Annotated in this window: 46 protein-coding genes and 1 pseudogene; 9 read left to right on the forward strand and 38 right to left on the reverse strand. The window is 44.3% G+C overall.

What is annotated here, in order from left to right; all coding sequences use genetic code 11:
- Positions 1-1,012: 1,012 nt before the first annotated feature.
- The 4 genes and pseudogenes from AB6E30_RS17505 to nrdD (AB6E30_RS17520) form a co-directional block, all read right to left on the reverse strand.
- Positions 1,013-1,480, reverse strand: a complete 468-nt coding sequence (locus AB6E30_RS17505) for a hypothetical protein (protein WP_372104634.1) — start codon at positions 1,478-1,480, stop codon at positions 1,013-1,015.
- A 195-nt stretch (positions 1,481-1,675) separates the two neighbouring features.
- Positions 1,676-2,143 carry an anaerobic ribonucleoside-triphosphate reductase-activating protein gene (gene nrdG / locus AB6E30_RS17510; RefSeq protein ID WP_372104637.1) on the reverse strand — a complete coding sequence of 156 codons (468 nt, stop codon included), beginning with the start codon at positions 2,141-2,143 and terminating at the stop codon, positions 1,676-1,678.
- Between the two features lie 6 nt (positions 2,144-2,149).
- The gene (gene nrdD / locus AB6E30_RS17515) at positions 2,150-4,291 is read right to left on the reverse strand and encodes an anaerobic ribonucleoside-triphosphate reductase (RefSeq protein ID WP_372104639.1); all 2,142 of its coding nucleotides are present in this window, start codon (positions 4,289-4,291) and stop codon (positions 2,150-2,152) included.
- A gap of 249 nt (positions 4,292-4,540) precedes the next feature.
- Positions 4,541-5,398 (reverse strand): annotated as a pseudogene (nrdD, locus tag AB6E30_RS17520) (anaerobic ribonucleoside-triphosphate reductase); the annotation flags it as partial.
- Positions 5,399-5,701: 303 nt separating this feature from the next.
- On the opposite strand from nrdD (AB6E30_RS17520), the gene AB6E30_RS17525 reads away from it, so the two are divergent.
- Positions 5,702-6,577, forward strand: coding sequence for an endonuclease/exonuclease/phosphatase family protein (locus tag AB6E30_RS17525; RefSeq protein ID WP_017064569.1), 876 nt, complete (start codon positions 5,702-5,704; stop codon positions 6,575-6,577).
- A gap of 163 nt (positions 6,578-6,740) precedes the next feature.
- On the opposite strand, the gene AB6E30_RS17530 is transcribed toward AB6E30_RS17525, so the two are convergent.
- The 5 genes from AB6E30_RS17530 to AB6E30_RS17550 form a co-directional block, all read right to left on the reverse strand.
- Positions 6,741-7,172, reverse strand: coding sequence for a YeeE/YedE family protein (locus AB6E30_RS17530; RefSeq protein WP_016787649.1), 432 nt, complete (start codon positions 7,170-7,172; stop codon positions 6,741-6,743).
- Positions 7,172-7,633 (reverse strand): YeeE/YedE family protein, encoded by a 462-nt coding sequence (locus AB6E30_RS17535; RefSeq protein WP_010429747.1) that lies wholly within the window; start codon positions 7,631-7,633, stop codon positions 7,172-7,174. The genes AB6E30_RS17530 and AB6E30_RS17535 overlap by 1 nt, the downstream gene beginning before the upstream one ends.
- Before the next feature lie 202 nt (positions 7,634-7,835).
- Positions 7,836-9,068 (reverse strand): glycosyltransferase, encoded by a 1,233-nt coding sequence (locus AB6E30_RS17540; RefSeq protein WP_372104642.1) that lies wholly within the window; start codon positions 9,066-9,068, stop codon positions 7,836-7,838.
- A 97-nt stretch (positions 9,069-9,165) separates the two neighbouring features.
- Positions 9,166-9,630, reverse strand: a complete 465-nt coding sequence (locus AB6E30_RS17545; RefSeq protein WP_372104669.1) for a GNAT family N-acetyltransferase — start codon at positions 9,628-9,630, stop codon at positions 9,166-9,168.
- 23 nt (positions 9,631-9,653) lie between these two features.
- Positions 9,654-10,751, reverse strand: a complete 1,098-nt coding sequence (locus tag AB6E30_RS17550; RefSeq protein WP_372104672.1) for a ketoacyl-ACP synthase III — start codon at positions 10,749-10,751, stop codon at positions 9,654-9,656.
- A gap of 122 nt (positions 10,752-10,873) precedes the next feature.
- Between AB6E30_RS17550 and trxC the strand changes: the two genes are divergently transcribed.
- Positions 10,874-11,308, forward strand: coding sequence for a thioredoxin TrxC (gene trxC / locus AB6E30_RS17555; RefSeq protein WP_017060125.1), 435 nt, complete (start codon positions 10,874-10,876; stop codon positions 11,306-11,308).
- 102 nt (positions 11,309-11,410) lie between these two features.
- Here the strand turns inward: trxC and AB6E30_RS17560 are convergent, their stop codons facing one another.
- Both AB6E30_RS17560 and AB6E30_RS17565 read right to left on the reverse strand, forming a co-directional pair.
- Positions 11,411-13,090, reverse strand: coding sequence for a GMC family oxidoreductase (locus tag AB6E30_RS17560; protein ID WP_372104644.1), 1,680 nt, complete (start codon positions 13,088-13,090; stop codon positions 11,411-11,413).
- Positions 13,083-14,687, reverse strand: a complete 1,605-nt coding sequence (locus AB6E30_RS17565) for a long-chain fatty acid--CoA ligase (RefSeq protein WP_372104647.1) — start codon at positions 14,685-14,687, stop codon at positions 13,083-13,085. The genes AB6E30_RS17560 and AB6E30_RS17565 overlap by 8 nt, the downstream gene beginning before the upstream one ends.
- A 369-nt stretch (positions 14,688-15,056) precedes the next feature.
- On the opposite strand from AB6E30_RS17565, the gene AB6E30_RS17570 reads away from it, so the two are divergent.
- On the forward strand, positions 15,057-16,082 hold the full coding sequence (locus AB6E30_RS17570) for an AraC family transcriptional regulator (RefSeq protein ID WP_017060128.1): 1,026 nt from the start codon (positions 15,057-15,059) through the stop codon (positions 16,080-16,082).
- Between the two features lie 57 nt (positions 16,083-16,139).
- Here AB6E30_RS17570 and AB6E30_RS17575 read toward each other — a convergent pair whose 3' ends face one another.
- Positions 16,140-16,379, reverse strand: coding sequence for a hypothetical protein (locus AB6E30_RS17575; RefSeq protein WP_017060129.1), 240 nt, complete (start codon positions 16,377-16,379; stop codon positions 16,140-16,142).
- Here AB6E30_RS17575 and AB6E30_RS17580 point away from each other — a divergent pair.
- Positions 16,351-17,502 carry an MFS transporter gene (locus AB6E30_RS17580; RefSeq protein WP_029235229.1) on the forward strand — a complete coding sequence of 384 codons (1,152 nt, stop codon included), beginning with the start codon at positions 16,351-16,353 and terminating at the stop codon, positions 17,500-17,502. The two genes, AB6E30_RS17575 and AB6E30_RS17580, sit on opposite strands and share 29 nt — an antisense overlap.
- A 134-nt stretch (positions 17,503-17,636) precedes the next feature.
- Here the strand turns inward: AB6E30_RS17580 and AB6E30_RS17585 are convergent, their stop codons facing one another.
- A complete protein-coding gene (locus AB6E30_RS17585) occupies positions 17,637-18,530 on the reverse strand; it encodes a helix-turn-helix transcriptional regulator (RefSeq protein WP_372104650.1) in 894 nt (297 codons plus the stop codon).
- Between the two features lie 50 nt (positions 18,531-18,580).
- Between AB6E30_RS17585 and AB6E30_RS17590 the strand changes: the two genes are divergently transcribed.
- On the forward strand, positions 18,581-19,978 hold the full coding sequence (locus tag AB6E30_RS17590) for an MATE family efflux transporter (RefSeq protein WP_372104653.1): 1,398 nt from the start codon (positions 18,581-18,583) through the stop codon (positions 19,976-19,978).
- 103 nt (positions 19,979-20,081) lie between these two features.
- Here the strand turns inward: AB6E30_RS17590 and AB6E30_RS17595 are convergent, their stop codons facing one another.
- A complete protein-coding gene (locus tag AB6E30_RS17595) occupies positions 20,082-20,477 on the reverse strand; it encodes a nitrous oxide-stimulated promoter family protein (protein ID WP_017060975.1) in 396 nt (131 codons plus the stop codon).
- A gap of 3 nt (positions 20,478-20,480) precedes the next feature.
- Positions 20,481-20,906, reverse strand: a complete 426-nt coding sequence (locus tag AB6E30_RS17600) for a GNAT family N-acetyltransferase (RefSeq protein ID WP_372104655.1) — start codon at positions 20,904-20,906, stop codon at positions 20,481-20,483.
- A gap of 97 nt (positions 20,907-21,003) precedes the next feature.
- On the opposite strand from AB6E30_RS17600, the gene AB6E30_RS17605 reads away from it, so the two are divergent.
- A complete protein-coding gene (locus AB6E30_RS17605; protein ID WP_017060973.1) occupies positions 21,004-21,213 on the forward strand; it encodes a DUF2986 domain-containing protein in 210 nt (69 codons plus the stop codon).
- Positions 21,214-21,327: 114 nt separating this feature from the next.
- On the opposite strand, the gene AB6E30_RS17610 is transcribed toward AB6E30_RS17605, so the two are convergent.
- The 9 genes from AB6E30_RS17610 to AB6E30_RS17650 form a co-directional block, all read right to left on the reverse strand.
- Positions 21,328-22,251 (reverse strand): ABC transporter substrate-binding protein, encoded by a 924-nt coding sequence (locus AB6E30_RS17610; protein ID WP_372104658.1) that lies wholly within the window; start codon positions 22,249-22,251, stop codon positions 21,328-21,330.
- 2 nt (positions 22,252-22,253) lie between these two features.
- Complete coding sequence (locus AB6E30_RS17615; protein ID WP_065206162.1) at positions 22,254-23,129, reverse strand: metal ABC transporter permease; 876 nt, start codon at positions 23,127-23,129, stop codon at positions 22,254-22,256.
- The gene (locus tag AB6E30_RS17620; RefSeq protein WP_017064556.1) at positions 23,129-23,863 is read right to left on the reverse strand and encodes a metal ABC transporter ATP-binding protein; all 735 of its coding nucleotides are present in this window, start codon (positions 23,861-23,863) and stop codon (positions 23,129-23,131) included. Before AB6E30_RS17620 ends, AB6E30_RS17615 begins: the two co-directional genes overlap by 1 nt.
- Entirely contained in the window at positions 23,863-24,798 is a 936-nt protein-coding gene (locus tag AB6E30_RS17625; protein ID WP_017062541.1) for a metal ABC transporter solute-binding protein, Zn/Mn family, read from the reverse strand. Before AB6E30_RS17625 ends, AB6E30_RS17620 begins: the two co-directional genes overlap by 1 nt.
- A gap of 16 nt (positions 24,799-24,814) precedes the next feature.
- The gene (locus tag AB6E30_RS17630) at positions 24,815-25,411 is read right to left on the reverse strand and encodes a DUF6162 family protein (protein ID WP_372104661.1); all 597 of its coding nucleotides are present in this window, start codon (positions 25,409-25,411) and stop codon (positions 24,815-24,817) included.
- The gene (locus AB6E30_RS17635) at positions 25,408-25,743 is read right to left on the reverse strand and encodes a hypothetical protein (RefSeq protein ID WP_017062543.1); all 336 of its coding nucleotides are present in this window, start codon (positions 25,741-25,743) and stop codon (positions 25,408-25,410) included. Before AB6E30_RS17635 ends, AB6E30_RS17630 begins: the two co-directional genes overlap by 4 nt.
- Before the next feature lie 116 nt (positions 25,744-25,859).
- Positions 25,860-26,696: a DUF4198 domain-containing protein gene (locus AB6E30_RS17640; RefSeq protein WP_017062544.1), complete on the reverse strand. Its 837-nt coding sequence runs from the start codon at positions 26,694-26,696 to the stop codon at positions 25,860-25,862.
- 138 nt (positions 26,697-26,834) lie between these two features.
- On the reverse strand, positions 26,835-27,353 hold the full coding sequence (locus AB6E30_RS17645; protein WP_017062545.1) for a DUF2271 domain-containing protein: 519 nt from the start codon (positions 27,351-27,353) through the stop codon (positions 26,835-26,837).
- Positions 27,354-27,424: 71 nt separating this feature from the next.
- Positions 27,425-28,054, reverse strand: a complete 630-nt coding sequence (locus AB6E30_RS17650) for a PepSY-associated TM helix domain-containing protein (RefSeq protein ID WP_017062546.1) — start codon at positions 28,052-28,054, stop codon at positions 27,425-27,427.
- 343 nt (positions 28,055-28,397) lie between these two features.
- Between AB6E30_RS17650 and AB6E30_RS17655 the strand changes: the two genes are divergently transcribed.
- Positions 28,398-28,718: a hypothetical protein gene (locus tag AB6E30_RS17655; protein ID WP_017067850.1), complete on the forward strand. Its 321-nt coding sequence runs from the start codon at positions 28,398-28,400 to the stop codon at positions 28,716-28,718.
- A 129-nt stretch (positions 28,719-28,847) separates the two neighbouring features.
- On the opposite strand, the gene AB6E30_RS17660 is transcribed toward AB6E30_RS17655, so the two are convergent.
- The 7 genes from AB6E30_RS17660 to AB6E30_RS17690 all read right to left on the reverse strand — a co-directional run bounded on the left by AB6E30_RS17660 (position 28,848) and on the right by AB6E30_RS17690 (position 36,057).
- Positions 28,848-30,026: a lipopolysaccharide assembly protein LapB gene (locus AB6E30_RS17660; RefSeq protein ID WP_102320786.1), complete on the reverse strand. Its 1,179-nt coding sequence runs from the start codon at positions 30,024-30,026 to the stop codon at positions 28,848-28,850.
- Entirely contained in the window at positions 30,023-30,643 is a 621-nt protein-coding gene (locus AB6E30_RS17665; protein ID WP_008219721.1) for an energy transducer TonB, read from the reverse strand. Before AB6E30_RS17665 ends, AB6E30_RS17660 begins: the two co-directional genes overlap by 4 nt.
- A gap of 19 nt (positions 30,644-30,662) precedes the next feature.
- The gene (locus AB6E30_RS17670; protein WP_004739212.1) at positions 30,663-31,067 is read right to left on the reverse strand and encodes a biopolymer transporter ExbD; all 405 of its coding nucleotides are present in this window, start codon (positions 31,065-31,067) and stop codon (positions 30,663-30,665) included.
- Entirely contained in the window at positions 31,064-31,624 is a 561-nt protein-coding gene (locus AB6E30_RS17675; RefSeq protein WP_010429842.1) for a MotA/TolQ/ExbB proton channel family protein, read from the reverse strand. The genes AB6E30_RS17670 and AB6E30_RS17675 overlap by 4 nt, the downstream gene beginning before the upstream one ends.
- Positions 31,624-33,000, reverse strand: a complete 1,377-nt coding sequence (locus tag AB6E30_RS17680; RefSeq protein ID WP_017062549.1) for a MotA/TolQ/ExbB proton channel family protein — start codon at positions 32,998-33,000, stop codon at positions 31,624-31,626. Before AB6E30_RS17680 ends, AB6E30_RS17675 begins: the two co-directional genes overlap by 1 nt.
- Positions 33,000-33,767, reverse strand: a complete 768-nt coding sequence (locus AB6E30_RS17685; protein WP_017062550.1) for a DUF3450 domain-containing protein — start codon at positions 33,765-33,767, stop codon at positions 33,000-33,002. The genes AB6E30_RS17680 and AB6E30_RS17685 overlap by 1 nt, the downstream gene beginning before the upstream one ends.
- Positions 33,768-33,960: 193 nt before the next feature.
- Positions 33,961-36,057, reverse strand: a complete 2,097-nt coding sequence (locus tag AB6E30_RS17690) for a TonB-dependent siderophore receptor (protein WP_017062551.1) — start codon at positions 36,055-36,057, stop codon at positions 33,961-33,963.
- Between the two features lie 559 nt (positions 36,058-36,616).
- Between AB6E30_RS17690 and AB6E30_RS17695 the strand changes: the two genes are divergently transcribed.
- On the forward strand, positions 36,617-37,921 hold the full coding sequence (locus AB6E30_RS17695) for a dicarboxylate/amino acid:cation symporter (protein WP_017062553.1): 1,305 nt from the start codon (positions 36,617-36,619) through the stop codon (positions 37,919-37,921).
- A gap of 184 nt (positions 37,922-38,105) precedes the next feature.
- Here the strand turns inward: AB6E30_RS17695 and AB6E30_RS17700 are convergent, their stop codons facing one another.
- From AB6E30_RS17700 to AB6E30_RS17710, 3 genes are all read right to left on the reverse strand, one after another.
- Positions 38,106-39,491, reverse strand: coding sequence for a histidine kinase sensor domain-containing protein (locus AB6E30_RS17700; protein ID WP_372104663.1), 1,386 nt, complete (start codon positions 39,489-39,491; stop codon positions 38,106-38,108).
- A complete protein-coding gene (locus tag AB6E30_RS17705) occupies positions 39,488-40,153 on the reverse strand; it encodes a response regulator transcription factor (RefSeq protein ID WP_017062555.1) in 666 nt (221 codons plus the stop codon). The genes AB6E30_RS17700 and AB6E30_RS17705 overlap by 4 nt, the downstream gene beginning before the upstream one ends.
- Positions 40,154-40,233: 80 nt before the next feature.
- The gene (locus AB6E30_RS17710; protein WP_010429860.1) at positions 40,234-40,707 is read right to left on the reverse strand and encodes an NYN domain-containing protein; all 474 of its coding nucleotides are present in this window, start codon (positions 40,705-40,707) and stop codon (positions 40,234-40,236) included.
- Between the two features lie 323 nt (positions 40,708-41,030).
- On the opposite strand from AB6E30_RS17710, the gene AB6E30_RS17715 reads away from it, so the two are divergent.
- The gene (locus AB6E30_RS17715) at positions 41,031-41,528 is read left to right on the forward strand and encodes a DUF4174 domain-containing protein (RefSeq protein ID WP_372104675.1); all 498 of its coding nucleotides are present in this window, start codon (positions 41,031-41,033) and stop codon (positions 41,526-41,528) included.
- A gap of 57 nt (positions 41,529-41,585) precedes the next feature.
- On the opposite strand, the gene cobA is transcribed toward AB6E30_RS17715, so the two are convergent.
- From cobA to nirB, 4 genes are all read right to left on the reverse strand, one after another.
- Positions 41,586-42,356 (reverse strand): uroporphyrinogen-III C-methyltransferase, encoded by a 771-nt coding sequence (gene cobA, locus AB6E30_RS17720; protein ID WP_137001497.1) that lies wholly within the window; start codon positions 42,354-42,356, stop codon positions 41,586-41,588.
- Positions 42,357-42,684: 328 nt separating this feature from the next.
- Complete coding sequence (locus AB6E30_RS17725; protein WP_017062558.1) at positions 42,685-43,500, reverse strand: formate/nitrite transporter family protein; 816 nt, start codon at positions 43,498-43,500, stop codon at positions 42,685-42,687.
- Between the two features lie 123 nt (positions 43,501-43,623).
- Complete coding sequence (gene nirD / locus AB6E30_RS17730; protein ID WP_102320784.1) at positions 43,624-43,947, reverse strand: nitrite reductase small subunit NirD; 324 nt, start codon at positions 43,945-43,947, stop codon at positions 43,624-43,626.
- Between the two features lie 14 nt (positions 43,948-43,961).
- Entirely contained in the window at positions 43,962-46,535 is a 2,574-nt protein-coding gene (gene nirB, locus AB6E30_RS17735; RefSeq protein ID WP_372104666.1) for a nitrite reductase large subunit NirB, read from the reverse strand.
- Between the last annotated feature and the right edge of the window lie 671 nt (positions 46,536-47,206).

Genomic DNA, 47,206 nt, shown 5'->3' on the forward strand with positions numbered 1-47,206 from the left:
AACGCTTACCTTTCGCAAGTCCTTGCAGGGCAAGGGGCTTCGTAATCTTGCCCTGGCTATTGTCCCTAAGCTTGGTGATCATATTCCTTAATTTAGCGCCAGAACATGCAACTGGTACTTCACGTAAATATTTGACGAAAAGTGAGATCTCATTTAGCATTTTATATCTGTGTGCTTAGGCTAGCGGGCAGCGACGCGGTGTCAGAAGCCGCACTGGTTACTATTGAACCATCCGCCTTTTTTTTGTTGGTAGGTATGAACTTAACCAAAAACCTATTATTGCTAACAACATCGGAGCCAAGCCGTAGCCTTGGTAAGAAGGGTAGAATTATGGATAAAGTAGAAAGATTTGCAAAAACAGCACTAGCTTCAGTCGTCGAAACTATTGGCGGACTGGGGATTAGTAACCCGGCCTTAGTAGGGTCGCTAGCCTAAGTACATAGCCCGCCTGAACCGAACAGAAAATTATTTATATAACTATGCATATTTGTTCGACTTTCTTTTTTCCATATTGCCTATAAGAGCTTCAACCTCGCTTGGGTTTGTGATATTCCCATGGAACGTACCAGTACGATTTATATACTCATGTAACCCGCTACGGACTTGATTAGCAGATAGTTCAAATTTAGCCTCAGTAGCTTTCAGTGCGTCTACCTTATCCCATCTTCCCCTCATCAAAGTGACAACAAACTCAGCTAGACGGTTATTCCGTATAGTCTGTTTCGACATCTTTTTACTATGCGATTCGAAAGATGCAAAAGACGATTTTTTTTCATTATGTCGGCGCTTAGCCAGACTTGTACTCGCTGTAACCATGATTAACCGTCGAATAAATACAAATTACTACTCAGCTCTAGCGTATACTGACAAAGTCAAAAAACCAAACAAGATATTATCCAAAGGTAAAGTTCATGAATAATAGGATGGCTACTTACCCTAAGTCGCTTTCTGCCCCTAAGTTCTGGATCTTATTGCACCTTATAGGTTTACCAACTGTCATTCTGCAGTTTAATTAACCGCCTTGCAGGTAGGCTTTTCTGCTCCTAGTGGAACGACCTTGTAAGTCTTCTACAACTAGCTTAGAGAACTCCGTAAACGAAATATCAGTTTCCTCATCTAAACCCAGTTTATGCAGTGCCATTTTTCGGCCATCTGGATTTGGAGACCATCTTTGATGCTTTGCACTGAACGACGCTCCAACATAAGATCTGAACTTAGCGAAATCCATTTTCCGTAGGCTATCAAATCCAATTTCATTTAGTAAATTAATTTCATTATGAACAACAACTAGATAAGCTATTTCAATCTGAACTGCATATTTACTGAACGTCCTTTGTAAAACTTCCTGCTTTAAGCCATCTATTGTTCTTTTGTAATGCTCTTGATTTGAAAGCTCAGAATTAAAGCCTTCAATAGACGGATCACCATGTGAATAAAGAGCAACAATACGGCGGTGAATTTCCTGTTTAGTCCAAGGCATGTTCTACCTGTTTTACTAATAAGTTTATATATCAAACTATATCATTCATTATCGATTTTTAAGTAACTAGCTAACTAAACTTAGCTATATTTGGATGTTGGCGAACTCGCTTTTGTCCCAAACCGAAATAGCGTGTCAGGAAAACCTGCCATTTATTTGGCATCATACGTAGAGCACTGACAGTGCATAAACCATCTAAATACTGAATCTATGTATGATTTGATTAGAGCTTCCACGCCACAGTAGTTCTGGGTCGTACCTATCTTGCTCAAACTTTCCATCAATTAAAACATCGATGTGTTCTACTATCACTTTTTGCTCTGAAGATAGTTCATCCATGGTATAACCCGTCCACATCCAAATATCTTTGTCTGGACATTCCTCCTTCACCCTAAGTACCAGTTTATAAATGCTGGCAATGTTTGCTGGATGTAGAGGATCACCGCCTGATAGTGACAGTCCACGCCTCTTGATACGCGTATCTTTCAGGTCTGTGATAATCTGGTCTTCCATTTCTTGTGTAAATGGATGACCAGAATTGGGATTTAACGTTGATTTGTTATAGCAACCTCGGCAGTTATGTTCGCACCCTGCTACAAACAGGGTGCAACGTGTGCCTTCACCATTTACAACATCAACTTGTTGATACTTATGGTAATTCATTAGCTTCTACATGTGTTTAACACGGCGAATAACTTCTTCTTGCTTACCAGAGTTAAACGGTCGAGCATCTGGCGAGCCCAAGTATCCACAAACACGGCGTGTAACAGATACATTCTTAGGATCATGGTTGCCGCACTTAGGGCATGTAAAGCCCTTGCTTGTACACTCGAACTCTCCTGTGAACCCACACTCGTAACACTCATCAATCGGAGTGTTAGTTCCGTAATAAGGAACTCGGTCATAGCTGTAGTCCCAGACATTCTCTAGAGCTTCAATATTGCGCTGCATGTTAGGGAACTCGCCGTAACAGATGAAGCCTCCACTCGCTAGCTCCGGGTATGGCATCTCGAAATCGATCTTGTCGTAGGGGTTAACTTTCTTCTGCACATCAAGGTGGAAGCTATTCGTGTAGTATCCTTTATCTGTAACGCTACCTAGTACACCAAACTCTTTAGTGTCTAGTGCGCAGAAGCGAGTACACAGGTTTTCAGAAGGCGTGCTATATAAGCTGTAGCCCCATCCACTTTGCTCTTTCCAGCCGTCAACTTTGTTCTTCAGGAACTTAACGATTTCGATACCTTTCTGACGAAGCGTTTCGTCATCAAAGATGTGCTCACCATCTTGAGCATAAAGAGCATTAATGGTCTCGTGAATACCGATGTATCCCATTGAGATTGATGCACGGCCATTTTTGAAGATGTCTAGCACTTCGTCATCAGGGTTCAGACGAACACCTAAGGCACCCTCTGTGTAAAGGATTGGAGCAACACGTGCCTTAACACCACGAAGGCGATCAATACGCGTCTCTAATGCACGACGAACAAGCTCAGTGCGCTGTTCCATGATTTCGTAAAACTTAGCCTCATCACCGTTAGCTTCAATGGCGATGCGAGGTAGGTTAAGGCTTACTACACCAAGGTTGTTACGTCCTTCGTGTATTTCATTACCATTCTCGTCGACATAACGACCTAGGAAGCTACGACAGCCCATTGGTGCCTTAAATGAACCTGTGACCTCTACAACTTTGTCGTAGTTCAGAATGTCTGGATACATGCGTTTCGAAGCACACTCTAGAGCTAGTTCCTTAATATCGTAGTTTGGGTCTTCCTTCTTAAGGTTAACGCCATCTTTGATAGTGAACAGTAGTTTAGGGAAAACAGCAGTCTTCTTGTTTTTACCCAAGCCCTTGATTCTATTTTGGAAAATAGACTTCTGGATAAGTTTAGATTCCCAGCTAGTACCTAGCCCTAGGTTCACAGAAAGGAAGGGAGTCTGCCCATTACTTGAGAAAAGCGTATTGATCTCGTATTCAAGAGATTGGAAGGCATCATAGACTTCTTTCTCTGTTAGTTTACGTGCGTAATCTTCAGGGTTTGGCACATCCCATTCTTTAGCTGTATCTAGGTGCTTCTGATGACTAATCGTTACGTAAGGTGCTAATACCTCATCGAGACGATTAAGTGTAGTACCACCATAAGTATGGCTAGCTACTTGCGCTACTATTTGGGCAGTAACAGCTGTTGCTGTTTGGATTGACTTAGGTGTGTCGATTTCTGCATTACCCATGCGGAAACCGTTCTTCAGCATGTTCTCTAGATCTACAATCATGCAGTTGAACATCGGGAAGAATGGAGAGTAATCCAGATCATGGTAATGGATCTCACCATTCTCATGTGCTTGAACGATGTCACGCGGTAGCATGTGGTGCTTTGCATAGTGCTTAGAGATAATACCAGCAAGAAGATCGCGCTGTGTAGGAATTACCTTGCCATCCTTATTTGCATTTTCATTCAGTAGGTCAGCGTTGCTTTGATCTACTAAACCAGAAATTTCAGCACTTAATGCACTTGCTTTTTCACGTTGTATATCACGGTCATGACGATACTCAATGTAAGCACGAGCCACATCTTCATCGACATGCATTAGTTCTTTTTCTACCAGAGACTGGATCTCAGAGATCTCGACCTCGGCTTTACCATTCATTTTTTCGCATACATTAGCAGCAACGATATCGCCTAGTTCGCGATTGATGCAGTTAATACTCTCTGCTGCTGACTGAACAGCATTCTTAATCAGTTGAGCGTTGAAGATAGCTTTTGCGCCATCACGTTTAACCACAACTGCTGATTCGTGTTGTTTCATAATCATGTTCATTTCTCCTTATAGTTTTAGTTTTTAAGCTGCGATTTGAAAGGCTTGTTTTTGTAAGTTTTGCTTCTTCTCAAGCTCACGAGAGTGCTCTCTCGAAAAAACAGCCAGCTCAGCTAGGTGAAATGAATTCTGTAGTGTCGTTGAATTAAGTGTTTTAAAGGCTTGCAGGGCTAACGTGAGGTTTTCTTTCTCTAGGTAGTACGCACACACACATAAGATTTCCATAAAGTGCTTTACAACATAATGTCCATTAGCGGTGTGCAGCGTGTTTACTTCGTACTCCAGAGATTGGAACGCGTCGTAACACTCTTTCTCTGTGCGAGAGATAGCAAAAGCTTCTGGGCTATGAATGTCCCACTCTTTCGCTAGCGATAAGTGCTTCTCGTAGCTCGCCATAACGTAAGGTTCAAGAACCTCATCGATGCGGTTAATCGTTGTGCCGCCGTAGATGTGACTCGCCACTTGCGCGATGATCTGCGCGGTTACCGCTGTCGCCGTAGAAATAGACTTAGGTGTGTCGATTTCCGCGTTACCCATCTTGAAGCCATGCGTTAACATGCCTTTCAGATCGATAAGCATGCAGTTAAACATTGGGAAGAACGGTGCGTAGTCTAGATCGTGGTAGTGAATATCACCACATTCGTGAGCATGTACGATATCACGTGGCAAAATGTGAGTTTTCGCATAGTGTTTAGCCACGATACCCGCCAGCAGGTCACGCTGAGTTGGGATTACTTTGCCATCTTTGTTCGCGTTTTCATTGATTAGATCAACGTTGCTTTCTTCGATCAAACCTTCGATCTCACGAGTTAAAGCGCTTTGCTTCTCACGGGCGATGTCGCGGTCATGACGATATTCAATGTAGGCACGAGCCAGAGACTTGTATGGTCCCTGCATTAGCTCGTTCTCGACCATGGTTTGAATTTCAGAGATATGAACTTCATCGTAGTCTTCGAGCTTCAACTCAACTGCTAATGCCACATTCAGTGCATAAATAGCAATTTCCTTATCGGCTTTGTCTGATGCTGCTTCCACTGCAGCTTGGATGCGATCTCTACTGAATGGAGCTCTTGAGCCATCACGCTTGATTACGATTGATTTCACCACTTCTCCTTACTCTTGAGGTATTCACAGACTTATCCACAAACACACTATATAGAGCGATTTATCGTTTAACTAACACTAGATATTGTGGCGTATTTAACGAGAACCACCAACTTTGAGTATTGATTTGGATCAATAAAAAGAGAACGCTGACTAAGATCAATTCAATATTATTACGCTAGTTCTCAAGTCGAAAAGAAACAATGTAACAATAAAAAAACTCCTAAAAAGAGTTGAATTTTTGGTAAGTGTTGTAGGATAACGGCTCATCAATATTGGCAGACAAAATTAGGGATATTTGGCATGAAACGACTTCAAAACTGGATAATGTTAGGCTGCTTACTCAGTAGCCAGACATTTGCTGAACCTTTGACCATATCCAGTTGGAATATCGAATGGTTATCAACCAACGAGGCTGTGAATAAGTTTTCTGACAAACGTGATCAAGCTGATTTCGACAAACTCGCAACTTATTTTCAATCCTTAGACGCAGACGTGGTTGCGTTTCAAGAAGTCGATAACGTAAATGCCATTCAGCGTGTGGCTGGTGATCAATACAAGATATTGATGTCTGACCGGGCGCTATCTAAGAACAGCAACCGCCAATTTAAAGAAGTGAACCAATACACGGGATTTGCAGTTCGTAAAGGAGTAGCCCTCACCGACTACGCTGACTTTCCACTTGAAACCACATCCAACAGTAAACTTAGGTTTGCCAGCTATATCGTTGTAGAAACAAACTTTAAACCCATTCACATGTTGTCTGTGCATTTAAAGGCAGGTTGTAGCGGAGCGTATAAGTCCAACCGCGATTGCTCTCGTTTAAAAGAGCAAGCTCAGCAACTGAACAAGTGGATAAAGCAAAGAGAGCGCAATAACGAAGACTACGCCATTCTTGGCGACTTTAACCATAACCTCGCTTACTCACGAGATTGGATGTGGAAAGAGTTATCACAATATACTGATGCGCAGTTAGCGACACGAAAGACCCGTGCAGATTGTAAGGTACGCTCTAACCGCAACAATTATCGCACACATCAGTTCCGCTCTGTTATTGATCATATTGTGGTGAGTGAGTCGCTAAATGCTTCTCCTGCAAAGCAGAAGGTATTTGAAACACAAGATGTTCTGGACTACAAACTCAGTGACCACTGCCCAGTTTCAACAACTATTAAATAGTAGATTTTAGATAACAGCAGATTGTAGATAACTGAAAATAATAGAAACAGTAAATATAGAAAGAGGCTGACTGACTTTCGTGCTGAAAGCGAGTCAACCTCTATGCTTGGTCAGCTCAGAACGGATAACGTCAAAGCCAATGTAATCAGCTATAAGCTTGCTACTAACACGTTTTGTTCATACGATCCGCCAGCCACATTCCCACCAGCATGCTTATCATAAACACCCACACCGTCGGGTTGCCGCCACTTAGGCTGGTTACCGCAGGGCCTGGGCAAAAGCCTGCAATCCCCCAGCCTAAGCCAAACGCTGTAGATCCAAGAATCAGCTTTCTGTCTATCAACGGATTGTTACGGCTATCTAACGGCTCGCCATTGATGGCTTTAGCGCGCTTTTTAATGACCAGATGATAAAACGGTGCAAAGACCAATAGCGCGCCACCCATGACGAATGCCAAACTAATGTCCCAGTTACCGGTAATGTCTAAGAAGCCGAGTACCTTCTCAGGATCAACCATCCCTGAGATGATCATGCCAGAGCCAAAAAGAATACCTGCGACCAAACCGATAACGATAGTAAATGAAGCGTTTTTCATTATGCCCCCAAGCCAGTCAGATTCTTGATAAACACGGTTACGATTGCCACACCCATAAATACACAGGTCGCAACAATAGAACGTTTAGATAAACGCGCCATTCCGACAATGCCATGCCCGCTAGTACAACCGTTCGCTGTTTTAGTACCAAAGCCCACCAGAAGGCCAGCAATAATCACTAAAGCGAGATTCATCTCTTCTAACTGCGGAAGTTGGTAGCCCGTCGGAATTAATAGCCAACCACTTGCGACCATTCCCACAACAAAGGCGATACGCCAGTGTTTTTCGGTGTTTGCTGTATCCGCATCTTTACGTTCTTTGTTGCTGGTGCCAGTTGGCAATAATCGGCTGACAATGCCACTAATGCCAGCAACTCGACCAATCCCCAACATTAAAACAATGGCCGACACGCCTAACAACATGCCGCCGAAAAAAGCATCCCAAGGAATCAAACTAAGCACAAACCTCTCCTATCCACAAACATCATAAACTCATAACAACCTATAAATTAGAGTTTACTAATAAATATAAATTAGTCAATGCTAATGTACTGCGAGTATGTGTCGTTTTGTAAGTCTGGAATTAACAAGCGCCCTGCATGAAAAAAGCCCCTAGGTGTTAACCTAAGGGCTTAAGATTTATTCTGTCTTTGGTAAAGAACAGCTATTTGATCTTGTTCTTCTCAGCAATCCACTGCGACATGTACTTAGTGCTCGCCATGCTGTGGTGCTTCAGCATAGAGCCAAAGAAGTTATCCAGCCGGTGAGACTCAAGCTCAGACTCTAGCGCAATCAATCGCTCGATCAATTTGTCGCCCAGTTGGTTCTGTTCGTAGTGCGCTTCAAGAATTGAATGACACTGGCTTTGAGCCTTGAGCCACTTCTCTTCATCTTTATAAAGAGCAACTGTTTGTTCAACAAACGCGTCGATATCGTCTGCTACCGCGCCCGGCCATTGCAACTCACCTTTCGGCAACATGCCTTCACTACCAATTTCACTAGTCACGTTTGGAGTTTGAAGCTTCATTGCATCAAGCAACTTACCTTTAATGCCCGCACCAAAACGTAGTGGAGCGACACACACACGTGCCTGCTCCATCACTTCTTGAGCATCTTTCGCCCAACCTTTGATATGGAAACCGGTTTTAGGGTTGTGTAATGCGGTCGCTTTTGGTGGCGGATACGATCCATAAATATGAAGTTCAGTGTCAGGCAGCTGTTTGCGAATCTTCGGCCAAATCTTCTGTAACTGAAGCACTGCATCCCAGTTAGGCGCATGTCTAAAATTACCTATCGTCATGAAATGCTTACGTTCTTCAAAGCTTTTCGTACTTTCAGGCAACGTGTTGAGATCAACCATGAACGGCAGGTGATGTAATAGTTTTGGATCGATATTGAACTCAGATTGGAGCAATTCCATCTCGTAACTTGAGATGATCAACGAAAGATCACAGCGCAGGATTGCAGCGATTTCACGTTTCGCCAAGTCACTGTACAGGTGCTCTTTCGTTAACTCTGTCTCTTTCTTAACAGCTTCATGTCGAGCATTGCGTAGGAATTGTAAATCTTCAGTATCCAGTAGCTTAAAGGCATTGGGACATACCTTCTCGACGCGCCAGCCGAATTGCTCTTCCATCATAAAGCGGTCAAACATGACAACATCAGGTTGCAGCTCTTCGATGTACTGGTCAAAGCTATCGCAATTTAGCTGAATAGATTGGCTTGTAATGCCCTCTTCAGAAAGATCAATCATATGCTCGGTTTCTTGAGCTGGCGTTGCGAACTCAACGGGCCAACCTTGTCTCTTGAACAGTCGTAAAAGTGACATCATATGGCTGCCAGCCGCCGATGAATTCGGTTCTGGCCAAACGTAGCCAATTGCTAAAACTTTCTTCAAAATACTTCCTAAGAAATAACAAAAGGGCTACAGAAGCCCCTAATAAAACGTTAATCGAGTTATGCCGCTGATAATAATGGTTCTAAGAACTCAGCGATTAGATTCGCTCACCGACATTGCGAGCTATCATAAGCACTTCATCCGCAGAGTACAGATTTGAAATCGTGGTTTCGACTTCTGCACCCAATGTAGATTGATACAGTTTTTGTGCAAAGTTGTCCGCCCTGGTGGTCACTAATACATGTTTTAGTGTCGAGCCTTTCTCTGCAAGTTTGTGCTTCACTAGAGGCAAAGAATCTAGAATCAGCTTTTTACCCAACCCTTGCCCTTGCGCACTCGGTAACACAGCAAGTTGCTCCAACTCTAAAACAGCTTCACGCCTAAACCCACTCTTTTGAACCCATATAATGTAACCAACAATCTCACCTTCACTTTCTGCAACAAAGTTAAGAAAGCGTGGCGCAGCATTTAAGTTACATTGTAACCAATCCTTCGAGTTTTGTTGTCGAACAAAAGTAGCTTGGTGAACTAAAGCCGCACCATCAAGGTCGGCTTTATCCATTAGACGAACTTGCACCATAACTGCTACTCGCTTTCTGAGTTAGGGCGCGTTTTACAGTGTAAAATGGCCTTCTCTAGTAGCTCTAATGCTGATTGTTCCACTTCTGGCAGTTTGGCATCTGATTGACCTAACGGCTCAACACGGTTACCCCATTTAATGTGGCCTGCCCCCCAAGTTAAACCAGCACCAAATGCTGCAACCAGGATATTTGAATTAGGCTTAACAAAACCCTGCTCTAGTGATTCACATAATGCAATTGGCACGGTCGCTGCCGACGTGTTGCCGTAGTTTTGAATGTTCACAAACGCTTTCTCACGCTCAATGCCCGCCATATCACACAGAGTTTGAATGATACGGATATTTGCTTGGTGTGGAATCACAACATCGATGTTGTCTGTTGAGATGCCAGTACGGCTCAATACCGTGTGTGCTGCTGCACCCATGCCTTTAACCGCACGTTTGAAGATCTCTTTACCTACGAAATCGAAGTCCCAGTAACCGTTATCAGCCGCAAAACGGTCCATAGAAGTACCAAACTTAGGCACTGCTAGAATATCTCGGCCTTCAGCATCACAGCCGATTTGCGCTTCTTGGAGACCAACTTGCTCTTCAGTGCGAGAAAGTACGACTGCACCCGCACCATCACCGAATAGAACCGCAGTATCACGCTTGGTCCAGTCGATGAAGAATGAAAGACGCTCTGCACCCACAACGATCGCATTGCGGTAGTTGCCCGCCTGAATCAATCGAGTTGCAGTTTCAACACCGTAAATGAAGCCCGTACACGCCGCATTAAGGTCAAAAGCCGCTGCACTCTTGATGCCTAGGTTCTGTTGAACTTTAGACGCAGTATTTGGAATAAGAGAATCTGGACTGCACGTCGCTACGATCACAAGATCGATATCTTCGGCTGTTAAACCAGCACACGCCATTGCATGTTGAGCAGCAACAGTTGCTAGTTCAGAGGTATTTACATGACTGATACGACGGTTTTCGATACCAGTTCGAGTACGAATCCACTCGTCAGACGTATCAATGAAAGTGCTTAAATCATCATTGGATAGCACGGCTGGTGGCAGACACTTTCCCCAGCCCGTAATTTCAGCGTAAAATTTTGTCATCATTTACCTGTTTATTGTTTGTTTTTATTTGAGTATCTTATTCTTGTTTTAAACAGTATAAGCGTTCCGTACATGATTCGTAAATCGCGTTAGGCACGGAGACGCAATAAAAAGAGAAAGTTATGTCTACATTCAACACACGTTGCCCTTCTTGCGGTGGCGTAAACCGAGTTCCTTCAGAAAGAATTTCAGAAAGCCCTACTTGTGGTAAGTGCAAAAACGCACTTCTAGACGGTGCACCAATCGAAGGTACGTCACTGAATTTCCAATCAATTTTGAACAGTTCACAGCCTGTCGTTGTCGATTTTTGGGCGACATGGTGCAACCCATGTGTAGGTTTCGCACCTGTATTTAGCGATGTCGCTAAAGAGCGCGCTGGCGATGTTCGATTTGTTAAAATTGATACCGAAGCTCAACAGCAACTGGCGGCTATGTATCAAATCAGAAGCATCCCAACGGTGATGGTGTTCAAGAACGGTCAACGTGTTGATACGATTAACGGTGCACTGCCAAAAGGTCAATTTGATCAGTGGCTTAATCAAGCACTAACTAAGTAATACTATTGGTTAAGCTATTGATTTAGCATTACTTAATTCTAAGTAAGCACACAAAAATAGGTTAGAGAGTCTTACCAAATCAAGACTATCTAACCTACTGTTTTATTTATGGTTATCACTTAACTTCTTGAATAAAACTACAGCTTCGCCTTTCGCTTGAATATTAGATTCTTGCTTGCCAAACCCGTATTGCTGTTTGATTTGATCTGCGACTTTCTCAGCAATCATAATGGTTGGTGCATTGGTGTTTGCCCCAATCAGTGTCGGCATCACAGAAGCATCAATGACTCTCAAATTATCCAATCCATAAACTTTGAGATCTTTATCTACCACAGCTAAAGAATCGCTACTAGGTCCCATTTTACAGGTCCCGATCGGGTGATACTGAGTGTCTGCACGATTGCGAATATCTTGCTCGATAGCCTTGTCATCACTGGCGTCCACAGGGTAGAAAGCATTGCCTCGGATATCATCAAACGCGGAACTCTCTAACATTTGATACTGCTTCTTCCAGCCCTTAATCATGATCTCCATGTCTTCAGGATGACTGAAAAACGCAGGATCGATCTTAGGCGGATCATAGGGATCATTACTATTGAGCGTTACGGTGCCGTAGCTCTTCGGTCGCAATAAGGTGACATGAGAGGTAAAGCCATGACTGGTATGAATTTTTCTAGCATGGTCATCTACCACGGCGACCACAAATACAAACTCTAAATCCGGTACAGCGATATGATCTTCGGAACAGAGAAAGCCTATTCCCTCTGCAAAATTACTGCTCATTTTACCGCGGCGTTCTTTGTGCCATAGTGGTAAGGCTTTGGTCATTTCAGAGGCCATTTGCAGCGAGATACCAAAAGTTTCACGCTTTTCACTGCATTTATACGAATGTACTAAGTCGATATGATCTTGAAGGTTCTTGCCCACTCCAGGTAATTCATGAACCTGTTCGATTCCATGTGTCTCTAGTTCAGTTTGAGCACCGACACCAGACAGTAACAGCAATTGGGGAGAACCAAACGCGCCAGCGGAAAGAATCACTTCTTTGTTGCATCGTATCTGATAACGCTTTCCGCTAGAACCATATTCAACACCAATCGCCTTCTTGCATTCAAACAAAACCTTATGTGTGGTGGCTTTAGTCACGACCGTGAGATTCGATCGTGAAAGGTTTGGCGTTAAGTAAGCCTTGGCAGCACTGCATCGTTCACCATTCAGCTGTGTTACCTGCGTCGGCATCGCCCCAAACTGAGCAGCGCCGTTAATATCCTCATTGCGAGGTACACCTATCGATTCACACGCCGTTAAATAACGTTCCAACATAGGGCTTGGCGATCTAAGATTGGCCACATTAAGAGGACCACCTCGGCCATGGAACTCATCTTGGTGGACTTCGTTGTTTTCTGCTTTCTTAAAGTAAGGCAAACAGGATTCATAGTTCCAGCCAGCATTGCCCAAGCTTTCCCATCTATCGTAGTCATAGCGATGTCCACGAGCGTACATCATGGCATTGATAGAGCTAGAACCGCCAAGTGTCTTACCTCTAGGCTGATAGCCTTTACGACCGTTCAAACCCGGCTGTTCAACCGTTTCGAATGCCCAATTATTGAGTTTGGTTGGCATCATCGCCACCACGCCAACGGGTGTGTGAATGAATGGGCTGGTGTCTTTACCACCCGCTTCTAACAAGCAAACCGTCACATCAGGATCTTCCGACAGCCGAGAAGCCATCACACACCCAGCTGAACCACCGCCAACAATAATAAAATCATAACTATCCATTTGCCATCTCCGCTATTTCTAGTGGGTGTAACTCACGCTTCAAGATTTTTCCGGTTGCTGTCATGGGTAAGGCTTTACGAATGAATACCTTACGCGGGTATTTGTAGTCGGCGAGTTGCTCACGACACCATGCTATCAAGGCGGCACTATCACATTGCGTATGTTCGTGAAGAACCACATGCGCGTGGATCTCCTCGCCTAAATGTTCATGATGCTCGCCTACCACCGCGACCATTTCGACATCGGGGTGACACATCAACACTTCTTCGACTTCACGTGGATAAACGTTGTACCCACCACGAATAATCATGTCTTTAACACGGTCAACAATGAACAAATTGCCATGCTCATCGACGCGACCGATATCTCCCGTTAAGAACCAACCATCACGAATAGATTCAGCTGTCGCCTCTGGCCTTTGATAATAGCCTTTCATCACACTTGGGCTTTTAATGCAGACTTCGCCGAGTTCACCCATAGCGACAGAGTTGCCTTGTATATCAGTAATCTTGATGAGGTGGCCACATAAAGGCTGACCGACACTACCCGATAAACGATCGCCATCAATATGATTAAAGGTCGCAACCGGCGCCGTTTCCGAGAGCCCATAACCTTCTAAGACTGGTAATTCAAAACGAGATTCAAACTGTCGTATAACCTCAAGCGGCATAGAAGCACCGCCAGAAACACCTAACCTCAAGCTGTGTTTAACCTGTTCAGAGCGTTTGCTTGTGTTTTCTAAACTATCAGAAGACTCTTCTCCCGCCTTTAATAGCGCGATATACATAGTAGGAACACCCGCAAACACGCTGACTTTATGGCTAATGATCTGTTCAATAACCAATGGCGGTTCAAAACGAGGAATCAACACCATGGTGGACCCTGTTAGGACACTCGCGTTCATCATCACCGTCTGACCGAAGCTATGGAATAAAGGCAGTGTAGCCATTGTGGTGTCGCTGTACTCCAATCTCATTAGATACTGTGACGACATCGCATTGGTTTGCATGTTGGTGTGGGAAAGCTCAGCCCCTTTTGGTTGACCCGTCGTGCCAGAGGTATAAAGGATCACAGCGGTATCATCGCCATGACAAGCCACAGACTCAAAAGGAGTAAAAGGTTGTGCCAACCAATCAGCGATTGATTCATGCTCCTCATTACTTTCTAAAGTAGTGTCTGTGTTTGTTGGGATAGGCATCTCGACAAAGTGTTCACAGTGGTTTGCCTGCTCAAAACCTTGTAAACCATAGCGACCAATGGGAAGCTCTTCACTGCCGTCAAAACATAAATAGGCCTTCGCGTTAGAGTCATTAAGGTGATAAGCGATCTCTCTGGCCTTGAATAGCACGTTCAAAGGCACGACTACACAACCCGCTTTTAGAATCCCGTAATAGGCTATCGGAAAGTAAGTCACGTTCGGGCATGACAACGCTACCTTATCTCCGTTCTGCAACCCAAGTCTTTTCAAGTTAGCAGCCACGTTTCCAGAAAGTTGTTCTAACTGAGAAAAACTGATTTCATCCGATCCCATACGCAGAGCGGCTTTAGTTGGAAAAAGCGAAGCGCTACGCTCCAAATTAACAGCAAGATTGTGCATCCATGATCTCCTTGTGCGGCTTAGACCTGTTTGTGACGGTCACCGTAGACGTTCTAATCGTTGTAATAAGTCTCTTTCTTGTCATCACGAGCCTGCACATTGGTGTGTCATGTAGATAAGAGTCGTTATTGAGCAAAATGTTTGAGACGCTCCAATGTGCAGCCCAATAAATTACAACATTTCGATAACATTTCGAACAGGTTTCAAAAAGACAAAAACCGGTGATATTCGGACACAGCCTGCGCTAGCCCAATAAAACCTTGCACACATAAACCAAAATTTGGAACAAGCTTGCGAAAGTGAGAACAAGCAACAGGCGTAAATGTTAAAAGTTCGGTTAAGATATCGATATTCAACAAGAGGCAGCTTATGGAATACACCGCAGTTTACGAACCCGACATGCAAGCATTCGGCATTCTGGATCTTCAGTTGCTGCATCGTTACCTGTCGCCTGTTCTCAGTATCGAAGAGTTGCTCGAAGGCAGTAACATCGATGCTCTCCAACTCAACACACCCGATACACACATCACTTTGGCGCAAAAGCTTGCTGTGTTCAGTAATGCGTTAGCGAATTCCAACGAAGACGGATTGGGGCTTAAAGTTGGCCAACAAGCGAGGTTCAGCGATTTCGGCGTGCTCGGTTATGCGGTGTTTAGCAGCGAAACACTACTCGATGCCTTTTTAATCGGGTTTAAGTATCTGCAACTTGCTGGCCCTGTCCTCAGGAAAACCATGTCTGTAGAAGACAACATTGGTTACTTTCGCGCAGAGCAACTTATCGAACTCGATTCTTTACTGCCCTTTTGTTGTGAATACTGGTTCGCGGCGATACACAGTTTGTGCGAAGAGGTCTTACAGCAGCCCTTTCCTTCTCAAGTGATCCGCTTCCCCTATCCAAAACCTGAATACGGCGATCTATACACAGAGATTTTCCGCTGCCCGGTTGAATTCAATAGTGACCAGCTTGAATGGGAGTTCGACGCAACCACCTTGTATTCATCTCTTCCTACCGCCAACCCCATCACTTTACAGATGTGCTTAAAATCGTGTGATGACATGTTGGCAAAAGTCAGTGCACCCAGTAGCCTCAAAGAGAAAGTCTCTCAGATGCTGATTGAAAGGCCAGGATGTTACCCTTCTATAGAATCCATTTCTTCAGAACTGGGCATGTCTTCTCGAACTCTGCGTCGTCACCTGAAAGCAGCGGATACGAGCTATCAGAAGATACTGGACCATGTTCGCTTTCACCTTTCCCGGCACTACCTTTCTTCAACTCGAATGAGTATTGAAGAGATATCTGAACGAGTTGGCTTTTCTGATAGCGCTAACTTTCGTCATGCCTTTCGTAAGTGGAGTGGTAACTCGCCACGTCAATACCGTAAAGAAACGGTCTAACACTTAAAATCCCACTCAATCCAAATCATAAAAAGACAATCACGCTGCAATCTTTTTCTAAATTAAACCACCAATGAACAACGGCTTAACGACTTTTTGCCCGCATAAAATCTCGCCAAACCACCAAATATCGCAACCGTATTTTAGTTTAGTTGGTCGATAAATTTCTTTTATCTTAACGACCATTTTTATTTGTTTTACCCAATTCAGTTTCTCCCCCATAGTCGCGGAAAATTCATCGTTTCTTTTACTATCAGAGGCTCCTGCATTGGACAACATCCAACCAACAACTCGCATAACTGTTCCTGTTATTGCATTGTCTTTTTACGCGATCGCTTCAGGCTACTTAATGAGTTCATTACCATTAATGCTGTCTGAGTATGGCTTAGACAAAGATCTATCGAGTTGGTTGGCGAGTGCATTCTATGCAGGTCTACTGGCTGGTACATTATTGATTGAACGTGCCATTGCGCGTGTTGGCCACAAAGATGCGTTCGTCATCGCATTGAGTGTGTTCATCGCAACGATCCTTGTATTGCCATTGATCCCACACCAAGCAGTATGGCTACTAGCTCGCTTTGTGGCTGGTGTGGCGGTTGCAGGTATCTTCGTGATTGTAGAGTCTTGGCTAATGAGCGGTGACGAGTCACAACGCGCAAAACGTCTCGCTATCTACATGTGTTCACTGTACGGCGGTTCTGCAGTTGGTCAGCTTGGTATCGGTTACTTAGGTATTACTGGTGGCGTACCTTTCATCGCAATGTTCACCCTTCTGTTTGGTGCGATCATTGTGCTGATGTACGGACAAGCAACTCCACCACAGATCCACGATGCGCAATCTTTGTCTTTAAAGCAGATCAGCAAATTAAGCCACAGCGCGCTAATTGGCTGCATTGTTTCCGGATTAACGCTAGGTGCGATTTACGGCTTGATGCCAGTTGAACTTGCTCAACGTAACATTGCACACGAAGACATTGGTGGTTTGATGGCTTTGGTTATCATGGGTGGTATGGCTGTACAGCCGATGGTGACTTGGTTATCTCACCACGTAGGACAAGTGTTATTAATGGCTTTGTTCTGCCTGCTAGGGGTTGCAAGCATTGGTGTGCTGACTATCAATCACGATTTCTACGTACTAGGCATGAGCTTGTTCGTATTAGGCATGGCCACATTTGCGCTATACCCAATCGCGATTAACTTAGGTTGCCGTAACCTTGACCCAAGCTACTTGGTGTCAGTGACTCAAATCATGCTACTTTGCTACAGCATCGGTTCTGTTGCGGGACCAATCGTTGCAGACAGCTTTATGGATTCACAAGCAGGATTGTTCACTTACCTGTTCGCGTCTCTACTTGCTACAACGATCTACATGTTGATTGCTAGCCTAAAGCGCTCTCACCTACAGATTGCAGGCGAGTAAGCTTAAATAGACAGACACTAGATGCGTGTCATTAGGGCTCCGAGTTCAGACTTTATGTCTAAGCGAAGGGCCCTTTTCAACTCATGCCTATATGTAACCTTCTTCTCCCACACTTCTCATTTCATCGTGCAAGGCTAACCAAGAAGTCGATGGCTCTTTCGATATTGACTGGGTGACAAACCGAAATGCTTTTTGAAACGATGCGAAAAGTTATAAGGATCTTTGTAGCCTAAGCGATTAGCAATCATAGAAACTGACCAATCTTGATATTTCAGTAGACTGGTGGCTTTGTCCATACGTAATTGAATCAATTTACTGCGTGGTGAGAGGTTGAATAGCGTCTTGGTGACTCTATTGAGTTGCTCTTCACTGATGAACACTCTTTCAGCCATCCCTGCCACTGTCCATGGCTGATGCAGACTACTTTCAATTTCGTTATAGAGCGCTTGAACACGTGCAGTGGTGCTGGTCGACTTAGGCTCAAACCCCGTCAATGTTCGGATAATTTCGCTCAAGAGTAACTTCCGGTAACTGGCTCTACCGCCTATCTCAAAGTAAACCAAGTTCATTAATGACCAGATCTGCTCACACTCTCCAAAAGGCACAATCCCCTGACCTAAACTAGCTATGTGCTGCCATTGCTTAGTGTCGGGCGTCAACATCCACGCCATTTTCCAATAATTATATTGAGGATCGAGTTCAAAACGAAATGGGGTTTCAGCAGGAAGCACCACGAGTGTATAAGGCGTAATCGCTTGGACCGATGTTGCGGTTGTTAGAATGCCGCCACCTTCCATAGTGAAAATCAACGTATGAACATTAACGGATTCGCGCTCAACCCAGTAGCCATCATATAGCTTCGCCATGCCGCCCATATAGACACCAAAGCTTTTCATCTCTGGAATATCTTCAACGGTCAAAAAACGTTCTTTGCACTGTTCGGCGAGAAAAACATCATCATGCCAAGTTGATTTTGGTCTCATTGACTCAATGACGGATTCGCACAGGTTTTGTTGTTTTTTAAACATGTTGTTACTTCGCTCAAATCACTATAGTTCTGCCATAAATCGGAGAGCTTATGACAACTAACATCAACCCTAACTCATCTATGAATAACAAGCCAGAGAGCATCTTACCTCGTATCGTTAAACTTGGTTTGCCTGTTGCTTTGCAAAGTGCGCTTGTCGCTATTCTTGCCCTTGCTGACGTATTAATGGTCAGTGATTATGGTATGGAAGCAGCTGCAGCTGTGGGAATTGCATCAAAATGGCACTTCGTTGCTATTATGATTATGGCAGGGTTGGCCTCAGCAAACGGAACATTAGTTGCTCAATACTGGGGAAAGAATGACCGAAAAAGCGCTCGAACAGTATCATCTATCGCGATGGTGTTTGGCTTGAAAGTTCTGTTGCCTGTTACTGCAATCATCACTCTTGGTTCTAAGTTTTTAATGATGTTGCAAACCAGCGATCAAACCGTGATTGAACTTGGCGCGACTTACCTATGGTATGGCTTCCCCGTTCTACTGCTGACTCACATTGTCGTCGTGGTAGAAGCAAGCATGCGCTCATCAGGTGACACCGTAACCCCGCTACTATTGGGCGCGGTGACTATTGCACTCAACATTGCGCTTAACTTCGTTCTAATCAAAGGTGCCTTTGGTATTCCCGCTATGGGCGTAGCAGGTGCAGCACTGGCGACGACACTCGCTCGCGCAATTCAAGTTGGCTTGATGTATGGCTACATGCGCATGCGTAACCACTGGTTGTTAGCTACGCCTAGCTCACCACATCGTCCGTCATTATGGTTGTCTTACCGTCGTATTGCTTTGCCACTAACGATGAATGCCGTGTTATGGGCAATGGGTACTATGGCGTACCAAATGATCTTCGGTCACATGGGCACAACGGAACTTGCTGTGTTCTCTATGCTCGCGCCGTTTGAATCACTGTGTTACTCGATTTTCTTTGGTATTTCGGTAGCGTGTTCAGTGTTGCTTGGTCATTCATTAGGCCGTGATGAGTTTGATGACGCAATGCGTATGGGGCTGACGTTCATTAAAGCCGTCGTTGGATTTGGCGCGGTTGTTGGATTGCTACTGTTTATGGGCAAAGAGCATGTTCTAACATGGCTGAACCTTTCTACAGATGCGCTCTACCCGCTCGCTTCACCTGCAATGACCATTATGTGTTTTGCTGTGGTGATTCGTATGCTGAACATGGTGATCATCAACGGTATTATTCGCGCTGGCGGCGATAATGCGTTCTGCCTGCGTATGGATTTCATCGCGATGTGGATGGTCGGCATTCCAGTATGTGTTTACGGCGCGTTTGTCGCTGGATGGGATTTCAAATACATCTATGGTTTGATGTTGGTGGAAGAAGTGGTGAAACTGGCAATTTGTTCTCATCGTTACCTAAGCCGACGCTGGATCAACAACCTCACAGTGACCTCCGACGAGCCTCAACCGGCATAAGCTATTTGGCTACATGTAAGCTGAGATAGCAGCGTATCTACATCAAAAAGGTCTGAGAAATCAGACCTTTTTCGTTTCTTCAGCAACCACTTTAAAACGCCAGTTACTTCTTATTCATTCGGATATGGCGGTTCGACACATTCGGCAGCGGCTTCTCAGGCACTTTTCGCTTTTCATGTATCAAATGTCTGATCGCTAAAATAGGATGCTTAAGTAGCATTCTTGGCCCGGCATAGCGCATCACTAAACGCATTTGCTCTTTCGGGTCCGGTTTATAGCAATGAATTGGACACTTATTACAGGTCGGTTTTGCTTCGCCATAAGGACATCTATCCAATCGTGTTTCGGCATAACGCAACAGTTGCTCACACTCCTCACATAACGCGTTATTCTGACGAACTTCACCGTGGTGATCTTTGCAATAGATATGCACCATCGCAATAACGGTTTTGTACTCCGTTGCAAGCTCGCCTTGTAGAATATTGTTATGTTGGAACATGTTTTAATTACCTAATGAGAAACCGTACAAGTTGAGATTAACGCTTTCGCTTATCACATCTTCAACTCGCTCAAACACAAAGCCTAACTTAGTCAGTAGTGCGATACTTCGAATGTTATCAGAGGTTGTGATGGCAACTAAATGATCGATATCAGCATTCTGCTTAGCTTGTTCAATTATCGCCTCCGCGGCTTCTTGCGCAAAGCCTTGACCATAAAACTCAGCAACAAACCCGTCGCCAATATCATGCGACGCTAAGGTGTCTCTTTTTATTAATCCGCAGATACCAATTGGCGTTGAAGTTTCGTTGATTTCCTTATCACCAATGTAACGCAGGAAATCTTCTGAGCTGTATAGTCGTTGGATAAACGCCGCATCTTGAGGTGTGATCATTCTTAATCTTAAACGTTCGGTCTCGACTGACTGCATAGTGATATTTTCCTTGCTGAATACCATGTAAATATTGAGTTCTAGAGCTAAAATGATTATCCTCCACCGCCTAAACTAAATACAAGGCTATGCAGCAATGAACCGTAAGAAAAAAATCAATCAAATTCTAAAAAAGAAGCAGAAACAGGCGAATTCTAAACTGCATAGTAGCAACAAGCCTCGCTACATTTCTAAAGCTGACCGTGCAAAAATGGAAGCTGAAGAACAAGCGAAAGCAGCTCAAGAGCAAGCTGAAGGTTCAGTAGAAGCAACTGTTGAAGCTGAAGAGACAAAAGCTGCAGAGTAAGTTTATACTCGCAGCTCTCTTGTCTGACACTCTTTTCAGAGCCAACAGACAAGAACAAAAAAGCAGCCTCAAATTGGGCTGCTTTTTTGATCCTACCATTTTTAATCGCGCTGGTTAGCCTTTGAATGGCTGCACTTCCCAACGGGCAAACGGTGCTTTTGCGTTGATTCCCGCTCTGCCCCAACGATCAACAGAATCCACTACCAAGATACGCTCATTCGGTACTAATGATTTAATCAAGTTGCTTGGCTTTTTCGTTGTAACTAACCATAGAGCATCATCTTCCGAAAACATCTCTTTAAGCTTGGCTTTGTCCTGCTCTGTCCATTCCAGTTCAGCTTTGAACATGCGTTCTTCAACAAACAGTTGGCTGCCAGAGGCGAAATCTTCCAAGCTTTCTGAAAGCAACAATACTGAATCTACGTCATTGTCGAGCAATACTGCTTGCTGCTTGTTGATCAGTTCACGAACATCCAACATCACACGTTGTAAGTTGCTATCAATCGTTTCAGCTTGTGTCGGCCACAATAACTTAAAGTCGTCAGCCACAATCGCCGCCATACGAGTCAAGTTGGTCGGGTTTAACCACGCGTATTTAGACACATCACCATTCGACAATGTAAGCGCCGCAACACCTTGTGCACGCGGTGTAATCGCTTGAGCCGCATCTATTTCCACCAAACGGATGTTTCCTTGTCTTGCGTAGACAAAGGTAGGATCCGCTTGCCAGATCGATGACAGTGTTACCGCAACGGTTGCCTTTTCGCCCGATTGAAGCACTTTACTCGCCCCTTTGGTACCAAACCAATTCGGCAGACGATCGATACCATAACGTTTTGGTGGCAGATACTCGGTCGTGATGTCAGTGCCTTTAGTTAGCTCTGTCGCTAGTGCATAGGTTACAGGTGTACTCGTTAGAATATCTTCTGCATTCGCTTTAAGTGATACCACTGAGCCAGCCATTAATACACTACCAAGCATACCGACTTGAGCCGTTACTTTGACTGAGCTCGACATACGTTTAATTAAAGAAGTCATGATTACGCCTTTCTTACAATTCGGTATAGCGTTGCTGCAAGGAAAAACGTTGCAGAAACAATGATGATTGAAGCACCCGACGGTACTGGCAATTTAAGTTCCATTGGTAATACAGTACCAACCAGACAAGCAATGGTCGCAAGCAAAGCTGATAACAACACAAAGCTACCCATGCGTTTAGTTAGCAAGCGAGCTGTCGCACCTGGGATCAGCAATAATGCACCAACCAGAACAGCACCTACGATCTTCACCGCTGCAATCGTCACTAAGGTGATCATCATGACAAACAAGTAGTCGTAGAAACTGGTGTTATAACCACGAACCTTGGCAATATCAGGGCTGATACAGGTTAGAAGAATACGGTTGAACGTCGGTATCAAGAGCAAAATAATGATCGCGCAGCTGCCTGCGAGAATCGCTAAGTCTTGGTCTGTTACCGTCAAAATCGAACCAAATAGTACGTTCTCAAGCATGTGGATGTTGATCTTACGCGCCACGTACATCAGCAATGCCGCACCCACTGCCAGTGCTAAAGCAAGGAAAACGCCAACTAAAGTATCGTATGGCACATTGGTTCTGTTTCTTACAAAGTGAAGAAGCAGCGCGAAGATCATACAGAAGCTAAACAGACCAATAATTGGGTTTTCTGGTGGCTCGCCAAGCAACACACCTATAGCGATACCGGTTAATGCCGCGTGGCCTACCGCTTCAGAGAAGAAAGCCAAACGCTTAGCAATCACCAAAGTACCCAGACCACCTAACAGAGGACCAAGTAGTAACGCTGCAACCAAAGCATTGACCATGAAGGCATACATGAAACTGTCTGATAACCAGCCCGCTTCCACGCCACTAATGGCTAGTTGTCGTAACCAATCCATTACGCAACCTCCTTCGATTTGGTCATCGCAGAGCCACTGCTGTAGTGCTGGAACAGGCTCTCGATTTTACTTGGGTGTAAGACTTGTTCGTGTGGGCCACTATCAACCAAGAATCGATTCACAACATGTACGTTCGCTTCGAGTCGACGCACTGCCGTGACATCGTGGTGTACCGCAAGGATCGTACGACCTTCACTAACACATTCACGAATTAACGATTCAAGATAACGAACGCCCTGCTCGTCCATACCCGTGGTTGGTTCATCCAACACCAGTAGACTTGGGTTATCTAATAGCGCTTGGGCAAACAGCACGCGTTGCTGCTCACCACCCGATAACTGTCCCATGCGGCGGTCGCTACGAGTAACCATACCAACGCGATCTAATTGTGCGAGTGCAAGATCCAATTGCTTAGATTTACGACGCCAAAACAATGGGATTCGTGTTTGGTTAAGCAGTACGAAGTCCATTACAGTCAAAGGCAAGCTAGACTCGAAGGTCGCTTTTTGAGGTACGTAACCAATACTCTGCTTTTCTGGCCAGTGGATATTGATTTGGCCAGAGAAAGGCGTAAGGCCAAGCACAGAGCGCAGTAATGAAGTTTTACCGCCACCGTTTGGCCCCATGATCACATGACACTCGCCCGCTTTAAGTTCGAGCGAGATATCATCAAGAATTACGTTGTTATCGTATTGCAGACCGAGTTTATTAATTGAGATTGATGGACCTAACATTATGCGTTCCCGCTTTTAGCTTGGTTCGCCGCCGCAAATTTCATGGCTTCGATTAACGTCTCTAGGTTCTTCTTCATCTCAACTTCGACTTTATCGTCTTCATATTCACCGTGCGTCATGTGAGAAAAACGATAAAGCTGAACGCCTGTTTCCGCTTCAATTGTGTCAACAAAACGGTTTGGCATGTTTAACTCGTAAAACAGAACATCAATGCCTGATGCGCGGATCTTCTCGATCGTCTCTTGCAGTTGACTAGCACTTGGTTCAACACCGTGTGCAGGCTCGATTACTGCCGCAACATCCACACCAAACTCTTGAAGGATGTAGCCATAAGCATTATGTGTAGTCGCGACCTTCATACCTGAAGTATCTAACTCACCTAATGACAACATCGCATCGCGCTTCATAAAGCGAAATTGCTTTGCGTATTTACGTGCATTCTTACGATAAAAAGCCGCGTTGTCAGGGTCGAGCTTAGAGACCTCACTCGCGATGGTGTAAACCTTTTGAATTGTTGTCGAAAGCCCAACAAAGGTATGTGGGTTAACGGCACCTTGACCAACAGACTGACCAAGAGCAGGAAGTAGAGGCACTTCTTTGTTTGCTTCGATCACGACTAGGTCATCACGTTGCGCGGCTGAAATCACTTTAAGCGCGAAGTCATCGTGACCAATACCGTTTACCACGATGGCGTCCATCTGGCTCAATCTCTTCAAGTCGTTCGGTTGTGGCAAGTAGTTATGCGGATTAAAGCCGGCATCAACCAAAGGAAGGATGTTCACTTTGTCGCCTACTACTGCTTTTACGTAGCTGTAGTAAGGTTGAAGCGTGATACCAATCGTCAGCTTGTTGCTGTCGATCTTATATTCTTTTGCCAATGCATTGGGTGCCATGAACACCGCTAATAACGACATGAACAGAGTCATAATTCGCATAGTAATTCTCTTATTATTAGTGAGCATCGCTTTCATGATGCTTTTCAATTTCTGATTCGTTCACGACCATTTTCCAACCCGTAGACTCTAGCGTGTGTTGGTCAAAAGTAGCGGGCTGTTTCGCTACACCGCCCAAGAAGATCCAGATTTCAGGAGAAACGCTGTTCGCATTTAAAATAAAGGAATCCGCAAAACCATGATCGGTAGGCGTAGCTTGTTCACTTGGTGTCGCAGATTCACTTGGAGCAGAGAAATAGTAACCACGCTCGTCCAGTACCCAAGCATGAGAACCTTTGCGCTTCCAACTCTGATCTTCTACAAACGGGGCAACCCATTCATCTTTAAGTGATGCAACACTCGGCCATTCACCATCTGAGTCCATGCGCAGGTCACGGATTTCTTCATGCGCTAAACGCAGCTCTGATAGCATCGCCAAGTTTTCTTGTTCAACATCAGTCACTAGAATTTGATGATCAAGCACTGCTTTAACGTGGGATTCAGCCTGATGAAATGGGATTGCGACAGTTGCAAAGCAAAGGATGAACACAATGATCAGTCCTACCCATTTGCCCTCTCTGCCGCCCGTATCAGCACGTACGCTTTGAATCATCATTTTTCACTGATCTCTACAACATCAACTTCAACTGGAAACTCATGACCTGAATCGAACACAAGGTAGAACTCAGTGTCAGGATGTGGGAATTCAACGATAGAACGTTTATCTGTCATCTCTTTTGCAATCAAGTTGTCTTCGTAATCGTACATCTCAACTGCGTAATCAATCGCTTTGCTGCCATCCGAATAACCCGCTTCACAAGCAACAGTCTTACCTTCAAACCAGCAGCTCATCAGTGGAAAGTGTGCTTGCGCAGGTAATGCAGCGAAACCAAGTCCCAATGCTAAGCAAGGAGTCATTAAAGCGTTAAGTTTTGTTTTTATTGTCATGGTTCGTACCCTAGCCACAGTGCAAATTCTCAGAAGTAAACTGAGCGATAAAGGGCTCAAATGAGCCCTTAAGTTTTTTTGATTCTTAATCAGGGATCTAGCCCCGATATCACAGACTATTGAAGCAGCGCTTCGAACGTTAGGTGAACGTTCGCGCTTGCTTTGTCTGCCAGTGGGTTGTCAATCAACTCACCTTTGTAGTTCGCTTTCATTACGTAACGACCTGCTACGTCTGGAGTAAACGTGATTTCACCGTTCTCATCACTCACCACATCAATCTGCTCTTGGTGGTTGCGGTAAAGCGTACCTTCACGAGTAATCTCCGCTTTCACGTCTTTCTGGATTTCACCGTTGTAGAAGAACTGGAATGTCACAGGTTCGCCTTCAACGATATCTGAAGGGTGTGTCACAGGCTTCATTTCTAGAAGCTTGCCTTCAATTTTGAACACTGAATCCGTTGGCTTACCTACCGTGATGTAGCTTTCTGCACGAGTGAAGCTGATCTGCGTTACCACGTCACGTGATTTTTCAGGCAGAACTGAGTCACGCTCAGCTTTGTTTGCTTTAATCCACTTCACCGTGTCACGGCGACCCGCTTTGTATTGCGTGTAGTAAGACGGCTGGTTGTTGATCGCCACTTTGTGTGTACCTTCTTCTTCAAAATAGAAGTCGAAGATTGAACGACGCTTGCCACGAATAACGAAGTTAGGACGCTCGCTGCGGCCATCTGGCATGATGACATGAGCATTTTCGCTGCCAGCAGGCTTATCAAAAACAAACGTACCGTGAGACGCAGTAACATCGAACGTTAGCCAATCACCACCTTCTTTAGATACAGTAAAGTGAGATGGCAAAATCCAACGTGGGTGAGCTTGTGCCGTTGTCGTTGCTGCTAGGCCGAATGCCATCACACCCGCTAGAGCAAGTGCTTTGATTTTTGTCTGTTTCATCATGTTCAATTCCATTATTTATAATTGTTAGCCGTGTCGCTCTATCTGAGCCTACGATGACCACTGTCTATTCTGTTCAGCTTGGTTTTAGTTCGTACTTACTAGTTACTGTTCGCACTTACTAGTTACTGTTCGCACTTACTATTTAGCGATGTAGTTCAGGGTGATTTCACCCGTCTCTTCCGTTGCTTTTAATTCGTAAGATATGTTTGAATCTGCGAGTGATACTTTTTGGCGAAGGTAATTACGGCCACCGTGTTCACGAACCACTTCGATATGAACCGTGTACTCGCCTTGTTCTAACGTTTCACCGCTGTCGCTCTTACCATCCCACACGAAACGGTACTGGCCAGCAGGACGTGTTGCAGACGTCACAGCATCAACCAGTTCACGATCGTAACGGCCAACCTTTCTCCACCAGCTGCGCAGATCCTTAAGCCATTCGTCTTTACCGACCCAAAGCTCGATGGTTTTCACTGACTTTCGTTCGCTATTCTCTACCCACACCGCCACATAAGGACGTGCATACATAGAGGTATCAATCTTTGGAAGCTCAAAGCTGACATCCAGTTTTGCCGTATCAGGAATCGCTTGTGCCATACCTAGGCTTGGCAAAAGAGATAAAGCAAGAAGCGCCTTGCTCCAGTTCATTTTTTTCATTTTTAACAACCTTTTAAATCCGTTTAACCTTAAGTTCGCTCTTCAATCCGATTCATCAATCGAATCAAGCGTTAAGGCACGGCGACAAAATAGATAACCAATGAGATTGCAGACCCAAACACCGTCCATTTGATGGAAGTATTAAGCGTCTTTTTCTTAGGTAACAGTAAGCACACGCCAGTAAGCACAAAGAAGATCATCAATAGCGCAGTGATATCGATAAACCATTTCCATACTTCACCGCTGTTACGACCTTTATGCAGATCGTTCAACAATGCGATAACGCCGTAATTAGTGGTTTCGACTTCTACAAACTCAGACGTAACGTCAACAAAAACGGAAGCGTTGTAGCCGGGTCCTTTGAAGTCCATAGATACCTCACCGATGAGCAACTCACCATCTTCAATCTCTGCATAGATGTCCAAACCAGAAGGAACGCCGGAGAGGTTGGCTTCTTCGAACAGAAACGTTTCAAAGGCTGTCTCGTCAGCTTTTAAACGTCCGTCTTGAACCGTAAATAAACTTGTAGGAAGCGTTAGCGTAGAGCGTTGGATATTGGGTTGGCTTGATTCAAATAACTCAGGTCGGTTCAGGGTGATACCGGTTACTGAGAAAAAAAGAACCACGAACAGAAGCGCCATAGAAATATAAACATGAAGTCGACGAGCCCATGACTGAACCGCCCTACTTTTTAACGACATACAAACCAATACCTATAAATTTTATGACGACAATTTAGTTGATAATCATTCGTATTGGCATTCAATTTACATTGTTTACGTTTGCCGAGTGGCGTAAGGAAATTTACATAACATTACATGGGAAGTAATCGAACTGTATGCATATTCTTGCTAACGTGTACTAAAGGGATTTGATTCGTTTTATTAGAGGTTATTGATAACAGGGTCAAAGCTCAAAAAAGCTCAATCTCAACATGCTTGATTGAGATGGGTTTAAGGTAACAGTCGTAGCTTTAAGGATAGAAAGTTGGGACTATTTGATCACTGGTTTGATGATAGCTAATGAAGCTTAAAAGGATTTGAAATGCGTATTTTTGTTTTGGCTTTTGCTGCGCTAGTGACGGCGTGCACCAGCCAAATAATCAGCACGGAAGAACATATTCAAGAATACATCGGTTCAGACATAACCGATGTACAAGAACGTTATCTCACCGAACGGTCACGCCCTATCAGTTTTTGGGCGTCTCGAAACTATGCTTGGATTGAAACCAAGAAACCGTTAGACAATGGTTATACAGTACACGCATTCAAAAACCCTTATCGTGACTGCACCATTAATTGGGTTGCTGATACCAGCGGCGTGATTCAAAGTGCTACGTCCAGCGGCACGATGTGCGAGCCTTAACTGCCGCATTGGAACGATAAAGTTCAAAAAGCTTTAACCGCCAAAATTAAAAAGGGTGTCATTTGAACCATCAAATGACACCCTTTTCTCTATATTACTTTCTCTTGTCTTCTGTTGTGCTATTCGCAGTTAGACGTTGCCGTTATCACTCACTGTTCTTAGCTGAGTCAGATATTTAATCCAACCTTTTGCCTCAGAAGAAGGCTCAATGTTGTTCGCACGTTTCGCTTGAGCAAGAGCATTATCAAGATTCTTTAGCTTGTACCATGAACGTACTTTCGCTAAAGCAACATCAGCTTGCTTGTTCTTGTCTTTCACTTTATCCAAAACAACCAGAGCACGATCGTAGTAACCTTGTTGAACCAGTAACTGAGCCACATTCCAATGATATTGCGTGTCTTTTCTAGACGCTAACGTCCACACTTCAATAGCACTGTCCCACTCTTTCGCTAACTGCCAGTAGGTTGCTTGCTCAGCCAGAAGTTGAACATCGCTGTTCGCATCATCTAACTTACTAATTTCTTGTGCTGCGCGCTCTGGAATGCCACGTTTCGCGTAAAGCTGCGCTAACAAGCGGCGATCTGAGTTCTTCAGCTCAACACCTTGTAGATCAGCCAGTGCTAACGTGTTCAATGCATCACGATTACGATCTAACCTAAGTTGAATACCAACCAGTTGACGCCACCAGTTATCTTTCTCGGGTTGAAGTTCAATCAAGCTTTCCAGTGTAGGAATCGACTGTTTCCACTGCTTTAACTGAAGCTGTGCGCCCAGTTTTAGCGATAGAGGTGATAACTCTGGTTTTGAATTGAACTTGTCGTGATTACCGATGGCCACTAGGACTTTCGACCAGTTTTCGATTTGGTATTCCGCTTGTGCAATTCGCATCCAAAGCACGTCTTTCTTTTCTGCCTCTGGCGCTGTTTTTACTAACTCGTAGTAATGTGGAAGCGCGTTTTTGAACTGTTGATCGTTTAATAACAGATCCGCAAGCATACGCTTCGTTATCCAAGCTTGTTCATCCACCAGCAAATTGGTATCGACGGCGTATGTAAGCTGCTTAATCGCCTTATCGGTTTTGCCATCTTGCCAGTAAAAAACACCTAGCATACGAGCTACGTACGCTTTGTCGTAGCCCTTAGAAAGCTCTAAACCTGCTAGTACGTCAATGGCCTGTTTAACCTGTTCATCTTGAGCAAGCTTATGCGCCTTTTGAACACGAATAGCAGTATATTGGGTTAGCTCTTGTGCCTGTGTTGTAAGGGGCATTAACAACAAGCCCACTAATATCCATATATGTTTCATCATTTTGCCAACTTAAACTCTAGTTTCACGGTTTGACCAACCTGAGCTATCGCTTTTCCATCGACGACTTTCGGTTGATATTTCCATTTTTTAAGTGCTCTCATCGCTTCACGTTCAAACATACGACGTGGGTTTGCGTCAGTGACTTGAATGTCAATTGGACGTCCCGTTTCATCGATAGTAAAAGACATAATCACATGGCCTTCAGCTCCACGCTTAAGCGCTTTCGCAGGGTAACGAGGTTCTACTCGATACAAAGGCATAGCCTGTTGGTTTGACCCAAAATCAGAGAATGTCGGTGCGTTAATCGCTAGGCCATCAATGGATGTATTCAAATCCAATGAAGGCAGAGAAGACATCGAATTCAGAGGCGTAACTTCAGCTTGTGACTGAGATGTTTGCGCTTCCGGTGGCGGCTCTGGCATTTCTGGTTTTTCCGGAACTGCACGTTGTCTTCTTTGAACTTCTTGTTCTTGTTCCACCATCACCATGTTGAAACTTAACGTCTCGCTATCGTCTGGTGAACGTTGGTGGCCATTATCGACCATCCAAGCCATGAAAGAAAACAGCGCTAAGCCCAACGCACCCGCTAGCGGTAAAGCAAGAAATAGGCGAATCATTTATGAAGATCCTCCAAGATCATCGCTTATCAGCAGCAAGCGCAATGTTTTTAACACCAGCACCTTTCGCGGCATCCATCACTTTAACAACAGTGCCGTTGTAAGCGTGTTCATCCGCTTGAATAACCAAAGAAGCATCAGGTTGTTCTAGCAACAAGTGCTCTAACGTCGCTTGGACACGTTCAACATCTACGACACGCTTGTCGATGAAAATGTCGTTTGCAGAAGTAATCGCAACAAAGATGCCTGCATCCTTTTGGCTTACTACGTTAGAAGCTTGTGGGCGATTGACTTCCACCCCTGATTCACGAACAAATGAACTGGTCACAATAAAGAAAATAAGCATGATAAAGACAATATCAAGCATCGAAGTAAGGTCTATTTGAGCCTCTTCGTTTTTAGAATGACGTCGACCGAGTCTCATCGTTGACTCCTTAAAGATTTTTCTAATTTCAATTCTAAGCGGTTACATACTTTCGCTAAGCGAGCGTGAACGAACATGCCCGCTAACGCTGCAACCATGCCTGCCATGGTTGGCAGTGTTGCTAACGAGATACCTGAAGCCATCAATTTAGGGTCACTGCTGCCTTGTGTCGCCATAACATCAAAAACAGAGATCATACCGGTTACAGTGCCTAGCAAGCCCAACATCGGGCAAATAGCGACTAACAGCTTAATAAAATTCAAGTTTTGGTTAAGCAAGATACTCGCTTGCCCTAACCAACCTTCACGAATGGCTTTGGCATGCCAAGAAGAGTGATCTTCTCTTTCATGCCATTTCGCTATCCAAGCTTGGCGTTGCTTAGGAAAGTAGAACGCAAGATAAAGCACACGTTCTACCACAAGCACCCAATACACTAGGACGACAGCCGCTAGCCACCACAGGACGAAACCGCCCTGCTCCATAAAGCTTGATAAAGACAGCAGCCAGTCACTCGTTAACCAACTCGCTGGTAATAGAGAACCCGACAAAATATCCATTACGCAGCAGTCCCAACTGGTGAAACAACAGCGTTTGATTCAACGGTCTTTTCAGCCTGCTCAGCAACAAGACCAATACCTTGCTTCTCAAGAATATTGCGAATGTTTTCTGCTTGAGTGCTAAGAATGTTGTGTGCCAGTAGAAGAGGCATTGCCGCAACCAGACCAAGTACCGTAGTTACAAGCGCCATCGAGATACCACCCGCCATAACTTTAGGGTCGCCATTACCAAACTGAGTGATCACTTGGAATGTTTCGATCATGCCGGTTACTGTACCTAAAAGGCCCAACATTGGTGCTAGTGCCGCCAATAGCTTAAGCATCGATAGACCTTTCTCTAGGTGAGTCTGCTCATCAACTACCGCTTCTAAAAGTCGCAACTCTAACGCTTCAACCGTTTGGTTTTGTTCCTTGTTGTACATCGCAAGAACACGACCTAGTGGGTTATCACCCGCTTGCTCAGGGTTCTTAAGTTGCGCGCGAATTTTCTGGCGTGCGATAGCAAGAGAGACACCACGAACTAATGCGATGATTAGACCAATAGCTAGTAGGCCAAGAATCACTTTACCAACCACACCACCCGCTTGTAGACGGTCAGTTAAACTTGGCGTAAGTGCTAATTGCTCTAGCATAAACCCGCGAGAAGGATCGACAACCACGTTAGATACTTCACCATTCGCTAACGAAGAAAGTGACGCTAACGTTGGACCATTTTGTGGTTGCTTAAGGTAAGCGATCGCATCTTCACGCTGAGTGTTCCAGCTAACATAGCCTTGCTCTGTCACAAGACCAATCGAACCTAGTCGGTAAGCGTCAACCTTGTTTGTATTGCCTTCACCATTAATGAATGCAATTTGAGATTTGCTAAGCTCAGAACTCGCTTGGATCTGTTCAACCATGCTCATCCACAAACCGGTCAGCTGTGGCATTGAAGGCAGTGATTTAGCATCAATGATTTGATCAACAGTTGCAGTGTGTTCAGCACGATCAACACTATTCACGGTTGAGCTAAGCTCTGCGCCGAGTTCTTTTGCGTTTTGACGAACGACACCGAACAGCTCGCCTAAGCTACCGGTTTCTAAACGCAGCTTCTCTTCTAAGCGAGCAAGCTTGTTTTCGTTATCACTGAACGTTTGAGTCAGAACATCTGTCGCACCTTGGATAGACGTACGCTTCGCTTCAAGCTGAGCTTTGATCGCTTTCAGTTCTTGTTCTGTCTTTTTGAAATCAGCTTCACGCACTACGTTGTGAGAAGCTTGAGTTCGACTCTCTGATTTTGCTTTATTAACTAGCTGAGCCGTCGTATCTGATGCAGAGAAAGCTGAAAATGAAAGTGATGTAATGCAAAGCAATGCTGCTAATGGCTTTAAGTTCATTACTTAACCTCCGCAACAGTTAAAGAAACAGGTAAAGTAATTAGGCTTGGCGCCGCTTGTTGGCTTGCAATGTCGTAAGCTTTATCTAGCTCAGATTTCATTGAAGAATCTAGCTCTTGCCACTGATTTTGTGTTTGATTCCAAGACCAATATTGGCTGCCATTTAGGTTACGAGCCACCAAAGAGATACGACCTAGGTGCAACACGTCAGCTTCAATCGTTCTGTCGTTGCTCAATGCAACGCGGCCTTGGTAAGCACCGAGCTTGATGCCGTAGTCCATCTCGATTTGGTAAGCTTCCAGGATACGACGATACTTCTCAGCATCACTCACATCAGCACGAGTCATCATTGCTTGTAGCTTTTCTACTCTTTCTAGACGCTGTTCTTTCTTAATCGGCACGTCTTTCTCTACCAACTGTTCAAGACCATCGATCATTTGATACATCAATGGCACAACACCTTGGCGTGTGTATTTGATTTCTTCGATCTGCTCTTCAATGCTTTGAGCTTCTTGGTTTTGGCTCTCAACTAATGCAGCAAGGTGATCGTGATAGATTTCTAGGTTTTTAACTTCTTCTTGCAGACGCTCAATCTCAGCTTGCAGCATTAAAGTCGCTTGTGAGCTTTTATCAATAACCTTTTGGCTCGAAGCCGACGCGTTATTGGTCTTGTTTTGAATTGATTGAGCTTGATCCAAGCTGTTTGCCATAGAAGACGTTGCAACCAAACTGATGGCAAGCGCTAGGCTAGTTTTTAAAAGATTCATAATTGTAGTCATTTACTATAGAAGAAGGTCAAATACATTTTATTGATAAATACTATTATTGATAAGCACTCTCATTATCATTAAAAGTCACTCGCATTACTAGGGATATTTTACTGAATAGCAGAATCACGAAAGGAGAAAGCCGAAACTTTCCCCTTAGTATTCAGGCTAACAATAGTACCCTACTAACAAATTAGTATTTTACCTGTAAAGTCGCCATGTAGTTACGGCCTTCGCCGATTACTACGTCTTCAGCAAATTGGTGGTTTGAAGATGTTGAACCGCCACCCGCTAGGTATTCTTTATCAAATACGTTCTCGACTGTTAGACGCGCTACGAAATCAAGAGAATCGTCGTACTTAAGCGTGTATGCAGCACCCATATCTACACGTGCGTAGCCGTCTTTCTTGAATGTGTTCGCGCTATCGCCGTAACGAGAACCTTCGTAGATAAGACCCAGGTTCACATCAACTTCGTTTGTTGCTGCATAGGTAGACCAAACGCTTGCTGCAAACTCAGGTACGTCTACTGGACGGTTACCTTCATATGTTTCATGGTTCGTGATTTCAGCATCTAAGTACATTGCAGAACCAGACATTGAGAAGCGCTCTGAAATAAAGCCTTGTGCGGCTAGCTCAGCACCACGGTGAACTTGTTCGCCACCTTGTGTCTTCGTCCAATCGCCTGATGAAGTGTCTTCTACATCCATTGAAATGTTTTCTTGGGTAATATCGAATACCGCACCAGAAACGAATAGACGTTCGTCCATCAGTTCCCACTTAGTACCGACTTCGTAAGACACGCCCGTTGCTGCGTCAAGAAGTTCACCATCGTTGGTGTAGTTGCGGCTTCCGCTAGACACAACACCTTGTGGTTCGAAACTTTCAGAGTAAGAAGCGTAGATACTACCGTTTGATGCCGGGTGGTAAATCACGCCAAGCTTAGGTGCTACGTTTTCTTCTGCAACGCCATCACTTACTTTACGGTCGAAACGAGCGCCCGCAAGAACTTGCCATTCGTCATTGATAGTAATCAGATCTTGAATGTAGAAACCCCAAGTATCGTAAGTGCTCATCTTGCCTAGCGATGTTGGACCCACTGACGGTGCTGGTACCGTTGCATCTGGCGCGTATTCGCCGCTGCTGAAACGATCCATACCACGGTAATAGCTGTAGCCTAACCAGTTAGCACCGAATAATAGTTGGTGCTCTGTGCCCGCAAGATCAGCGGTTGTTGTTAGATCAACGTAAGCCGTTCTGAAACGCCATTTATCATGACGGTAGTTACCGCCTTGAGTCACGGTGCCCGTACCATCAGGATTCATATTTGAAAAGCTTGGGTAGCTTTCCATATCAATACGTTCGAAATCTTGGTAGTTGAAACCTGTTTTTAATGACCATGTATCAGTCAGGTTAGCAGCAATATCAAAACCAACGTTCTCAACATCATTCTCGATCTGTGACCACTGTGCATCCCAGATGTGCTTGTCGCTACCTACTCGGTTGCCGTCTAGCGTGTATAAAGCGCCAGAATCTACGCTACCTTCGTCGTTAGTTTTGTCGTAATGAACAGAAACTGTCACGTCTTCAGTTACATCGTAATCAACGAATACACCCCCAACAAAACGTTCTGTTTGTGGTTCAGTTCCGTCACCATAAGTTCTCCAAGAGCCGTAGCTTTCTTTAGATAGAATCGCGCGACCACGTAGAGTTTCAGCGTCGTTCAAAGCGCCACTTACGTCTACCGTTGTACGAGAATGGTCATTAGAACCAATATCTTGGCTAACACTTACTTGCGTATCGTAAGTTGGCTTTTTGCTTACCATGTTGATCAAACCACCTGGTGCAGAAATACCGTAAAGAAGACCAGAAGGTCCTTTTAGTACTTCAACACGCTCTAGCAGTTCGATTGGTTGACGGTAGTGAGACCAATGTTGCTGGCCATTTTTAAGGAAGCCCGAAGAGCTTTCTACCGAGAAACCACGTAGAGAGAAACGTTCACGGTTACGGCTTGTACCGCCAGCACTTACACTCGCGTCATTCTTAAGCACGTCACCAAGCGTTGTTGCACGCTGTTCATCGATGATTTGCTCATCGATTACTAAAACTTGTCCCGGAGTCTCTAATTGAGTCGCCTCCATGCGCATTGCTGTTGTGTTCGTGTCGGCTTTATAACCGTAGTCACGACCTTCAACAACCATATGCTCGTCTGTTTTTACTGTTTCTGCCAATACTGCTGGTGAAGCTAATACTGCGCCGATCACTAAAGCCAATGGGCTCTTTGAAAACATGTCCTTTACTCCGCTTTTATTCTTTTAGACGAACACTTTGTTATTTATTCGATGTGTTCGCTGAACCGTTGCCGGTACCACTGAATTATTTCGGGAGTGAATATAAGTGATAACTATTACCATTTGCATTAAATTTACATTCTTTGCATTCGTAAAGTTTTGTAAAGGCCTGTCGGTGAGTCATATTTGAGGAGTTCAACAAAACCATTTAATACAAATAGTTAAGGCTCATGGACGTAAATCGACTGGTTATCTTCACCGAATTTTTTGAAACAACGGTATTTGTTCAGTCAATTGAAGACGTGAAGATTGATAAGAAAATCATCTCTTCTTATTTACTACCTTTGAAACGACAAATTTATGTATAAAACCCTCGATAGATGTAAATTAATAGTGAATTATTTTGTTTTTATTTGTTTAATTTACACAATTATCAGTGATTTTGATCACATCTATAATTCCAAACTCATTTTTTGTTTTTCGAATTGATTATCCGACTGCTAATCTCCTGCTCACTTTGAAAAGGTATCAAAGTTATAAATAATAAGGAGTGTTCTAAATGAATACCAAGAAACCTATGTCTCTGACTGGTCGAGTAATCCTCGGTATGGTCGTAGGTATATTAACGGGATTCGCCATTCAATCCCTTTTTGCAGACAACGGATTTGTTAACAACTACATCGTTAACGGACTCTTTGAAGTGGGCGGACAAATCTTTGTCGCCAGTTTAAAAATGCTTGTTGTGCCTCTAGTCTTCGTTTCACTAGTGTGCGGTACAAGTTCTCTTAAAGACTTATCAACTCTTGGCCGTATGGGTGGCAAAACGCTTGCACTTTATATCGGTACTACTGCCGTTGCCATCACTCTAGCATTAACTATCGGTAACCTGTTCCAACCTGGAGCTGGTGCGGATCTTACTGCTGCGAGCTCTTTCAAATCAGCGGATGCCCCTTCTCTGGGCCAAGTAATCATCGACATGTTCCCAACCAACCCTATTCAGGCGATGGCTGAGGGCAAAACGTTACAAGTTATCGTATTTGCAGTGTTGTTTGGTATCGCAATCAGTGCAGCGGGCAAACCCGGTGAACGTATCGCTGCAGTTTTCTCTGATCTAAACGAAGTGATCATGAAGCTAGTTGCGCTACTAATGAACCTTGCTCCTTACGGCGTATTCTTCTTGATGGCGAAACTGTTCTCTGGCCTTGGCTTAGGTGCAATTTGGAACCTAGCAGAATACTTCTTAGTGCTTGCTGGTACCCTGCTGTTGCATGGCTTGGTGACTTACAGTGCGATGCTTAAAGGATTCACAGGTCTTAGTCCGATTACGTTCCTACGTAAGATGGAAGATGCAATCATGTTTGCATTCTCAACAGCATCTTCGAACGCAACAATTCCAGTAACTATGGAAACGGCTAAGAACCGTATGGGCGTAGACAACAAAGTCGCTTCTTTCACAGTACCACTAGGTGCAACTGTGAACATGGACGGCACTGCAATCATGCAAGGTGTTGCGACGGCGTTTATCGCGCAAGCGTACAACATCGACCTTTCAATGGGTGATTACCTAATGGTTATCCTAACGGCGACACTGGCGTCTGTTGGTACTGCAGGTGTCCCTGGTGTTGGTCTTGTTATGCTAGCGATGGTATTGAACCAAGTTGGCCTGCCGCTTGAAGGTATTGCTCTAATCATGGGTGTTGACCGCCTTCTTGATATGATTCGTACCGCTGTAAACATCACAGGTGATAGTGCCGTATCTATCATCGTTGCTAAGTCTGAAGGCGCTCTAGACGAGTCTCGCTTCAACGACCCAGCAGCCGGTGAGAAAGAAGAAGAAGTTAAGCTAGCTCGCCAACAGGCATAGTCTCGCTTATCTTATGCTCTTGTCTTCAAGCTCAGGCGTAATTAATGGCTACGCCTAGCCCATACCAAAGCGCATAAAGAAAAACGCCACTGCAGATGCAGTGGCGTTTTTATTGGGTATCGCTTAAGTCAGTACTACTGAGTTGGGACAGTTATCAATTTAAGGTAATTATCAATAGGGAAAGCTAATCACCGATTGGGAACATCAAGTTCACTCTCAGCCCCCCACCTTCTCTATTCTCAGCAGTTACATGTCCATTCATCACACCCATCGCTTCTTTAACAATCGCAAGGCCCAGACCGTAGCCACCAGACCGTTTGTCTCTTGCTGATTCAATACGAGTAAACGGGTCGAATATACCTGCAATCTTGTTATCAGGAATACCATCACCGTCATCTTCTACAGATATTACACTGTAACGTCTATCCATTACCTGTTCGTATGTCGTCACGACCACATGAGCGTTCTCACCCGCGTATTTAATGGCATTCCCGACCAAGTTACCAATGACTCGAAGCAGTAGCCTCTCATCAACGTTCACCATTGATATCGGCGTCTCTAGGGAACCAATCAAAGTTTGATTCGGTTTTAAATCGTTTTGCATCTGCGCGATCAACATTGAACAATAGTGCTCAAGGTGCATTAAACTTAACTTGGAGTCATAGCGAGAGGTTTCTAAGCGGCTAAATTCAAGTATCTCACCCACCAGCTTATTCATCTCTTCTGTTTCATTTTCCATTCGTTCTAGCAAACCAATGCTTTTATCATCAACCTTGCTGCGCAGCAGGTGTAGTGCGAGGTTTTGCCTTGCTAATGGTGTTCTTAACTCGTGTGAGACATCACGAATCAAACAACGTTGCTTTTCAGCCAGAGATTTAATCTCAAAGGTCATATAATCAAAATCGTGTGCAAGCTCGTTGAATTCACGCGTGGTGGAGTTCAACTCCGACACCACACTGACCGTGAAGTCACCTTGAGCCAGTCTGCGGCTCGCTTCTCTCAATCTATCCAACGGTTGCTGAAGGCTTTTGGCCATGATAATCGAGAACAGAGACAATACGACCAATGCAATCAATGCTTTAAGCATATAGGAATATGGCGCAAAAGATTTTGCGGGATGAAACTGGTGCGGTAGTTGGATAACCAGTGTTTTACCGTTATCCAGTGGTAGGCCGAAGATCGGCTTACTCACACGATCACTAAGTTGGTGATCTAACGTTCTTAAGTATTTGAGCTTAAATTCAAAATGTGGGTGCATGTGACGATGTGTGATCGGACGATTGTCTTTATCAATGACGAACAGATAATACTGCTGAGCATTACCCCAGTCCGCGAGTTCATCCATGTCCCCTTCTTCGATCAACACATTCGCTTGGTAAGCAAGGTCGAGCATTTCCTCTTTTACCGATTCTGGGACTTTAAGCAGCGCTTTCATCAAGGCTCTTTCAGCGACACCTTGCAGGATCAAAATACTCACCAAAATGACGGTCAGGTAACTGAACAGTTGGAAAGTGAGTCCGTCTTTACGCTTAGCAATAAAATCAGGGCAACGCAGCAGTTTTTTACTCATGCTCCGACCGACTCTAGGTAACTGTAACCTTTACCACGAACGGTTTTTATATGTTGTTTAGACAAACCTGCCTGAACGAGCTTTCTACGTATATTGCTGATATGCATATCTAAATTACGATCGAAGGGACACAATTCTTTCTTGAGTACATGGATTTGCAGATCAGATTTTGAGACGACAATACCGTCATTTTTGACCAAATAATCAAGCAAGTCTTTTTCAGTGCCAGTTAATGGCAAACGAGAGAGTTGTTCACACAAGCCGTGATTAGAGGAAGCTAAAGATTGTCTTTGGCGTTCAAAACCCACTCGACGCAAGATCACCTTAATACGGGTTAAGAGTTCAGGAACATTGAAAGGTTTAGCGATGTACTGGTCGGCGCCTGCTTGGTAGCCATCGAGCATTGAGGCATCGTCGTTAAGCGCGGTTAGCATAAGAATGGGAGTAGCAAAACGCTGACAAATACGTCTTGCTACTTGAATGCCGCTTAGGTTCGGAAGCATTACATCGAGTAGAACCAAATCGACAGGGTGAGATTGAATAAACTCAAGCGCGGATTCACCGCAATGAACAGTATCAACGTGATACCCCTCATTTTCTAACACTTCACCCAGTAATTCACACAACTGAATATCATCATCAACAACTAAAACGCGAGACATTACACATACCGATAAATAAGAACTGTTTGCATTCTAATTATCGTTATTATTGATTTCAATTATAAAGTGCCCGATTTCCTCTATAGAAGAAAATCTTTTTCAATCGGTACAAATTTTGATGCAGAATCGATAAGATTTTGAGCAGTTAACCCGGGAACACCATACACTTCAACAGGCTTGCCAAAGCGCTCTTTGATTCGCTCTACAAGGATTTCGAAATCACCGTCTCCTGATACCAAAACAATCGTATCAACCGTCTCAGCAAGTTCTATCGCGTCTAACGCAATACCCACATCCCAATCGCCTTTTGCACTGCCATCTCGACGCTGAATAAACGGCTTTAACTTCACATTAAAGCCCACACCACGAAGGATATGATGAAATTGACGCTGCTTTGGATCTTGGCTTGAGATTGCGTAAGCATTAGCTGCAATAACGTTACGCCCTTCCGTGGCAACATACCAAAACTGGTTATAGTCGAAGTTAGAACGGTATTTGTCGCGCGTCGTGTAGTAAACGTTCTGAACGTCGACCAAAATTGCTATGTTTTCCATAAATTCATACCTTTAGATTTTCCGTATACCCTATTCTATTCAATTGTAAAATGCGAGTCGCTTTACTCAATAAAAATGAACCTGCCAGCTATCGTTAACGTAAATCTAATATCTTTAGCGTAAAGCTAAGTGTCTTTACGTAATCCTAACTATGCTTATTGTAAGTGGATTTGTTTTGAGCGTTTCTTAGGTGGTTCTGATCTTCACCTTCTTCTTTACGTAGCGTTCAAATCGTACTCAGGCTTAGAGTTTTTAAAGGGAGGTTGGCAATGCTGCACCGACAAACACACAATTCGATCGTAAGCATCGACACAACCAAAGCGATGCAAACTTTAAATCAACCATCAAACTCTGGTAGCTGGTTTAGTTTGCTTAAACTACTGACCATCAGCACGGTAATAATCATGAGCTTAACCATCAATTCAGTACTCGCCTACCCCGTTTATTCTCACTCAAAGCCTTTGCCACACCGCAGTGTGATTTATTTCGCTCCAAAGGAAGATTCAATCGTTAAAGAGTTTCTGAATGAAGTGTTGCTCAATAACTGTCAATTGGACGAACGAGATGTCGTCATTATGGTTATTGCTGAGAGTGGTTACACAGTCCCAACTTGGTTAGAAGAAGAGTTTAACTTAGAAGCAGTCACCAGTATTTACGAGATCCCGAAAGGATCACATACCGCTGTTTTGATTGGTAAAGACGGGAAAGAGAAGCACCGATGGAGTGGCAAAACAGATTGGAAACAGATCACCAATATCATTGACGAAATGCCGATGCGCCAACAAGAAATGCAGCGACAAGGCAGCCGCTGCAGTATTTGATTCTTGATGGACTCAGTAGTGGCTTAGAGATCCAATTAGAAGGTCAAACGATCAAGCTTATTTGTTAAACCAAGCAAGTTTTTCATGGAGCTGAGCCACGCTGCCTACAACAATCAGCGCTGGGCTCTTTGCGACGCTCGCAAGGTCAGCTAAATCACGTAACCCACCTCTAAACACCTTTTGTTCTTGGCGTGTACCGTTTTCGATGATCGCAACTGGCATGTCAGCTCGCATACCATTATCGAGTAGATTCTTCTGAATGTTCGGACTCTCTTTCAAGCCCATGTAAAACACGATGGTATGGTTGTGCTGAGCAAGAGATTGCCAGTCAATATCTTCGCCATCTTTCTTCAAGTGACCTGTAATAAACTGCACGCTTTGTGCATGATCACGGTGCGTCAACGGAATGCCCGCATAAGCCGTTGCTCCGGCAGCAGCTGTGATGCCCGGAATCACTTCAAATCTCACGTCATTCTCAGCTAGCGTTTCACACTCTTCACCACCACGGCCAAAGATAAACGAGTCACCACCTTTTAGGCGTACTACGTGCTTGTTCTCTTGCGCTTTGGTCACTAATAGTTGGTTGATCTGATCTTGCGGTACACAGTGATGATCGAGCTTTTTGCCCACATACAACATTTCCGCTTCTGGATTAGCCATCTCCAAAATATCTTTTGATACCAAACGGTCATAAACCAACACGTCTGCTTGTTGAATCACTCGTGCCGCTTTTAACGTAAGTAAGTCTGGGTCGCCCGGACCTGCACCTACTAATGAAACAAATCCTGTGTTTCCTGTTTTAACATTCGATGGCGATACTTCTGACATGCTTTGCTCCGAAAGTTAGCTTGTTATATTTCAAGCTTAATTCTGTATGACGATTCATCGTTGTATGAATCACCAATATCCCTACTTCTTAGACTATCAGTTGTTGCCATAAAACTTTACGATTAATTCTAATCAAGATAGAAGTTTATATAACAAAACAATCTATTACGTTGGAAAACCCTGACATTTGCACCATCATCAAGCACACATTGCTCGCCTTAGGTGCACGGTTATCAAAGTAGAGAGTGTTAAGATCAAAAAAGCCCCAAATCAACAGCTTGGGGCTTAACACACATTATTAGTTGCTCATTAACCTAGAACTATCTAATTACTTAGCACCTAGAGAAGGCGCAGTTTTAGCGTGAGTTAGGTATAGAGGAACACACGTCATTAATAGACCACCAACGATGTTACCTAGGATTGTTGGGATAAGGTTGAAGTTCAACCATGTCGCAATACCGAAGTCAGCGCCAAGAATCATACCCAGTGGGAATAGGAACATGTTTACTACTGTGTGCTCAAATACGAGTGCGAAGAAGATGAAGATTGGGAACCACATCATTGCTACACGGCCAGATACTGTGCGTGCAGTCATGTTGCCAATCACACCTAGACATACCATAAGGTTACAGAAGATACCGCGTACGAAACACGTGATCCATCCGTCCATACCCATGTTTTCAAAACCTAGGCTACGACCTGTAGAAACAGCAATGAACTTTTGAGCAACAGCGTTTGGTTCTAAAGAGAAGTTACCCGTTAGTGATACTGCAACAAGGAAAGCAACAATCAAAGAACCGATAAGGTTACCAAGACCAACAATACCCCAACAACGTAGGATACGACCCCAAGTAATACCTGGGCGGTTGTCGAATTTCGCTAAAGGTGCAAGGCCGAATACGCCAGTTACTAGGTCATAACCCATTACACTTAGAATGACGAAGCCAACTGGGAACACAAGTGCGCCAACAAGGCCAATACCGGTTTGAACCATTGCTGTAATAGCAACAACAACCGCTAGAGAAAGGATGATACCAGCCATAGTGCTTCGAATCAGAAGATCGCGAGTACTTGTTTTCGTTTTCGCTTCACCCACATCAATCATCGTTTGAACGAATTCAGCTGGTTTGTAATCAGGAGACATAAGGTTGTCCTTAAAAAGTTTAAATTAAAAGTTAAAATTGGATAGGAAAAGGCTCTAGTTGCCGAGTTAAGGCAATATCGAGAACTAGAACCCTTGAACTATCAAATCTTACTCATCCGAAGATTAAGCAGAGATTTCTACAGCGCCTTTGGCAACACGAGCTTTGTACGCTTTCACGTTGAAGTTCTCGTCTTCCATGCACACACCTGTTGCTAGGTTAAAGCGTTGCTTCTTAAGTGGGCTTGCTACCCAAAGCTCTTCTTTGTGCTCAACAATCAAGCCACGTGATAACACGTTTGACTGGAAGTAAGGGTCTGTGTTGCTAATCGCGAATACTTCTTCAGCTTTCGTTGGGCGGAATACAGCTACTTGCTCACCACTAACCAACGCACAAACACCTGTACCTGGGATAATGTCTTCGATCTTACAAACTTTGGTAAATGCCATGATGTCGTCTCCCCTTAAACAGATTCTACGTGAATGATGTCGCCCTGATGCTTTGAAGTAATGGCTTCAGGGTGTTTCTCAGTGAATGTCGCAGGACGGTGTTGTTCACGACCATCTTCAACAAACACAACGTTATCATCGCGGTCATCAGCATTGATGAAGTGTGCAAAGCGCTTAAGTTGAGCTTCGTCGTTGATTGTATCTGTCCATTCACAAGCGAAGTTATCAACTAGGCCAGCAATGTCAGTTTCAAGTTGGTCATTGATACCAAGCTTGTTGTCTACAATCACTTCACGTAGGTAATCAACACCACCTTCTAGGTTGTCCATCCATACCGAAGTACGTTGTAGTGGCGCAGCCGTGCGGATGTAGAACATCATGAAACGGTCGATGTACTTGATTAGCGTTTCTTGGTCTAGGTCGCTTGCCAGTAAGTCTGCGTGACGGGGTTTCATACCACCGTTACCACATACATACATGTTCCAACCTGCGTCAGTCGCAATAATACCTAAATCTTTACCTTGAGCTTCAGCACACTCACGAGTACAGCCAGACACACCAAACTTCATCTTATGAGGAGTACGGATGCCTTTGTAACGGTTCTCGATCATCACGCATAGGCCAACTGAATCTTGAACGCCGTAACGACACCAAGTAGAACCTACACATGTTTTCGCCATACGAAGTGCTTTTGCGTAAGCTTGACCCGTTTCGTAACCTGCAGCGATTAACTTCTTCCAGATTGCTGGTAAGTCATCTTTCTGAGCACCAAATAGGCCGATACGTTGTGCACCTGTGATCTTGGTGTACAAGTTGTATTCAGCAGCAACATCAGCAAGAACGCTTAGTGCTTGAGGTGTTACTTCACCACCCGCCATACGAGGGATTACAGAGTAAGTACCGTCTTTTTGCATGTTACCTAGGAAGTTGTCGTTGGTATCGTGCAGCTTCACTAATTCAGGCTTAAGGATGTGTTCACCCCAGCAAGAAGCAAGGATAGAACCTGCTAGAGGCTTACATACTTCACAGCCGTAGCCTTTACCGTATTTCTCTAATAGCTCATCGAACGTTTTGATTTCTTCGATGCGAATTAGGTGGAAAAGCTCTTGGCGAGAGTATGCAAAGTGCTCACACACGTCGTTCTTCACTTCAACACCAGCTTTAGCAAGTTCAGCGTTTAGTACTGAAGTCACTAGTGGAATACAACCACCACAACCAGTACCTGCGCCTGTTACTGCTTTGATATCACCGATTGTGTGGTGACCTTCAGCAACCGCTTGAGCGATCTTGCCTTTAGTCACATCGAAACAAGAACAGATAACAGCAGACTCAGGAAGAGAATCCGCGCCAAGTGTTGGCTTTTCAGCACCAGCATGAGCAGGAAGAATCAATGCATCTGGGTGTTCTGGTAGGTCGATTTCGTTCAGCATAAGCTGTAGAAGATCACCGTAGTCAGACGTGTCACCAACCATTACTGCACCAAGCAGCTTCTTGTTGTCTTCAGAAACGATTAGACGCTTGTAAACTTCTTGTTCTTCGTTTTGGTAAACGTAGCTCTTACAGCCAGGAGTACGACCGTTCGCATCGCCGATAGAGCCTACTTTCACGCCCAAAAGCTTAAGCTTCGCAGACATGTCAGCACCTTCAAATGTGCTTTCGTTACCAACAACGTGGTCAACCGCTACCGTTGCCATTTTGTAACCAGGAGCCACTAGGCCGTAGAACGTTTGGTTCCAAGACGCACACTCACCGATTGCGTAGATGTCTTTGTCTGTCGTTTGACAGTGATCATTAATCTCGATACCGCCACGTGGTGCAATACCCAGCCCCATTTGACGAGCAAGTTTGTCTTGTGGGCGAATACCAGCAGAGAATACGATGAAATCAGTTTCTAGCTCTGTACCGTCTGCAAAGCGCATTACGTTACGAGCTTCAGTGCCTTCAGGAGCAATCTCAAGCGTGTTCTTACTTGTATGTACGTTAACGCCCATACGTTCGATTTTTTGACGAAGTTGGTTACCACCCGCTTGGTCAAGCTGCTCAGCCATTAGCTTTGGAGCAAACTCAACAACGTGCGTGGTTACACCAAGAGCTTTTAGTGCGCCTGCAGCTTCAAGACCAAGCAAACCACCACCAACAACCACACCAGATTTAGAATTCTTAGCGGTTGCTTCGATAGCTTTCAAGTCTTCGATTGTGCGGTAAACGAAACAGTCTTTACCTTCGTTACCTTTGATTGGCGGAACGAATGGGTATGAACCTGTAGCAAGGATTAGCTTGTCGTATTGAATTTCACGACCAGTACTTGAGTAAACTGTTTTCTTTTCACGGTTAACGTTAATAGCACGCTCACCGATCAGCATGTTGATGCCGTGTTTCTCGTAGAAGCCTTCTTTAACTAAAGAAAGTTCGTCCGCAGTATGGTGTGAAAAGTAAGAAGAAAGGTGTACACGATCATAGGCTACGCGAGGCTCTTCACAGAAGACTGTGATGTCCATGTTAGCAACGTCTGTCTTCTCGACTAAATCTTCGATATAGCGATGGCCGACCATCCCGTTACCGATTACGACTAGCTTCATCTTGCTCATAAGAATTCCTGAAGGTTATATATTTCTTAACTGAGCGAATAATGAATTATGAAAGAAAATGAAAATATGATGTAAATCAATTACGAAATCGAACTACCCTAAAGGGGTAGGACAAAAGAGGTAGATCTGCTGATTTATCATACGAAGCAAACGAATAACCGTAGGTTTAATAAGGTTTAGCGGGGTTTTATATACACTTTCGTGCAGTAGATAAGATGTTGTAAAGTTTCACAATAGGTTAGCAGTAACACAAGTAAATGACAATCATTTTCATTTGTGGTCATAATAAGTGTAATAACTCATGAAAGCGTTACAGGATCATGAGCAACTATGTATAAATATGAAGAATTTAATGACGCAAAAGACAGTCGCCCTTTTCCATTCCCCACTCATTCCACTCACAAACGGCGCAATTGGTTAACAGATGCTGTTGGTTGTTTAGCAAATAATAGGTTTACATAAGGAAAAGACCGGCACAAAAGTGATCTGATATAGCTTGTTCCTAGTGGTGCTACTGATTAGAGAGCATACGTGGAAGTTTGAACATAGCATGAGGGTTTAGAATTTCAGATAGCAAAAAGGCCAGCATTTCTGCTGGCCTTTCAACTTTGAATAGTGGAGGCGCCTCCCGGAGTCGAACCGAGGTCCACGGATTTGCAATCCGCTGCATA

The sequence above is a fragment of the Vibrio sp. 10N.247.311.12 genome (assembly GCF_041467515.1).
In the GTDB taxonomy this organism is placed as follows: Bacteria; Pseudomonadota; Gammaproteobacteria; order Enterobacterales; family Vibrionaceae; genus Vibrio; species Vibrio crassostreae_C.

Bases quoted from the DNA above. Each gene is read 5' to 3' on its own strand.
- AB6E30_RS17610 (WP_372104658.1), bottom strand. From the start codon at position 22,251: ATGACTTCTTTAATTAAACGTATGTCGAGCTCAGTCAAAGTAACGGCT.
- nrdD (WP_372104639.1), bottom strand. From the start codon at position 4,291: ATGATTATGAAACAACACGAATCAGCAGTTGTGGTTAAACGTGATGGC.
- AB6E30_RS17600 (WP_372104655.1), bottom strand. From the start codon at position 20,906: ATGCAGTCAGTCGAGACCGAACGTTTAAGATTAAGAATGATCACACCT.
- AB6E30_RS17630 (WP_372104661.1), bottom strand. From the start codon at position 25,411: ATGATGATTCAAAGCGTACGTGCTGATACGGGCGGCAGAGAGGGCAAA.
- AB6E30_RS17570 (WP_017060128.1), top strand. From the start codon at position 15,057: ATGGAATACACCGCAGTTTACGAACCCGACATGCAAGCATTCGGCATT.
- AB6E30_RS17645 (WP_017062545.1), bottom strand. From the start codon at position 27,353: ATGAAAAAAATGAACTGGAGCAAGGCGCTTCTTGCTTTATCTCTTTTG.
- trxC (WP_017060125.1), top strand. From the start codon at position 10,874: ATGTCTACATTCAACACACGTTGCCCTTCTTGCGGTGGCGTAAACCGA.
- AB6E30_RS17715 (WP_372104675.1), top strand. From the start codon at position 41,031: ATGCAAACTTTAAATCAACCATCAAACTCTGGTAGCTGGTTTAGTTTG.
- AB6E30_RS17665 (WP_008219721.1), bottom strand. From the start codon at position 30,643: ATGATTCGCCTATTTCTTGCTTTACCGCTAGCGGGTGCGTTGGGCTTA.
- AB6E30_RS17650 (WP_017062546.1), bottom strand. From the start codon at position 28,054: ATGTCGTTAAAAAGTAGGGCGGTTCAGTCATGGGCTCGTCGACTTCAT.
- AB6E30_RS17640 (WP_017062544.1), bottom strand. From the start codon at position 26,696: ATGATGAAACAGACAAAAATCAAAGCACTTGCTCTAGCGGGTGTGATG.
- AB6E30_RS17625 (WP_017062541.1), bottom strand. From the start codon at position 24,798: ATGCGAATTATGACTCTGTTCATGTCGTTATTAGCGGTGTTCATGGCA.
- AB6E30_RS17565 (WP_372104647.1), bottom strand. From the start codon at position 14,687: ATGCACAATCTTGCTGTTAATTTGGAGCGTAGCGCTTCGCTTTTTCCA.
- AB6E30_RS17575 (WP_017060129.1), bottom strand. From the start codon at position 16,379: ATGCGAGTTGTTGGTTGGATGTTGTCCAATGCAGGAGCCTCTGATAGT.
- AB6E30_RS17595 (WP_017060975.1), bottom strand. From the start codon at position 20,477: ATGTTCCAACATAACAATATTCTACAAGGCGAGCTTGCAACGGAGTAC.
- AB6E30_RS17635 (WP_017062543.1), bottom strand. From the start codon at position 25,743: ATGACAATAAAAACAAAACTTAACGCTTTAATGACTCCTTGCTTAGCA.
- AB6E30_RS17590 (WP_372104653.1), top strand. From the start codon at position 18,581: ATGACAACTAACATCAACCCTAACTCATCTATGAATAACAAGCCAGAG.
- AB6E30_RS17550 (WP_372104672.1), bottom strand. From the start codon at position 10,751: ATGACAAAATTTTACGCTGAAATTACGGGCTGGGGAAAGTGTCTGCCA.
- AB6E30_RS17525 (WP_017064569.1), top strand. From the start codon at position 5,702: ATGAAACGACTTCAAAACTGGATAATGTTAGGCTGCTTACTCAGTAGC.
- AB6E30_RS17620 (WP_017064556.1), bottom strand. From the start codon at position 23,863: ATGTTAGGTCCATCAATCTCAATTAATAAACTCGGTCTGCAATACGAT.
- AB6E30_RS17605 (WP_017060973.1), top strand. From the start codon at position 21,004: ATGAACCGTAAGAAAAAAATCAATCAAATTCTAAAAAAGAAGCAGAAA.
- AB6E30_RS17690 (WP_017062551.1), bottom strand. From the start codon at position 36,057: ATGTTTTCAAAGAGCCCATTGGCTTTAGTGATCGGCGCAGTATTAGCT.
- AB6E30_RS17685 (WP_017062550.1), bottom strand. From the start codon at position 33,767: ATGAATCTTTTAAAAACTAGCCTAGCGCTTGCCATCAGTTTGGTTGCA.
- AB6E30_RS17530 (WP_016787649.1), bottom strand. From the start codon at position 7,172: ATGAAAAACGCTTCATTTACTATCGTTATCGGTTTGGTCGCAGGTATT.
- AB6E30_RS17695 (WP_017062553.1), top strand. From the start codon at position 36,617: ATGAATACCAAGAAACCTATGTCTCTGACTGGTCGAGTAATCCTCGGT.
- AB6E30_RS17560 (WP_372104644.1), bottom strand. From the start codon at position 13,090: ATGGATAGTTATGATTTTATTATTGTTGGCGGTGGTTCAGCTGGGTGT.
- AB6E30_RS17675 (WP_010429842.1), bottom strand. From the start codon at position 31,624: ATGGATATTTTGTCGGGTTCTCTATTACCAGCGAGTTGGTTAACGAGT.
- AB6E30_RS17505 (WP_372104634.1), bottom strand. From the start codon at position 1,480: ATGCCTTGGACTAAACAGGAAATTCACCGCCGTATTGTTGCTCTTTAT.
- AB6E30_RS17670 (WP_004739212.1), bottom strand. From the start codon at position 31,067: ATGAGACTCGGTCGACGTCATTCTAAAAACGAAGAGGCTCAAATAGAC.
- AB6E30_RS17660 (WP_102320786.1), bottom strand. From the start codon at position 30,026: ATGATGAAACATATATGGATATTAGTGGGCTTGTTGTTAATGCCCCTT.
- AB6E30_RS17710 (WP_010429860.1), bottom strand. From the start codon at position 40,707: ATGGAAAACATAGCAATTTTGGTCGACGTTCAGAACGTTTACTACACG.
- AB6E30_RS17725 (WP_017062558.1), bottom strand. From the start codon at position 43,500: ATGTCTCCTGATTACAAACCAGCTGAATTCGTTCAAACGATGATTGAT.
- AB6E30_RS17655 (WP_017067850.1), top strand. From the start codon at position 28,398: ATGCGTATTTTTGTTTTGGCTTTTGCTGCGCTAGTGACGGCGTGCACC.
- AB6E30_RS17700 (WP_372104663.1), bottom strand. From the start codon at position 39,491: ATGAGTAAAAAACTGCTGCGTTGCCCTGATTTTATTGCTAAGCGTAAA.
- AB6E30_RS17545 (WP_372104669.1), bottom strand. From the start codon at position 9,630: ATGGATAAAGCCGACCTTGATGGTGCGGCTTTAGTTCACCAAGCTACT.
- nirB (WP_372104666.1), bottom strand. From the start codon at position 46,535: ATGAGCAAGATGAAGCTAGTCGTAATCGGTAACGGGATGGTCGGCCAT.
- AB6E30_RS17615 (WP_065206162.1), bottom strand. From the start codon at position 23,129: ATGGATTGGTTACGACAACTAGCCATTAGTGGCGTGGAAGCGGGCTGG.
- AB6E30_RS17680 (WP_017062549.1), bottom strand. From the start codon at position 33,000: ATGAACTTAAAGCCATTAGCAGCATTGCTTTGCATTACATCACTTTCA.
- nirD (WP_102320784.1), bottom strand. From the start codon at position 43,947: ATGGCATTTACCAAAGTTTGTAAGATCGAAGACATTATCCCAGGTACA.
- AB6E30_RS17705 (WP_017062555.1), bottom strand. From the start codon at position 40,153: ATGTCTCGCGTTTTAGTTGTTGATGATGATATTCAGTTGTGTGAATTA.
- nrdG (WP_372104637.1), bottom strand. From the start codon at position 2,143: ATGAATTACCATAAGTATCAACAAGTTGATGTTGTAAATGGTGAAGGC.
- AB6E30_RS17585 (WP_372104650.1), bottom strand. From the start codon at position 18,530: ATGTTTAAAAAACAACAAAACCTGTGCGAATCCGTCATTGAGTCAATG.
- cobA (WP_137001497.1), bottom strand. From the start codon at position 42,356: ATGTCAGAAGTATCGCCATCGAATGTTAAAACAGGAAACACAGGATTT.